The sequence below is a fragment of the Thermoanaerobaculia bacterium genome, assembly GCA_035593605.1.
Classification (GTDB): domain Bacteria; phylum Acidobacteriota; class Thermoanaerobaculia; order UBA2201; family DAOSWS01; genus DAOSWS01.
Genome location: DAOSWS010000024.1, coordinates 1 through 55,835 on the forward strand (window position 1 = coordinate 1; position 55,835 = coordinate 55,835).

Genomic DNA, 55,835 nt, shown 5'->3' on the forward strand with positions numbered 1-55,835 from the left:
AACCTCAGGATACACGCCGCTTTTCTCTTTTTCCACACTTTTTGAGGGTACCTCTATCCGGATTACTTGACAGTTAAATTTAATGTCATGGCATTAAGTTATGAAGATGGAAAGGTAAATGTCCAGGTCAATACAGTAATAGACGCTTCAGTAGCGGGTGTGAAAGTCACTTGCTACTCAAATGGGAAATTGGAAAACATGATTTTTTCCGCTATTGATAAGATGGTAGAGTAGCTATTAAGTCATTATGCTTTGTGTTTTAGGGTTCTGTTAGGTGATAGATTAAATTAATAGAGTGAATCGATGCCTCGAGGAAAAGGAAAGACAATCAAGTATCCCGAAAAAGCCAGGGATGAGTTTATTGAAATAAATAAGTCCATGACATCTGTTACGGCATATGTTAATGGTGTAAAGGTAAGGATGATTGTGCAAAGACCTGAAGAGTGGTTGACGTTGTCCCACGGTGACCTTCATCAGAGCATATTTTTTCCTGCAATAGCAAGAGTATTTGGGGACTACATATGGCCTCAACTATATGACAAGGGTATAAGGGAGTCATTGAATCAGGTACGTATCAAAGCTGGAATATTAAGTGATTATTTTTCTGCTTACAAGATAATTGATAAATCAGAATGGCCAGAGCACATGAAAATACTTATAAGAGATGATTATCTTAGTTACTACGATGTTAACGTATGGGTATCTAAATCTATGGATGCCCTTGATGGGGAGAGGGTAAGATTCTGGGGATTATCGGGATTCAGAAGTGAAGTATCCGATTATGAGTATGGAACTCTTCTCAAGACTTATATATATGAAGGAAAGAAGATCCTGAAACAAATGCACCGTCAGGGAGAAATAGCAAATATTGGTGAAATACTAAACTATAGTCGGCTTAATAAGAACGAAGAAGTCACAAAGCAGGATCAATATGGATCTTGCGTAAAATCAATCATTGAGTTGATTTTGCACTCATATCAAATGTGCAAAGATGAATCAAAATGGGGAAACGAGAGGACGGAAATTGAAATAATCGTTCATGTTTTCAAGCGTATTTATCCAGATCTATTCAAAGACTAAATAAACAACAGAAAATAAACAACTTGAACCGTATTAAGAAATATTCTTAGATACGGTTCCCGCAATCATGCCACTAATCACCATACTAATGGTATGAAATCGCAATGCCATCCCCACAATCACCAGATCGCGTCAATGAAGGTAGATTGCTGATGCGACGGAAAGTCTGGTTCCAGGACCAAGTATTTGACGATATTAGCCGTCTTGTTGGTAAGTGCATTAAGATTACAATTCCTCAACCCATCCTGAAGTTCTGTGAAGGAAACCTGATTACTGCAACCTTTCTATCACAAATGATTTATTGGTCAGACAGAGGAGGTTCGAGGGATGGGTATATCTTCAAAAGATACAAAGAATGGGAAGAGGAAATCGGCCTTAGTGTTCACCAGATAAAGAAATCAGCGAGATGGTGCCAGGAAAGAGGATTTCTTGAGATTAAACTCAAGAAAGCCAACGGAGTACCCACGAAGCATTACAGGTTCCACTATGAAAATTTCACTACACAGTTTCGAAACTATTTGGAATCCGAAAATGAAAATCTTGAGAATCAGGATTCAAAAAATCAAGATTCATTAACAAAGATTACCCATACATTACAGACAGAGACTACTCATAAATTGAATCAGGACACTGAACAGAACACCCCCCACGCATCCTTTGAGAGATGCGTTGGGGGTGTTCGAAAGGAGGTGGACTCAACACTTGGAAATGGTAGTGGGTTCCAATCGTTGGGTGAAATCTTCCGTATGATTCAGTTGACGACAGACCTTGAAGAGGAGCATTTAAAAAATACCTCTGAAGTCACAAAGAGTAAGAAAGAAAAAAATGATAGCCATCCCGACGAAGAATTGATGGAAAGGAGAGATTATGCGCGAACATCTAACGCCAATTAAAGCCATCCGTGCAAAGTGCCTCGATTGCTGTTGTGGACAGCACAAAGAGGTCCGGCTATGCGATTGCACAGATTGTGACTTGCATCCATACCGGATGGGGAAACGGCCAAAGAGGATCGGGAGCCAGGAAAATGATCAGCAAAATTAACCTTGAACCGGAAGATATCGAGGCGATTGCAATAAAGCTTGTGAGTATATTTGAAGATCTTATAAAAAAAGAGATTCAGTGGAATCAACCATCAGAGTTGATGGATGTCCGGTCTCTGGCTTCCTTCCTGGGTGTGGAGCCGTCCTGGGTGTATAAGCAAGTAAGGCAGTCTGGTATCCCATTCTTCAAGGTTGGAAAGTACACCAGGTTTCGACGGTCGGACATTGAGCGATGGATAGAGCGGAACAAGAATTGATAGATCATTACTTATCTCGACCGTCTGATTCCAAGTCAGATGCGGGAATTGTAAGTCCTTATTTATGAGAGTGAACTATGGCACTGTATAGTGAATTGTATTGTATTTTCGGACTTGACGTACCTAACAGAGTTAGATATACTTGGTTTATGCAAGAGTGGACATCCGGGGAAATACGGGAGTTTCGCAACCATCTCCAGATGACCCGTGCAAGATTCGGGGAAATGATCGGAGTCTCAACCAATTATGTCTACATGCTGGAAAAGGGGTTGAGAATCCCAAGTAAGACTCTCCGCATCCTGCTCGACCATCTGAAGAAATCCAAGGAAAAGGAGGTCCCTACCCGTGACTAAAGGACTATACCAGCGTGGAAATATCTGGTGGATTAGATACGCTGGCCCGGATGGTCGCATGATTTATGAATCGTCCAGAAGCAGGAATCGGAAGGATGCAGAGGAGTTGCTGTACCGTCGAAAGCTTGACGTCAGATCAGGGGATTTGCACGATATTGTGAGGATAAAGAGACATAAGTTTTCCGAATTGGCAGAGTCCTACCTCTCCTGGTGTACTCCACAGAGAAGTTACAGAGACAAGCAGTGGATGGTGGGCTTTCTCGTCAAAAAATATGGGGGCTTACCCCTACAAAAATTCGGAACAAGGCAGGTTGAACACCTACAGACGGAATTATTGAATGATGGGAAAAAACCTGCAAGTGTCAATCGTATCCTGCGGACCTTGAGCCACATGTTTACCAAGGCAGTAGACTGGGAAATGGTAGACAAGACGGTACATGATCGGATCCGAAGAGTAAAGATGTTGCCGGAGGACAACAAGAGATTGCGTTATCTCACCCTGGAGGAGTGCCATGAGTTACTCCGTGTTTGCGATGATCACCTTAAGCCCATCGTTATCATGGCCTTGAATACCGGGATGAGACGAGGTGAAATCCTCAACCTGCGATGGGATAACATCGACATGAAGAATGGTTTTATTCTTCTAGATCAATCCCAGACCAAGAACAAGCAACGACGGGAAATCCCGATCAACGACACGGTAAGGCAGACTCTGCAATCTATCACAAGAAGATTGGACGTACCTTATATTTTTATTAATCCAGGGACGGGAAAGCCATTCAGGGAGATTAAGAACGGTTTTTGGTCTGCATTGCGAAGAGCAAAGATCCAGGACTTCAGGTTCCACGATCTCCGGCATACGTTTGCCTCTCATCTCGTCATGTCAGGTGTGGATATTGCGACCGTCAAGGATCTGCTTGGACATAAGACTCTGGAAATGACATTGAGGTACGCCCATCTTGCTCCCAGTCACAAGATAAATGCCGTAACAATTCTGGATAATCGCTTGAATGAATCCCAACTATACAAAAACTATACAGTCGGGAGTTAATTGGTTATGGTCGAAATGGGAAAAGTGCCTGATATTATTAGTGCCCCCGGCAGGACTTGAACCTGCGACCAACTGATTATGAGTCAGCTGCTCTGACCGACTGAGCTACAGGGGCGTGGAGCCATAGTGTACCACGTCTTTCCTGTCTTCGTCCTGCTCCTTATTTTTCCCGGGAGGTGTGTCGGATTGACCTTCAATCACGTATAATCCAGGTCAGGTATGGTCATCCTTGGAATCCTGTCGTTAGCCGTCGCACCGGGTCTCTTCTGGCTATGGTTCTTTTACGCGCGCAGTCGGAGAAGGCGTCGTCCACCCCGTCTGGTTGGCCGCGTGTTTGTCCTGGGTATGATCTTTTCCCTTCCGGTTATTATCCTGGAATCGCCTTTTTTATGCTGCGGGGTCATCCTAGCCATCTATGCCGCACCGCTCATTGAGGAACTGGTCAAATTTTATGTCGTCCACCAGGGGGTTGCGTACAGAAAAGAATTCCGGGAACCCATGGACGGAATCATTTACGGCACGGCCGCCGCGCTTGGATTTGCTACTGTCGAAAATATCTTTTACATTATCCAGGCCTACCTTCTGGATACCCTTGTGGCGACTGCAGTCCTCCGTACCGTTCTTTCCGTCCCCGGCCACGCGCTATGGGCTGTGATGTGGGGCTACCCCCTGGGGATGGCTGCGTTTTTACCTCGATCTGAGGCCGTGAATGCCACGATTGTCGGGCTTATTCTTGCCATTCTCTGCCATGGAGCCTTCAATCTTTTTGCCGTTTTCACCCCTTTCATGGGGCTGGGTCCCTTTCTGGTGATCGGGATTTCCTGGCTCATCGCCCATCGATTCATCCGGAAGGCTCAGGCGTTCGTGGTGCCACCACCTTACCAGCGTGTATGGGAGCCGAAAAAGGCGGATTGATTTTTCCTGCTTCAGGTCGTCTCTTTCGAAACAACAGGTTCCGTCGTCTCTTCCTCCGGCTCGTCATCCGGATGCTGGGGGTGGAGGATTTCTTCAAAGACGAGGAGGATCCTTCCCGTAATCGCCAGAACGATCGGGCCGACGAAGATCCCCATAAAGCCAAAGGCCATGATGCCTCCGAGAGCCCCGATGAAAACGAGGATCAGGGGGAATTTGCTTCGACCGGAGATCAGGATGGGGCGGAGAAAGTTATCCAGGCTGGAGACGAGAATCCCTCCCCAGATTGCCAGAATCACTCCTTTGGTGACAGACCCTGTTGCCAGGAGGATGACGGCACCCGGGAGCCAGACCAGGGCGGCTCCTCCTACGGGAAAGAGGGCGAAAAAGGCCATCAGGGTTCCGAAAAAGAGAGGTGAGGGAAGGCCCAGGATTGCAAACCCGATTCCCCCCATAATCCCCTGGACGATTGCGGTGAAGAAAACACCGAAAAAGATCGCCTGAAGCATTCGGTAAATGTCCTGTTCCATCTGGCGGCATCTCCAGTTCGGCAGAGGGATGAAGGTGCGCAGGCCATCCAGAATCTTGGGACCATCCCGGTAGAGCATAAAGATGAAGATGGCGGTCATGAAGATTCGGAAGAGAACGATAAAGGAGTTTTTAAATATGGCACCGGCAATAGCCGCCGTTTTCCGGGACACGGTCGATACGATCTGGCTGATTTCAATGTTGAGCTTTTCCAAAATCGGTTTCCCTTGGTCGATCACAAAGGCCAGGGTTTTGTGACGCTTGAAATTCTCCTGCCAGTTGGGGTCTTTCAGTGTTTTCTCCACGACGGGATAGAGATCCGTCGCTTCGTTCACCAGGTGGGTGACGAAATAGGCAAAGGGGAGGAGGATGAAGATCAGCATGAGAGCTGTGAAGAGGAGCGCGGTGAAGCTGCGGGATTTGACCTTGCAGCACACCTTCTCGTAGAGGGGCCAGGATAGGATGACAATGATCGAAGCCCACAGGAAGGACTGGATGAAAGGTATAAGGATCTTTGCCAGCAGATAGAAAAGAAGCACAAGGAGCGATGCCGTCAGGCTGGTAACGACAATCTTACGCGATTTCATGAAAAACCTCCTCCGCAACCTGTCGGCCATGGTCTATGGCCTGGTTGATTCTGGTCTTGCTGAACTCCAGTGTACCGCACAGGGGGATCCCGGGAGAATAGACATAGAGGGTCACGTTGCGGTACCGCTCGGCCTGCTGGTTCTTTCGCCGACAGATTTCGATGTCGGAACGGACCATTTCATCCATCAGGATGTCGAGGCTCCGTAAAACGATGTTCATGGGGTGCCTGTAATTTTTCTTTTCGGGAACGAAGTTTCGATCCTGACAAAGGATGACGTGGATTTCTTCGGCTCCCCATTCGATGGCCTCCGCCAGGGGGGCGATATTGCGAATGCCCCCGTCCACCATGGGATCACCGCCATCTGCAAGAGAAACGGGCGGGAAGGCGAGGGGGATGGCCGTCGACGCAAGGATGCAGTCGGGAAGCTTTGGATGGTCCTGGTCGGCGACGGAATATGTCCCGCTGACCAGGTTGACCATGCCGATCCGGAGCTGGATACCTGAGTGTTTGAGACGATCGGAGTCCACATTCTCCCGGATTATGTGAGAAAGGGGGCCTGGATCATAGAGAGAGGAGGCTCCAAAAAGGGGAGAGAGGAAACCCAACAGGCGTTTCGTATAGACATCCTTCGACGATTTGATCTGCTGCCACATCTTTACCATCTCCGGAATCTGATTCTGGGCCACCATGACCGCGTTTAACGCCCCTACGGATACACCGGAAACAAAACCGAAGGCAATATTTTTTATTTGGAGGGATTCAATGACACCGGCCTGAAACGCCCCTTTTGCCCCGCCTCCTGAGAGGACGAGGGCCCGCTTCACTCCGTTTCCTCTTGGTTCAGGGCATGGACTGTTGAAAAGAGATAATGAAACCCGGAAATCAGTGTGATCGCGAGAGTAAGACCGAAGAGGGGGTCCAGTAGAATTGCAGCCTGTTTCACCACATGGGCAAGCAGAACGGTGAAAACGGTAATAGCCTGAAGGGTTGTGGAGATTTTACCCCAGATTGTCGGGTCGAAGTTTTTCCTCCCGGTCACGACGTGAATAATCAGTGCAACCATGACGATGGAGACATCCCTCGATATGACCAGGATCGTCAACCAGATAGGAATCGTGTATTCCGCGTTGGGAAGGTGGATCGTGAGCGTCAGGAAGGATGCTGTGAGAAGGATTTTGTCAGCCATGGGGTCCAGGAATTTCCCCAGCCGGGTCTTCATCCCCCAGATCCTGGCGGCCATACCGTCCAGCGTGTCCGTGAGCCCGGCGATCGCAAAGACGATCAGGCCGACAAGATAGTTTCCTTCGGTCAGAGCCACCACGAAGAATGGAGTCAGAGAGAGACGGAAAAAGCTCAAAATATTGGGAACATTGAAGCTGAGGCGCAGTTTGTATTTAGTCACGCTCCACATCCTCATTACGGAGGAGGATCTTTTTTCCTTCCGCCCGAATCAATCCCTGCCTTTGGAGTTCCTTCAGCATCCGGTTCACGGTTTCCCGGGTCGTTCCAATTGCATGGGCGATTTCCAACTGGGTGGGGCGGGTAACCTGAATCATCCCTTCCGGGGTCGCTGTTCCTCCCGCCCGGGCAAGCTTTCTTAAATAACCCGCAAGCCTTCCGCAGACATCGATATAAACCAGGCTTTCAATTAGAGCGTTAGCATTGGCGAGGCGGGAGCAGACTTCTTTCAGAATGCTGGAAGCCACTTCGGCATCATTTCTGACAATGGAAATAAAATCTCTTCGATAGACCTTCAGGACTGTCGTGGGGCTCAGGGTTGTCACGGTTGCCGTTCTGGGCTCATCGATTAAGAGAGCCATTTCTCCAAAGAAATCGCCCTTCTTTAATTGCGACAGCATGATCTCGCGGCCATCCGCAGTCATTTTACTCACAGAGACTCGTCCTTGAACGATCACAAAGAAGACGTCGGCAGAGTCTTTCTCCCAGACGACGACCTCTCCTGTGTTGTAGGACGACTTTACGGCCGTCCGGGCGATCCTCTGTGTTGCCTCATCGCTCAGGTTTGAGAAGAGGGTTACGTTTTTAAAGAGTTCACGATGTTCCATGGCTGCTCCATGCAAGGCTCTCTAATAGATCGGCCGCTTCCTCTCCGGAAACGGGGCTGCTGAGTTCCCACGAACCGGGAATGAAACCACAGGTCTTCATGGTTTCCCAGCTTTCCCCGCAGGGAGTAATTTCTCTCTGGGCCGCAAGAGCCAGGATTGAGGTCATGATCTCCTCTGCCGTCATGACCCGGTCGGCTTCAAAGCGATGATTCTCCATGTCAATAAAAGGAAAAAGACCGATGGCAAGAGAGGGAAGAACAAAGGAACTCTCCTTTCGGTCCAGAAGGTCCACCATTACGGGAGGGGTCGAGTGAGAATCGAGCCGGATATCGGGAAACTGCCATGCGATCAGGAGGGCAAATTGGACCCGGGTGAGGGCTTCACTGCGCAGGGCGTCGGAAAACATCGGCAAGAGATTGGAGAGCTCCCAACGCTTTTTCAGCTGATATAGCCTGCGGTTGAGCTTTGGGTTGTCCGGATCTTTTGCCAGTTCCGTGAGAACTTCCGAAAGGCGATCTTCCAGCGATCGGTTTCGGTTTCCGAGCCATGAGCGAATGGCTTCCGCCTTTTCGGGGTCTAAATCTTTCAGGGTGTCAGGATCAATCTCAGAGGGCGACTCCAGGGCGAGCCGGGCCATGGAGAGTGTTTTGAAAGCTTCGCTATCCCTCCAGGCTTCGGGAAAACGATCCAGGATTGATGAAAGTCGATTCCGGTCTTCGAGAATAAAAGCGTCCCATCCGATGTCCTGAAGCGATGCTTCACCACGCTCCCTTGACCAGGCTGCCAGATCCGTAATCCGTTGACGGCTCAGCCAGCTTTCCGGCAGGGTCTGTATGGATTCCCAGGCCGATTCATAGCGGCCGGTTGCGGCAAGGATTCGTGCGGAAAAGGCTTTCCATTCCGGTTCATCTCCTTTATGCGCGAGAAGCTTCACAAGGAGTGACTCGGAAGCTCCGGGAATTCCCTTCAACATGTTGTTGAAATCGATGAGGATGTAGACTTCCTCCGTGGGTGTATCGATGACCACGTCCCGCAGGACGGCGTCGGCGCGGGCGTAATGGCCTGCACAGATCGCTTTCCATGCCGTGGCCAGACGGCCTGAAGGTGTTCCGAACGGATAGGAGAATGAAAATGTTCTGCCGGATAGTTCTCGAGAACATTTATATTGTCCCCCGGTCGCACATCCCAGCATCACCAGGAGTGCGCTACAGAGGAAGATCTCAATCCATCGATGAATAGTTTTGCGGCTCACCGCTGTCAGGTTCTCCGAGAGTTACGGATGCGATGGCATGCTTGTAAATGAGAATTTCCTTCTGACGCACGCCCAGAACAACAGCATACCGGTCGAAGCGTCGCACCTTTCCGGTAAGTCGTTTCCCATTAATGAGATAAATATGGATCAGGGTGTTCTCTTTGCGCAGCTGGTTGTAAAACCCATCCTGCACATTCATGGGTGATTTGACCTGGGACATAGCAGACTCCTTCATATCATTGTTTTTCTTTCATTTCAAAGCCCGAGTACTCCTCGTCCTGCCTTTATAATACTCGAGAATTTGGACTTTGGCAACCTCGATATCTCTGCCGTCAAACCAGGTTACATGGCTCTCCTTCCGGAACCAGGTCATCTGACGCTTGGCGTATTTGATCGTGATGGATGCGATCGTTTCGATGGCTCCCTCCAGGTCTTGCCTGCCCTGAAGAACTTCAAAAATTTCCCGATATCCAATGGCCTTGAATGCGGGTTCTTCTCCCGTGCATCCCTTTATCAGGAGTGTGCGAACTTCATCCAGCCATCCCGATCTCACCATGGAGCGCACTCTCTGTCGTATTCTCTCGGCCAGGAGGGAACGTTCCATGGTGATGCCGATCTTGATGGAGGGAATCTGGTCCGCTGAGGTCGATTCTTCCCGGAAATAACTGGAAAGCGGGTGTCCCGTGTGCAGTGTGACTTCCAACGCGCGTTCGATGCGCTGGCGATCGGAAGGGGAAATGGAAGCGGCATAGGGCGAATCCAGGACTTCAAGCCATCGATAGAGCCGATTCCAGCCATTTTTTTCCCCGAGAGCTGTGATGGCACCACGAAGGTGCGCGGGGACAGGGGGAATGTCCGCGAGGCCTTTTAGAAAGCTTCGGATATAAAACCCGGTTCCTCCGACGAGAATGGGGGTTCGGCCGCGACGGCTAATCTCCCCGGCGATGGATCGGGCACGCTTCCCGAATTCTCCGGCGGTGAACTGAGCGTGAGGGGGCACGATATCCAGAAGGTGATGGGGGATTTCATTTCTCAGCGCTGCCGTCACCTTTCCCGTGCCGATATCCAGGCCCTGGTAAACCTGGAAAGCATCGGCATTGATAATCTCCCCACCCACATGACGGGCAAGGTGGATACCAACGTCACTCTTTCCGGAGGCCGTAGGTCCGAGTAAGATAATCAGCGGTTGTGGTCTTGGTATTCGTGGACCACCTGTCGCAGGTGGTCGGGACAGTAGAAGTCCCCTTTGGGAATTCGTTTGCCGCATCGAGCGCAACGATTGACCTTTGTCAGTTTCTGTACCGGTTTCAAGAGGCTTGTAAGAATGGATAAGATCAGGAGAACCCCCGCTCCGGCCAGGGCAAGATGAACGTATTGCTGAGTCAGGATCGTATCCCAGAAGGGGAACTCGGGCGTGAAAAATCGTCCGAGGTGAGCCGCCACGACCAATCCGAGAACGCCCAGACCCGCACTGCGCAAAAACCCAGTCATGGCTCTATTGTGGAGGATTTTGTCTCTACTGTCAATGTTCCTGCCTTCCAGGTTCGCCAGTCGCCTCACGTTCGATCGGAATGAGGATTTCATTGTGGCGCATAAAGAATGGCATGAAGGGAGGATCATATCTTGCGAAAACCGGCTGATCGAGGATCCGGTATCCATTTTTCCGGATCCAGATCTCCAGCTGTTCGAGGAATCTCGAATAGCGCTCGTGGGACCAGGTTCCAGAATATCGCAGGGCCGCAATCCTGCGGGCCGGAATTCTTCGAATGGTTATGGCCGGATCATCGGGAGAAGGAAGGGTTTCAAAGCTCAGATGGGAAGGCATGACAAAGCCGATTTTCCAGACAGCCGCCTCCGTAAGAGGAGTGCGGTTCTCTTTTTCCGCCGCCTCCTGTGTAACCGGTGCAGTCATTGCAATCTTGCGTTGTGATGAATTTTTTCCGGAGATATAACGGAAGAGCGGACGGAAGGCCATGGATCCGGCTTCCTCAAAGAGAGATGTGATTTCCATTTCTGCCACGGAATAGGGTTCATACTGGCGAATTTCGATCGGGCCGTCTTTTTGAACGATTGTATAGGGAATCGTTTCCGCAGCCATAAGTCTAGATTTCTCCTCTCCGGGAACCAGACTGAACAGAATCATCAGCGTAAAGTGAAAGATGAACGAATATTCTGACCATGTTCTCATACACATGCTTCGAACAGAATCGCTTTGCTGACTATTCCAGTAGATATAATTCCGTCATGAAAATGGATGCCGAGATGCAGAGATATGGAGGAAGGATTTCAAGGGTCAGCCGAATCAACGAATAGAGCTTCACCGTCGTTGATACCGCCGTAAATTACGCCATGGCTGACATAGGCTCCACTGATGGTGGTGTTTGAAGTTGTTATGGGCTCAATTCTTGAGTCCAGCAGGCCCGGGTCCTTCCACATGTAAGCAAAAATCGAAGGGAAAAGGTCCTGCAGTACGACGATGTTGTCATAGTCATCAAAGTCGCTGGCTGGCCACCGTATCGCAAGGAAGGTGCCGTACCGATCCTGAATGTCCAGGCGGTTGATTTCCGAAATGTCATAATGATTCCCGGTTTTTTCACAATTCTTTGTTAAATAGGGGCCATGATCCCCGGCGATGATCACGATGGCTTCGGGGTCGTGTTTGACTAATATGTCAATATCCCCACGCATTTCACGATTTGCGCCTTTCAGCCTTTCCGCATATAGCTTGACTTCGTCCGGCTGGCACTTTCCTGAATTCTGGCTATGGCTGGGAATGTTTGAATGGGTGTACAGAAGCCTGGGAATGGTGGAATGAAAGGAGAAAATTTCTCTCTTCTTTTCGACATAGCCGGTCCGGGAAACGTAATCGAAATCGATATCGAATCGAAATTCTCCGACAAAGATGGCGCGAACGAGTGTCCGGGTCGAAAAGCTGTCGCCCGGGACTGAATGATCATAACTTGAATGGATTCCCTGAAAGAAATAGGATGAGGGAAATATGCCGTACGTTTCATAGCCAAACTTTTTTAATAGGTTTTGTACAACCCCATCACCCGATATGCCTTTCCGGGGTTTGCCGTAATAGTCAAAGGACACGTTGAACACCCGGCTCATGGTCCCAACCGAAAATGCAGCGACGGAATAGGTCAGCGGATAGATCGTAAAACCATGATCTTCTAAATATTTCTCCTGATCTCGATTGTCAATTCCATGAGCCGACAGAGTCTCGCATCCGACGTACGCATCATAAATAAGGAGGTAGATATTGGGAGTCATTTCCGGTTTTCTGTTATTCACCAGCTTAACCAGAGCATTGTTGGTGGAGTTCAAGCGGTTCGAAGGTGTGAGCGTATCCCGGCTGTAGAACTGAAAGGCTCCATTGGAGATAAAGTAAATCGTGATCAGGGTGTAGAGAAAGGTCCGAAGCTTGAAATGAAACAGGATTGAAAAGAATATCCAGAGGCCGGCAAAGAGTGCCAGCTGAGCGGGGAAATATCCTGCAAAATGCCATGCCCGCTCGGCAGCCAGTGAGGCCATATCGGTGATTGTGTACGTGTAGGCTAATCCGAGGCTTATTAAGGATCCGGTTGAGCCGGAGAAACGGAAAAGATACGGGATAAATAAGAGAGGGACAGAAACGAAGAGGATAAAGAAGGCGGCAATATAAAAATAGTCATACCAGAAAAGGATATTTGCGTTGTGGATCATGTATTGTGCGACGGGGGTTAATGGGAACAGCAGAAGTGATAGGTCGAGAGGGGAAAATCTGATGTCCGCAGAAGTTTTGATCCGGAATGGAATCTTCCGCATGATGAGAAGAGTGACAAATGTGGCAGAAAGAAGAACGAGCACGAGAGTCACTATGGGAATAAGGTTACGAATAAACACTCGATTGATTCCACCCGGAAGAAAGGCGGAGGATAAAAGCAGATAGAAAAAAAGAATTCCCAGAGGGATCAGGACCCTGGTCAGAATATATTGAGACGTATTTTGTCGGTCCAATGGACGCTTCAGGAGATTAAGCATATCCAATGGATCCCTTGCTCCGTATCAACGGAAAGTTCAGAACCCTTCCAGCATACTGGTGATCAGAGATTGGGCGAAGGATTGCGATAATTCATCCACGGCCTGAAAGAGGCGGTCATAATAATCTTCGGCTACGGTGCCCACGCTGTACTGTTCCCGAAAGGTAAAGGAAGGGTTTTCCCAGACCGGTTCATCCTTCCCAACCTGGTGAAGGCTGACCTTGAGCTGAATCGTGAGCTGGTAATCGGTCGCACGGCCGTCAGGATCCAGCGCCATGGGGGAAAGGCCGAAGGAGGTGATTACACCCTGAAGAATCGCGTCGGCATCTTCAGGTGCGGCTGCCACCCGGTACCGGCCCCGGGCGACAAACTCGTCCGCTACGGCTGCCGTCAGACGAAGTTCCAGCTCGGGTTGTCCCGTCTTGTTTTCAAAGGTCGGAATATAGATCGAGTGGATTTCCTTCGGAAGGGTGCTGGATTGGCCCACCAGGTGATAGCCGCAGGCTGCCAGGAGAAGCGTCAGGATGGAGAAGCTGATCGTTCGCATCAGATGACGAAATTTACCAGTTTTTCCTTCACGTAAATGACTTTTCGAATCGGGCTGTTTCCGATATGGCGCGCGATGTTTTCGCATTCACGGGCCATGGTCTTGATCTCTTCCTCCGGCGTGCCGCGATCGACTTCGAACTGATCACGGAGCTTGCCATTCACCTGGATGACGATGGTGACACGCTCCTCCTTGGCCAGATCGGGATTGTAGGCCGGCCAAGGCGTCTCCATCAGGGAGTGTTCGCCTCCATAGATCTGAAATACTTCTTCGGTGATGTGAGGGGCAATCGGATGGAGGAGTTTACACATTGCCTTGACCGTATCAATTTCCAGCTTCTTGTCCCGGACCTTTCCCTGGTGGTAGGCGGAAAGTTCGTTCAACAATTCCATGATGGCGGATACGGCGGTATTGAAATGAAACTTTTCAAAATCGCGGGTTGTTTTCTTAATGGTCGTGTGGAACTTTCGGAGAAGTCGGTTTTCCGCCTCTCCAAAAGTACAGTCTTCTTCGGTTCCTTCCCGAATGTCCATCGCAAGGTTCCAGAAACGGTTCAGGAAACGGTATGCACCGATCACACCTCGGTCATTCCATTCGGCATCCTTCTCGGGTGGACCGATGAAAAGCGTGTACAGCCTCTCTGTGTCGGCCCCGTACTCCCGGATCAGTTCGTCGGGCGGAACGACATTTCCCTTGGATTTCGACATCTTCTCCAGCTTCTGCGTGGTTTCGGAGAACTTGTAGATCATACCCTGAGTAAAGAGACGGGTGAAGGGTTCTTCGATACTGATCATTCCGATGTCATGCAGGACTCTGCAGATAAATCGTGAATAGAGCAGATGGAGAATGGCGTGTTCGATTCCTCCGATGTAAAGATCGATGGGGAGCCATTTGTCAGCCAGGGATCGATTGAACATTCCCGACCCTTCCTTGGGGGTGATATATCGCGCGTAATACCAGGAAGAATCGACAAAGGTGTCCATGGTATCCGTTTCCCGGCGGGCGGGTTTTCCGCAGGCAGGGCAGAAACACGTTAAAAACTCTTCTGAAGAAGCCAGCGGATTTCCGGAACGTCCCGTCAGTTCTACCTCGGGAAGGAGAATGGGGAGGTTTTCCTCCTTCTCCGGGACAATGCCGCATGCATCGCAGTACACCATGGGAATGGGAGTTCCCCAGTAACGCTGGCGGGAGATAAGCCAGTCACGAAGCTTGTAACGAACCATGGAGTTTCCGCGGCCCTGTTCGGCCAGCCGGGCGGTGATGGCTTCCCTGGCATCTTCGGAATCCATGCCGTCGAACTCTCCGCTGTTGATCAGTTTGCCGGGACCGTCATAGGCGCAGTTCCCGTCAAACCCATTCTCTTTATGGATAACTTCAACGATGGGGATATCGTAGGCCCGGGCAAACTCGAAATCTCTCTGGTCATGGCCCGGAACCGACATGATAGCTCCCGTTCCATACTCCATAAGGACAAAGTTGGCGATCCAAACCGGCATCTTCTTTCCCGTCAGGGGATGAATGGCATGGACGCGTGCCTTGATACCCTTTTTCGCCGTGTCTTCAGGGTCACGGGTGCAAAGTTGCTTCAACTTTTCCTGCTCTTCCGGGGCCACCATCTTCTCCGCAAGGGGATGTTCCGGTGCAATGGCCAGGAAGGTGGCGCCAAAAAGAGTGTCCGGCCGGGTGGTGAAAACAGTTACCGATGTGTTCAGTTCCGGAATATCAAATTGGATATCCGATCCCGCACTGCGTCCGATCCAGTTTCGCTGAAGGGTGAGAACCCGTTCCGGCCATTGAACGAGGGTGTCGAGGCCTTCGAGCAGTCGGTCCGCGTACCGGGTAATCCGAAAGAACCACTGCTCAAGCATCTTTCCTTCCACCAGGGTGCCGCATCGTTCACAGCCGCCGGCAACCACCTGCTCGTTGGCAAGAACGGTCGTGCAGGAAGGGCACCAGTTAACGGGGGCGTAGGAACGATAGGCCAGATCGCGTTTGACCATCTGCAGAAAGAGCCACTGGTTCCAGCGGTAATAGTCCGGGAGGCAGGTCGTGACTTCCTTGGACCAGTCATAGAGAATACCCCATCGGTAGAACTGATCCTTCATACGTTTGATGTTTTCGAGGGTCCAGGTTCGGGGATGGGTTTTATTCTTTATGGCAGCATTTTCCGCGGGAAGCCCGAAAGCATCCCATCCCATGGGATTCAGCGCTCTCCTGCCCCGCATCTGGAAGTACCGATATACGGCATCACCCAGGATGTAGTTCCTCCCGTGGCCGACGTGAAGGTTTCCGGATGGATAGGGGAACATCATGAGCATGTAGAATTTGTCCGTGACCTTGGAAGTATCCACATAGGCCACGTTTCTGCCATGCCAGAACTGTTGCCAGCGCTGTTCGATCGTTTGAAAATCGTATTGTCGGTCGGTCATTGAATGGGAAGCAGCTCCGTAATAGTCTTGATCAGATGGGACGACTGGATCGGCTTTGCGATATAAGCGTTGGCACCCAGGGCCAGGCCCCTCTGTTTGTCTTCCTCGGCACCTTCGGTCGTGATGATGATAATCGGAATCGTTTTGAGATCCGGATTTTGACGGACCAGGGAAACGAGCTTGAGACCATCCATGACGGGCATGTTGATGTCTGTCAATATCATGTCGACTTTATCGACCGAAAGCTTTTTCAAAGCATCCACTCCATCCACAGCCTCCACGATGCGGCAGTTTTTAAACCGCTTCAGGGAGAAGGAGATCAACTGACGCATGGTGGGCGAGTCTTCTACGACGAGAAACGTTATGCCATCCATGGCGTCTCCTACGATGAAGTGGTCAACAGTTCGAGGAAGCTCTGGATGGTGGTGAGCTTCCGTTCGGACTGGGAGTAGAGCTTGGCGGCGAAAATGGCTGTCGCGGCCTGGCCGGCAAGTAAAGAGAAAAGTTCATAGTCAACGGCGGAAAAGGAATCTTTCTGTTGAAGAAGCCGGTAAATCACGATGGTGCCGATGACGTGTTCCTTGATTTTAAGGGGTATGGCGACGAGGGGATTGAGAAGATCGACCGGCGCATCGGAAGGAGCCTGGTTAATGAAATAGCTTTCTCCCGTTTTGGCTACCTTACCGATGGCTCCTTCCCCTACCTTGATACTCAGGGTGTCCATACCGTCAATCATCTCCGCGCCTTCACAGGCCAGAGTCTTCAATTCGTTCGTCTTTTCATCGACCAGCATGATGGAAAATGCTTCTGATCCAATGAGGTTGATTACGATTTCCACGACGATCTGCAGGACTTCCTGGAAATCAAGGGTGGAATGGAGCTGGTAACTGGCCACGTACAGATTCGCCAGGTTGTTATTCTGCTCTTCGATTTCTATATACCGGGAAGCGAAATCTTTATTTTCTTCTTCGACCTTGTGGTGGGTCTCGAGAAGCATTTTATGCTCCTCTTCCAGGTCGGAAATTCGTTCTCGAAGCCGGGCCACTTCCTTCGCCAGATTGTCCTCGTGCTGACCGGAACGGGTATCTTCAATGGAAGCAATTTTGTGGCGCAGCCGTTCATTTTCTTTCATCAGCTCTTCGGTGAAGGCCTTCCCCTCGTTAAAGAGACGAAGAAATTCCTCCCCGCGCTGAAGCGCGTTCCGCTGATGATTTTTCTCGTCAGACATGGGAGATACTCCTAGTCATGGTAGACGGTATTGTACCATACCTGTCCGAAGCGGACAACGAACCTTTCCGGGATGATCGATCGTCCGCATGGAATGTTTTTAAACGACGTTATCTCAGGGTGTTGCTGTAGCTGAAAGCCTTCGGCAGGGGATACCCTGAAGACTGCGGGCAAGTAAACGGATGTGATCGGGTGTCGTGCCGCAGCAGCCCCCCGCATAGTTCAGTAACCCTTCCCGGGAAATCAGGGTCATCGATCGGACAAAAGTATCGGGATCCGCAGGGTAGCTCCCGCCCGAATCCGGAAGCCCGGCTGAAGGGCGCAGGGCCAGAGGCAGGGTGGTGGATCGAGCGAGGATGTCCATCACGGGTTTCACATCATCAAGGATGGAAATGCAGTTGACGCCCAGAAAGAGGGGAGAGATTGTCTCTGCGAGATGGATCAGGGTCTTCACATCTTCTCCAGAACTCAGGCTTCCTGCCGGATTCACGGCAAGACTGACGGCCACTTCTACGGGCCTTCCTGATGAGCGGATCTCCTGAATTGCTGAGAATGCCTCGATGGCCAGGGCGGTGTGGTGGAGAGTCTCCAGGAAGATCAGGTCGGCTCCTCCCTCGAGAAGAGCTTCAATCTGGATTCGGAATCCAACGCGCACATCGTTCCCTGACGGATGAGAGGCTTGGACAGGGGGGAGGCCTACCGAACCGGCGACCAGGGCGGGATGATCCATTTGCCCGACGGCTCGACGTGCGAGTCGTGCCGCACATCGATTGATTTCCTGCGCTTTTTCTGACAATCCTGCATCCTGCAGAGTGATGGGATGAGCAGAAAAGGAATTAGTCGTGATCCACTCCGCCCCGGCCTGGATGTAGGATCTGTGAAGAGAGAGGACTTTCTCCGGTTCAGTGATGGAGAGGAGTTCCACCGGAGAATCCGGACGCAGGCGGGTAACGGGTGCGAGCATTGTCCCGACCGCTCCGTCCATTATCATGATGTGATCAGTGGGCAGGGAGCCTCCTGTCATGGCACTTCATCGTATCATGGGAGAATCGTAAGGAGTACGAAACGCATTCTGTGCGCCCGTGCTACACTCACCACATGGGCCGTCGACCCCGCTGCCACGTTCCGGGCGGAATATATCTCGTTCACCTGGAATCCGTTCCGGAAAGAATGCTCTTTCAGGCTCCCGAGGAAGCCTATACCTTTTATCAGATCCTCGAAGATGGCTTAAACCGTTTCGACCATCGGATCCATGCCTTCTGTCTCATGACGGGGGAGGTCTACCTCCTGTGTGAAATCGGCAGAATGCCTCTATCCGGAATTATTCAAAATGTATCGCTGCGCTATGCCCGGTACGTCAACCAGAACCGTAAACGCAGGGGAAGGCTCTTTCATGGTCGATACAGGGAAGTTCCAGTCGACCCTGAGTCCACTCTGCTGGACTATGTCATTTATGTTCACTTGAGGCCGGTCGAAGCCGGGCTTGTCGGGAATCCCATTCACTTCCGCTGGTCCAGTCATCGTGCCTATCTCGGTCAGGATGAGGTTTCATGGCTCTCGACCACGAAAACCCTTTCCGCTATTCATCCGGACCCTGCCGCTGCCCGGGCCCTCTATCTGACCGAATTGAATCGAAGGTCGGTTGCCGGTTTCAAGAGAGAGATGGAAGCATGGTTACCACCGGCACAGCCTGCATCGCCGGCGCAGCCTCCATCGCGCCGTGTCTACGAAAAGCTGCTCCAAACCCTTGGAAACCGACTCTATCCCTCAGAAACGATTGATCCAGGAGGACGGAGCCGCCAGGCAGACACTGTGCGTGCCTGTGCGGCTTATGTGGTTCGAAGAGTGCCGGCTCTCTCGCTTGTTGGACTGGGATCCTGTCTTTCCCGGAGTTGTGGAGCCCTGAGCCAGTCCGCATCGCGCCTGGAAAGGAAACTGGAATCGAAGGGAGGGGTGCAATCCATACTGGAAGACATCCTGGAGGAGTACAGTTGATGTCCGGAGAGGAACGGTTACGAAGAGTAGTCGGCCCCCTTTTTCTCATACTCTGTCTTGGATCTGCGTACTGGATTGCTCCCGATTTTGGGCCCTATGATTTTCACACCTACCACACGGCAGGTGTACTTCTGGAGGAAGGATCCTCCAGTGATGCCATCTATAACGTCTCTTTCCTGCGGAATGCACACAAACGAATCCACGATCGTGCTGGACTGGGTCCATACTTTTACTCCCCTGTGACCCTGCCCGCTGCGAGAATCCTTGCCTTTGCAGATTCCGCTGAGTCGGCCGTACGGATGTACCGTGTCGCGATTTTTGTCATTCTCGGGCTCGTTCTCGCGGGGTTGGGTGTGCAGTCGGGATCCTGGCTGTGGCCGGCCCTGCTCGCCCTTTCCTATCCCGTTCAGTGCCAGTTCACCTACAATAACGCCACACCGGTTCTGACCGGCCTGATTGCGCTCTTTATCGTGGGAATCCGGGCTGAGCGATGGTTCCTGGCGGGGCTTTCCCTTGCTCTCGCCATGACCATCAAGCCCTATGTCGTTCTCTTCCTTCTCCCTCTTTTCCTGGCCCGCATGTTTCGCCCCATCCTCTGGACCCTGGGTGCTTCCTCAGGGGCGGTTCTGGTTTCTTTTGCGTGGAGTACGCCGTCGGCATGGATGGCCTGGGCGGATCAGCTGATCACCCGGGGCGCAATGGGAATCTACGCCATCTACAACAACCTGTCGGTTCCGGCCCTGATCGTGCGACCCTTTTCTCCGCGCGTTCTATGGGTCAAGCCCATTGCCTTCGGAGATTTTCCGGGATTGCCCTTTATGTTGCTCGCAGCCCTTCCGGCCCTGGTTCTCGTTCTCCTCCTCCGCAGAAAGTCCCTCCGGGAGCCGGGCTTTGGCGAGGTCATGATCTACCTCCTGCTCCTGAGTCCCTTCACCTGGGATCATGTTTATCTTTTCCTTTTGCTTGTCCCGCTCCTCTATCCGCGGCTTCTGAAAACAACCGCCCTGCTTATTGTCCCCACGCTTTTTTATTATCCAGTCCTTCAGATCCTCCTTTCCCGGGAAAGCTGGACTGTGGGCCTCTTTCTCCTGCTTCTCTATTTTCCCCTGGTCTCTATCATTCTGGGATGGAAGATGAAAGCCGAATCTCAGGATATTCAATGATCCTGCCATGGCGAAATGCATGATTTTGGGTATTCAACCACAGACGTAAGAGTGGTATGATTCTGTCATGGCAAGGATTATTTTGGGATTTTTTCTCGCAACCTTTCTATCTTTTACCCTGATGGCGTCCCTCGAACCGGCGGAATCAGGATTCTCCGTCGAGGGTGTCGATCTTTCGGTCGGGTCCGCCGTCATCCATCTGGAAAAGGGAACGGCGACACCGGTGACGGAGAAGGACGGAGCTGCCGGCTTTCTCTTTTCCGGGACGGGTACCTTCACGATGAAGGTCTCAGATCCCTTCGCTCTGCAGGTATTACCTTACAACCTCGAGCATGGCTCCCATCTTCCCGCCAGGGAATCCCCGGTGACGGAGCCCTTTACGGAAATTCTCTGTCTGGGGAACCCGGCAATGGACCTGATTCCTGACACGCTGGATACTCCATCCCCGGCCGGGGAGATGATAAAGGGAATGGCGGAATCGTACTTCGATCAACCCGTCTTTCAGATCGTTCCCTTCGCCCGGGCCGGGATTACGAACGGGACCGCCGAGCTTGGCTGTTATCTCAAGGGCAGGCACGATACGCTGATCTACATGCACGATCCGGTATGGCGTCAGCTGGAGATACTATCCGCTCTGGACACCAGCACGTTCCGAAGGAAGGGAAAGTCCAATCTTCTGATTCAGTACGATCTCGTCTCTCAGCCGCTGGGATGGAAACGTCCGGAGGCCCGACCCTCCACCCTCCTCATGACCGGCATGCTGTACGACATGGATTTTCGGAACATGTCGAACCTTCAGGGTACCTATACCGTCGGATACACCGCATCCCGGCCCGGATTGAAGGCCGTCCAGCTTGATCTCCTGAACCGGGTTTTCACGATCCAGGGGCAGGGATTGGACGGAAGGTCCCTCTTTCATGAAGAGGATGTGGATTATGAAACCACTTCTTACACGGTACTCGAGAAAACTCTTTCCGTAGTTGGTGTTTCCCTTCTGAATGGAAAATCTCTTGCCTATTCCCACAGCGGAGACATTCTGACAGTTCATCTCCCGGCAATTACTCGAGCCGGTGATACGGTTCAGCTGAAGATTGAAGTTAAGGGAAATGTCTTTGAACCGACACCGGAAGAGGGGAGCTATGTGGCGTTAAGCGGGGTTTCCTGGTTTCCCGCTCCATGTGACGGATACCAGTCGGTGGATGCCGTTTTTTCGGGAACGATTCGAACGAAGAAACCCATTCTGGCCTTTGCGTCCGCCGATGTCTTCGAGCAAAAAGAGGTGGGAGATGAAGCCATTTTTACGGGCAAAACCTCATTCCGGGATGATTACCACGCCCTTGCCATCGGAACGTACTTTCCCAAAACCTCTACGATCCGTGATGTGGATATCACCATTTCGTCCGCCGTTTTTGAAAACCAGAAAGCACAGGAGCTTCTCTCCGGCCTGACGGACGCCATTCTGGACATCTACACCCACTACCTGGACGCGTTTCCTTTCAAACATCTCTTTCTCATCGAGGGCAAGGGCCTCGGCTACGGTCACGCCCCCCCCGCGATGGTTTTCGCATCCGGAGAAATCTTCAACTCCCTGAAAGATGAAGAAACCCAGCTTTACTCCAAGGGAGCCAATGAGAGGTTTGCCCATGAAGTGGCCCATCAGTATTTCGGTCATATGGTGCGGGACCGTCAACCCGGGGATGAGTGGCTTACCGAAGCGGCATCCGAATACATGGCGGCCCTTTTCCTGAAGTTTCGATGGCATAAGAAGGATTTCAAGTATCTTTATACTTTCTGGTACAACCGTGTGAAGACCCGCACGGGTGTGGCTTCGCCCTATGCGGCTCACCTGCTGGACGGTCTCGATGCCGATACCTATCGTTGGGATCTCATTTACTGCAAGGGCCCGGTGATTCTCCATGCGCTACGTGATGAAGTCGGCGATAAGATGTTCTACACGATTCTGAGAAGCTTTCTGAAATCCTTTCCGCACCAGAAGGCTTCCACGGAAGACTTCATTGGGCTGGTCAATTACATCACGAAAAAAGAATGGCATCCCTTCTTTGAGAAATATGTGTACGGAATGGAGCTTCCTCCCAAAAGTTCATCGAACATGTAAGGTGTACACTCTCTCCTGATCGGTTTGACCTGCAGAGGTTTTCGTTCTTTTTACGACATCCAGGTTGGCCGGAATGTGGGAATTATCGCAGGCGGTGGGTGAGGGATGTCAGGGTCCGAAGTTCATCGTCGATCGTGCTGTTGAGTTGTTCTTCGGTGATTCTCCACTGCCAGTTTCCCTTCCGCGTTCCGGGGGTGTTCATCCGCGCCTTTTCATCCAGGCCCAGGAGATCCTGGGGAGTCAGAATGACCGTCCGGGCGACGGAGTGCATGGCCGCGGCGGTGAGGACTTTGTGAACGTTGCCGGCATGGACTTCGTTACCAAAGTAGTCGGACAGGCGCTGGCGGTCCGCCGGAGATGTTTCCTGGCGGTACCAGCCCGGGGCGGTGTTGTTATCATGCGTCCCGACGTATACCAGGGAACCCGGGATATGGTTGTGGGGAGCATAGGGATTGGTGGGGAGGCTCTCATCGAAGGCGAAGAGAAGAATCTTCATACCGGGAAAGCCGAATTGATCCCTGAGACGTTCCACGTCGGGCGTGATTACCCCCAGATCTTCCGCAATGATGGGAAGAGATCCGAGCTGGTTCCGTACCATCTCGAAGAAGTCAGATCCAGGTCCCGGTACCCAGCTCCCATGGATGGCCGTAGGCTCGGATGCCGGGATCTCCCAGTAGGCGGCAAATCCCCGAAAATGATCCAGCCGGACCACATCAAAGAGCTCCAGGGTGTGCCGCATCCGGTCCATCCACCAGCCGTATCCCTGTTCTTTCAGGTGTTCCCAGCTGTACACCGGGTTTCCCCATCGCTGGCCGGTCTTTGAAAAGTAGTCCGGGGGGACACCGGCCACCACCTCCGGTTTTCCTTTTTCATCGAGTTTGAACGCTTCCGGATGGGCCCAGACGTCGGCGCTGTCCAGGTCGACGTAAATGGGCAGATCCCCAATGATCCGGATGCCCCGTTCACCACAGGCCCGCTTCAGGTCTTCCCACTGTGAAAAGAAGAGGTATTGGATGAAAGCTTCATAGTCGATTATCTCCTGATGTTCTGCCGCAAACTGTCGAAGGGCTCTCTCCTCTCGATTCCGCAGGGAGTCGGGCCAGGTGGACCAGGGTTGTCCCGAATGGCAGTCCCGGATGACTTTGAAAAGCAGGTAGGTTTCCAGCCAGGAAGCATGGCGCTGACGGAAGTCCTCATAATCCGGCCGGGGAGCCTGATGCTGAAACGTTTGATAGGCTTTCTGAAAAAGAGGTTCTTTAACCTGGCGGGCTGCATCATAGTCGGTGATATGACTTGCTGTGTCAGAGGATCCGGGTATGTCGGCTTCGCTCAGCAACCCCTGGGAAACCAGGGCTTCGATACTGATCAGGAGAGGATTCCCGGCAAAGGCGGAGATGCTTGTATAGGGACAGTCTCCATGGACGGACTGGGTCGGTGTAATCGGGAGAACCTGCCACCAGGTCTGTCCGGACCAATCGAGAAAATCCAGGAATCGATAGGCTCCGGGACCAAGATCTCCCATGCCTGCCAGGGAGGGAAGTGATGTGATATGCATGAGGATACCGCTCGAACGCCTGTCCATGGTCTCTCCTTTCGGCCTTTCCAGTCCGATGAACGGATTGCAACTATTATCCCAGATTCTTGCTTACTCTGCCGAAACCTGCAAAGATGTCTCCACGCTATTTGTTGTGGAGAAGGACCATGTATAATCTGCGGTGGCGTTATGTGGAACCGACGCCATCGTGTTATGGAACAGATGAATTTGAATTCGATCAGGATTGTCCTATCACCTTCTCTTTCTGGAAAGGGCCTCTGATGATCTCCGTTCAAAACCTGACCAAGATCTATGGTCGCCAGACCCTCTTTCGTGAGATCTCCTTTTCGGTGAACGCAAAGGAGCGGATTGGTGTCGTCGGCAGGAATGGCCACGGCAAGACAACCCTCTTCCGGCTGATTCTGGGGCTGGACGAACCGGATGAAGGTGCGATATCGATCCCCAGAAATTATCGTGTCGGCCATCTGGAGCAGGAAATACGCCACACCCATCTATCCGTCCTCCAGGAGGGGTGCAGTGCCCTGGGCGCCGGCAGGGAGGACGAGCAGTGGAAGGTGGAGAAAATTTTGGCCGGGCTGGGGTTTTCTTCTGCCGATCTCGCCGGTTCCCCTTCCCAACTATCCGGAGGATATGCGGTTCGCTTAAACCTCGCGAAAGTTCTGGTGTCGGAACCGGAAATGCTACTCCTGGATGAACCGACGAATTACTTGGACGTTCTTTCGATTCGCTGGCTGATCCGCTTCCTGAATGACTGGAAACATGAACTCATGCTGATCACGCATGATCGAGGATTCATGGACCAGGTTGTCACCCATACACTGGCGATCCATCGCCAGAGGGTTCGGAAAATCCAGGGCGGAACTCAGAAAGCCTACGACCAGATTTTGAAAGAGGAAGAGACCTACGAAAAGACGCGCATCAACGATGAAAAGCGCCGCAGGGATGTGGAAATCTATATTCAAAGGTTTCGTGCCAAAGCCCGGCTGGCGGGACTCGTCCAGTCGCGGATCAAGGAGCTTGCCAGGCATGAAAAGCTGGAAAAGCTTGAGCACCTTGAAACCCTGGAATTCTCTTTCCGGGAAGCACCCTTTCCCGCAAAATTAATGGGTGAAGCCGAAAATCTACACTTCAGCTATGCGGCAGGGGGTCAGGACCTTCTCCACGGGATCGGGTTTTCCATCCGGCCAGGAGATCGAATCGGCGTTATGGGGCAGAATGGAAAGGGTAAATCGACTCTCCTGAAAGTTCTTGCAGGACGACTGATTCCAGGGAAGGGGCAATTATCCTTCCATCCTTCTGTTCTCACAGGATACTACGCACAAACCAACGAGAAGGACCTGAACCCGGCCCTTTCCATTGTGGAAGAGCTCATGGCAGGAGGAGCCGGATGCACGGAGGAGGAAGCCCGCACTCTGGCCGGACTCTTTCTCTTTTCCGGAGATGCTGCGGAAAAGAAAATCGACATTCTGTCCGGGGGAGAAAAGAGCCGGGTCCTTCTGGCAAAATTAATGCTGGCACCCGCAAACCTTCTTCTCCTTGATGAGCCTACCAACCATCTGGACATGGAATCCTGTGACGCACTCCTTGCGGCGGTTGATGCCTTCCATGGAGCCGTGATCCTGGTCACCCACAATGAGACCTTTCTTCGCGCACTCGCATCCCGCTTGATCGTCTTTGATCGCGGAACCGTAAAACATTTTGACGGGACCTACGATGACTTTCTTGAACAGACCGGATGGGAAACCGATGATGAAATTCTGCAGAGACAAAAAGCCTCCAGAGGAGCCGGATCCTCCGCGGCAGGCAGGGGGCGGATCGATTCGAAAAGGGCAAGGGCCATTCTCATTCAGGAACGAAGCCGGACTCTGAATCCGCTTCAGGAAGAAATTACGGAGCTGGAATCTGGAATCGAAGCCCTGGAAGAGGAGCAGACAGCAGTGAATGAAGCTCTCATTGAAGCTTCCACCCGGGGAGATGGTCAGGCGATTGCCGATCTGTCCAGAAGGATGGGTCAGTTTCCGGATCAGATCTCCGCACTGTATGACACGCTTGCCGATCGGCTGGATCAGAGGGAACATCTGACCCGGGAATTTGAAAAACGGATGAAGGAAATCATGGGAGATCAGGCGGATTGAACCCGAGGTCGGAACCTGCGATAATGATCCTGTAGAGTATGTATGACTGATATCGAATCCTTACAGCCTCAGGCCCTCTGGTCACATTTTTCCAATCTCTGTGCGATTCCCCGAAGCTCGAGACATGAGAAGGCTGTCGCCGCCTATATCACAAGCACCGCCGAACGTCACAATTTACCCTGGGTCAAGGATAAGGCCGGGAATGTTGTGGTTTACAAACCGGCACATCCCGAAAAGAGAGGAGCAAGGAAGACGATCCTTCAGGGCCACATGGATATGATCTGGGATAAGAAGCGAAACCTGGACCACGATTTTTCCCGGGACCCAATCCATCTGAGGGTGGAAAGCGGGTACGTCAGGGCTGCAGGTACAACGCTGGGAGCGGATAATGGAATCGGTCTGGCGGCTGCGCTGTCGGTCCTGGAATCGACAGATCTTCTCCATGGTCCCCTGGAATTCCTGTTCACTGTCGATGAGGAAACGGGTTTGCACGGGGCCATGAAACTGGATACAAGCCTGATCCAGGGAAGACGTCTGTTGAACCTGGATACGGAGGAAGAGGATGCGTTTTATGTCGGATGTGCGGGCTATGTCGACACGCTCCTGACTCTCCCGATTCGAAGAGAACGGGATCTTCCGTCGGGATGGTGTACCGCCCTCGTCACAATTCGCGGCCTGACGGGCGGGCACTCGGGGGTGGATATTCACCTTCACCGGGGTTCCTCCAATGTTCTGGCCGCACGGGTGATCCGGGAACTGAACAGAGAATATGGAGCGAGGATCGTGACCGTAACGGGGGGGACGCGTCGAAATGCAATCGCCCGGGAAACCGAGGCCATCGTCGCTCTTCCGGGAAAGGATCTGTCTCTGGCAACCCAGCGGGTGCGTTCTCTACAGAAAACCTTCAGGGAAGAGATGAGGGGAGTAGACGATGATGTCTATGCAGCTCTCCATGGAGTGGGCATCACTCCCTATCCTCCCCTGACTGAACCCTCCAACCGGCGGGCCTCCGCTCTTCTTCGATCGATTCCCCACGGCGTTCTCAGTGTGGGACAGACTCAGTCGGAGGTGGTGGAAACTTCAACGAACTTTGCTCGCGTCCATACATCACGATCCCGTATCCTGATCGAAACATCCCAGCGATCGGCAAGGGATACCCTGAAGGATGCCGCTGCCGATATGGTGGCGTCCATGGGAAATCTTTCGGGCGCCAGGGTGCGCCACGAAGGGGGGTACACGGGCTGGAAGCAGGATCCCAGTTCTCCCACCCTGCGAGCCTGCGTTGAGATCTACGAGAGGATTTTTGGGTCGCACCCTCGACTGATCTCCGTTCACGGCGGGTTGGAATGTGGAATCTTTCACCAGAGAATCCCGAATCTTGATATGGTCTCCTTTGGTCCCACCATCGAGTTCGCCCATTCGCCGGAAGAACGAGTTTCCATCGCATCCGTGCGGAACTTCTGGAAACTCCTCACAGAGGTTTTAAAGGAACTTGACTGATCTACTTGTAACTCCCGTTATTGTCGGTCCATTCATGGAGAACTGCTTTATCGTCAGCCATCCTGATTCGAAACATTGCGTCATCATCGACCCCGGGGATCAGCCAGAAGCCATCCTTGGTGAGGTCGAACGGTCGGGAAGACGTCCTCAGGCGATCCTCATCACCCATGGCCATCTCGACCATATCGGTGCGGCGGGCAGGCTGAAAGACCAGCTGGGTATCCCGGTTTACCTGAAGAGGGAAGACCTTGTTCTCTACAGTTCTGCTCCCGAGCATGCTCTCCGCTACGGAATTCAAATGGACTCCCCCCCGGAGCCAGACGCATGGATGGAGGATCACCAGAACCTCTGTTTTGAAGGTTTTGCATTCCAGGTTCTCCATACGCCGGGGCACACCCCGGGACATGTGACCCTTCTGTGCGGTCCCCACGCTTTTGTGGGGGATTGCCTTTTTGCCGGTTCCATCGGGCGAACGGACCTTCCCGGAGGTTCTTTCGAAATCCTGATGCAATCGCTACGGGAGGTGATCCTTGCGCTTCCCGGTGCAACGATCGTCCACCCGGGACACGGCCCGGATACCACGATCTCCCGGGAACTGGCCACCAACCCCTTCCTTCGATAGGAAAGACAGCCTGAATCGAGTTTCCACAATTCATTGTCACTCATGAGGTCAAGAGTTGGAGGGGGCGCTCATCTACCGAGTCCACTTAAGCTTAAGTTACCCTTGAGGTCGATGAGGGGGAGGGGGTCCGGGTGCTCATCTACCGAGTCCACTTAAGTTAAAGATACCCTGGAGGTCGACGGGGCGGATGGGAGGGGGAAAGTCAAACCATTAAACCTTTTATTACTCCTGTCGTACTGTACTGAGGCCCTGTACCCGACCCGCGCAGTGTCAAAAAATAGGGATTCATCCTTTTCATGAAAGGGATATGTAGGGTAGGATAGAGGAGAAGGTTATCATGTGGATGGAGGGAGTTGTTGGACTCTGATCGGAAGCGTTCAGAAAAGTACGCAAGACTCAACAGGCAAAGCACAGAGTCGAAATCTTCGATCCATGCATCGGCTGGATCATTGAGCCCGGAATCCAAATCCAGGCATATTCTGGAAACCATGGTGGACGGTTACTTCGAGGTCGATCTCGAGGGTCGTATTCTCCACGTAAACCAGTCGCTTCTCTCTCAGATGGGGCACACGCTTGAGGAAGGCGTGGGCAAGTATTTTAGTGATTTCATGGAACCCCACCAGGCACGTCGGGTGTACCGTGCGTTTCGAAGGGTTCTCCGCAGACGAGTGGCTGAAAAGCTCTTGTCCCTTGAACTCAGGGCCAGGAATGGCCAGATCCGACACTATGAATCGTCGATCGTTCCGATTTTTGACGACTCGGATCATATTTCAGGATTCTGCGGAATCGCCCGCGATGTTACCGAGCGACATGTCATGCTTGCCATTCTGCAGGCCTCTGAACGCCGGTATAGGGATCTTTTCACGAATGTTTTTGACGGAGTATTTCGGACCTCTCCCGAAGGTCTGCTTCTTTCCGCCAATCCTGCCCTGGTCAAAATGCTCGGATACAGCTCGGAGGAAGAGCTCCGGGAAGCCGACATTGAAAGGGATATTTATTATGCAGGAGAGGAGCGTTCCGGCTGGATGGAGCGACTGTCTCGCGATGGCGAACTGAGGAATGCGAAGTTACGGCTGAGAAAGAAAGATGGAACGGTAATTCATGTCCTGGAAAATTCATACGCTGTAAAAAACCCCGGGGGAGAAATCCTGTTTTATGAGGGCACCCTGACCGACATTACGGAGATGAAGGCTGCTGAGGAACGTCTCCTGGCCTTTGAAAAGGCGATGGAGACGATGCAGCTGGGGGTAACCATTACAGATACGAATCGCAAGATCGCCTATGTGAACCCGGCGGAAGCCAGGATGCACGGATATGACGTAGAGGAATTGATTGGAAAGCCCTCAAACATTTTCGCACCCCGGGAAAAGCGCCGAAGGTGGACCGATCGTGAACTACAGAGGCTCACGAGCTGGGTGCGTGAGGGTGTCAACATACGGAAGGATGGAAGCACCATGCCTGTGCTTCTTTTTTCCGATGCCATACGGGATGCATCCGGTGAAGTGACCGGCATTGTCACAATATGTGAAGATATTACCGAACGAAAGCGCTCGGAACAGACACTCAGGGAAAGCGAACGGCGCTATGCCGATCTGGTCGAAGGGGCACCGGATCCGATCCTTACCGTAAATCTTGATGGTGTGATATTGACCGCCAATCCTGCTGCGGAAGCTGCATCCGGATTCAGCCATGATGATATTGTGGGTCACCACTTCGCTGAGCTCGGCATGGCATCCTCCAGAACACTGAAGAGGATCCAGCGGGAATTTTTTCGAGCCCAGAGGGGTGAGAAACGGCGCCCCATTGAGATTGAAATCGTCGACAAGGTGGGAAACCGAAAGTTCTTTGAGAGCAAGCCGCGCCCGATTTATAAGGACGATCAACTTACTGAGATTCAGGTCATTCTCCGGGATGTCACGCACCGTCGTTTAAAAGAAGAGCAATTAAAAGAGAGCCACGATATTCTCGAACATGCCGTGAATGAAAGAACGGAAGAGCTCCGTCAGGCGAATATTCTCCTTCAGGATGAACTGGAGGAACGACACCGTATAGAGGATGAGCTTAGAAAAAGTGAGGAAAAGTTCCGGTCACTCTTCCAGAATTCCAGGGATGCCATCTTTATCACGTCCCGATCGGGAACCATTCTGGACGTCAATGGTGCAGCCCTGGATATGTTCGGATATACGAGAGCGGAGTTGAAAAAGCTGAACGCATTCGATATCTATGAAAACCCCGAGGACCGTGAATCGTTTATTGACCATATCGAGGATGATGGATTTGTGAAAGACATGGAGGTCCGTCTGCGGAGAAAGAATGGAGCGATCCTGGAGACGATCATTTCAGCCACGCAGTGGCGCTCCAAAGATGGGAAAATCCTGGGATTTCAAGGGATTATCCATGATGTGACCGAAAGGGTCCGTGCCGAAGAAGCTCGAAGAGAGCTCGCCCGCAGATTTCGGGAGATGCTTGAGAATGTCAACCTGATGGCCATTATCCTGGATGACCAGGGACAGCTTGCCTTTTGTAATGAGCACTTCTGTTCTCTGACGGGGCATGGAAAGGAAGAAGTCGCCGGAATCAACTGGTTTGAGACATTTATTCCCCCTGAACTCCGGGAGGAACGACAAAAGAGTTTCTTTGCCAATCTTCCCCGGGGGAGGATCCCCATTCACGAAGAGCGTAATATCCTGACGCGGAATGGTGATCGGAAGCTTATTTTCTGGAATAATACGCTCCTCAGGGATTCGGAAGGCAATGTGAACGGGCTGGCCAGAATCGGGATTGATGTTACGGAGCAGAAGTCGATGGAACAGGCGCTTCGAGAATCCGAGCGCAGGTTTCGTCATATTTTTGAAAACGCGGTTATCGGAATCTATTCGACGACATCGGATGGTAAGGTGACGATGGCCAATCCGGCCCTGATCCGGATGCTTGGATTTGATAGTATTGAGGAACTTGCCAGGAAAAATCTGGAGGAGAGAACGGAATACGAGCCCGATTATGATCGAGATAAGTTCAAGGCCATGTTGGAAGGCGAGGGGGAAATTGTTGGCCTTGAAGCTATCTGGCATCGCAGGGACGGTGTGGCCATTAATGTCAGAGAAAGTGCCAGAATCGTTACGGATGAAGAGGGTGAGATTGTGGGATTTGAAGGCACGATTGAAGATGTTACCGAACAGAAATTAGCGGAAAGAAACCTCAAACAACGACAGCTTGCGCTCCAGCGAGTCTATGAAATTGCAACGATGTCAGGAGGATCCTTCCGCGATGTCTGCGACCTGACCGTACAGGCGCTTGTCGAACAGCTGGATGTACGCCATGCTGAAGTTGCAGTGTTTGATGGAGAAGAACAGCGTTGTATATCCACCATGGCGGACGGCATCCTGTTCCACGATCGAAAGATTGAAATCAGTGAAGGAGAAGATCTGACACATAACTGTGGACTTTGTGATCCAGGACTTCAGGAGGAAGGATTCTGTGCGGACTTTCCCGTGCGCCTTGGGTCCGGGAATCTTGGCGGATTGATTCGAATCCATCACGACGAGACCCGGGATCTATCCGATGAGGTCTGTCATATCATTGAGATTTTTGCTCGATATCTTGCCTATACCCTGGAAAATGAGCAGTTAGAAGCCCGTCTGGAGAGTTTCCAGAGGATGGAGTTACTCGGCCAGGTTGCCGCCGGAGTTGCCCATGAAGTTCGAAACCCACTGAATGCCATTCTTGCCCTGACCGAAGCTCTGAGCATGGATTTCGATTCCGAATCTGAGCACTGGCCCTTCCTAGAGCAGATCCGGGGCCAGGTGGAACGGTTGACGAACCTGATGAACGACCTGCTTCAGCTGGGGAAGCCGATTCAGAAGGCCAATCTTTTCTGGCTGAATCCCGTGGATCTATGCCTGGCCACAATTGAAACGTGGACGGAAACCCATAAGAGAGGAAGCTTGGATGTGCGAATGAATGTGCCGGAATCTCTTTCGGGTATCAGCATCCTGGCGGATGGCCCCAAGCTGCAGCAGGTTCTTATAAACCTGATGGACAATGCGCAGCAGCATAGCCCCCGGGACGCATCACTCCTTATTGATCTTGCTGTTCTGACACCGGATCAACTGCGGATCCGGGTAAAAGACCAGGGAACCGGGATTCCTGAAGAGAAGCTGAATCATGTTTTTGATCCCTTCTTTACGACAAGAAAGAGTGGAACGGGCCTGGGCCTGAGTATCGTGAAAAATATTGTGGAAGCCCATGGAGGAAGAGTCCGGGTTCGGAATAATACACCCAATCCGGGCGCGACGTTCGAGATTTTTATGCCCATTGGCGAAAAGGGAAGATCGTGAATCCGGGCATTCTGCTGGTCGATGACGATTCAGGAATACAGGCTTCCTTTTCGACATACCTTGCACGATCAGGATTTACCGTGACCCAGGCCGTGACCCTCGCAGAAGCCAGGGAACAACTGCTCCATCACAGGTTCGACGCAATCCTTCTTGACCTTCACCTGCCGGACGGAAACGGATCGGACTGGATTCCCGAAATTCGCGAGACGATTCCCGACATTGCGGTTATCGTGATCACTGGATCCGGGGACATATCAACGGCTGTTGAAGCGATGCGGTTGGGGGCGGATCACTTCCTGACCAAGCCCGTCAGTATGCCGGATCTGGTTCTCTTTTTGAATAAGAGTCTTGAGGTTGGAACGCTCAGGAAGTGGAATCGATCCCAGCGGCGGCAGGATACGCGTGATCCCTTTTTCTGGGGTACCAGCACGGCCATGCGAAAAATCCGGGAGCTGGCCAATGTCGCATCCCGGCATGCTTCTCCAGTATTTCTCAGGGGAGAAACAGGAACCGGAAAGGGTCTGCTGGCCCGATGGATTCATGACCAGAGTGACTGGAGCCGATCCCCGTTTGTTGAAGTTAACTGCTCCTCTCTGAAAGGGGATTTGCTGGCCAGTGAACTGTTCGGTCACACAAGAGGCGCCTTCACCTCTGCAGTTCGGGATCGACAGGGCCTGATCGAGCTGGCGGACGGGGGAACGCTCTTTCTGGATGAAATTGGGGACATGGATCTCGAAGTTCAGGCTCAATTCTTGAAAGTCATCGAGGAAAAGCAATATCGCAGGTTGGGAGATGTCACCCTGCGACGCAGTGAGTTCCGGCTTATTTGTGCAACGAACCGTGATTTGCCCCATCAACTCAAGGAAGGGATCTTTCGGGAAGACCTCTATTTCCGGATCCATGTCTTTCCCATCGAAATTCCTCCTCTACGGGAGAGAAGGGAAGATATCCCGGGTCTTGTGCAGTATATGCTGGAACGATACGGTGCGGGAGGTCTGGATGTAGACCCCGTAGTTCGTGACCAGCTATCCAGCTATCCGTGGCCAGGAAATGTCAGAGAAATGAGAAACCTGATTGAGCGGGCGGTTCTCCTTTCCACGGGCAATGAACTTACACTGGAACACTTCCCAGGTTTGGGGGGATCGAGAGAAAGTCTCCCGGCCGGTGCGGAGGTTCACTCCCTTCGTGAGCAGGAAAGACAATACGTCCGGCGTATTTTTACCTATTTCGGAAGTGATGCGGACAGGGCGTCAAAAGCACTTGGAATCTCGAGAGCTACGCTCTATCGAAAATTGAAATAGCCATCCAGGCGTTTTGTCTCACTTGTGAGACGGTAATCCCATATATGAGACAATCACGGTAGCTGAACCCCGAAAAACCAGGCTTTGAAAACCTGGCATCCTTTTTGCTTATGGGTAAATCATGAAACGAATTATTGAACTGATGGAACCTGAAGAAAGGAGGGAGTTATGAGCCATCGGATCCTGGTTGTGGATGATGAAGTCGCGTTTCTTCTGGGCATCCGCAAAGTCCTTTCGCGTCTCGAATGTGATGTGGATACTGCGGAAAGTATCGAGCAGGCGGAAAAGATCCTGAAGGAGGATAAGTTTGACGTCGTCATTACCGATCTTCGACTCACCGGTGTCCTTGGTGAGGAGGGTCTTGAGATTATCCGCTATGTTCGTGAGCTGAATCCCGAGACTCGCTGCATCCTTGTGACGGGGTACGGGAGCCCTGCCATTCGGGAGAAAGCCTATACCGAGGGTGTGGACTATTACTTTGAAAAACCGGTCCCGCCGAAGACGATTGTAGAATCGCTCGTCGCGCTTGGCGTACAGGAACGCCAGGCTAAGGCGTAAAAATCGTGGCGGATCGTCTTCCCGATGCACCGGCACTCAACGAATGGAGAGATTTCAGGAGGCAGGCAATGGATTTACATAAGATATTAATTGTGGAAGATTCGGAACTTCTGCACAGAATGTATGATCTGATTTTTATCACGTTTCGACAGAATGGGGGCGATATTGTCCACAGCTACAACGGTAAAGAGGCGATCAGTGCCCTGACAGGCAACCCGGACACGGATCTCATTCTTCTGGACACTAACATGCCCGTGATGGGGGGAATTGAATTCCTCGATTATCGAAAAGAACACGATTTCTTCCAGGATATCCCTACGATTATTGTCAGCACGGAAGGGAAGGAATCGGACACCCTGAGGGGACTGGAAGCCGGTGCAATTGCGTATGTGACGAAACCGTTCCGGCCCAGTGATCTCCATGCCCTGATCCGAAAGACCTTCCAGTCCCCTGCCTGAGGACCTGCGTTTTGTTCTGACAGTATTCTCCTTCGAATGGTTTGTGCGCTGGCAGGAGATCAGTATCATTGCCATCCAGATCATTTGAATGTCGGCCTAATCCACTGACGTAGTCAGTGGTGGGGCGCGGGGGCGAAGGCCCCGCACCATAAGTGAGACAACCTTTATGTAGAGTAATTAGCAGCAATTTTATTGTGTCTTTATGGATCTGCTACAATCTACGCACATGGACACGAAGACCTTTCCAGGTCCAGATAAAGGTGTCGGGTTTTCTTTTTACCCTGGTGAAATCCTCAAGGAACGATTCGAGATACTTGCCCTCCTCGGTATCGGGGGTATGGGAGAGGTTTACAGGGCTCATGACCTGGCTCTCAGGGAAACGATTGCCCTGAAGGTGGTCCCCCGCCAACGACTGACTCCCACGGCCCTGGAGCGAACCAGGAGAGAGGTTCGGGTCATCCGCCACCTGAGCCACCCCGGTCTTCTCCGGACCTTCGACCTCCACGAATCAAATGACCACGTCCTTCTCTCGATGGAGTACATCGAGGAGGAGACCCTCCAGCAGCACCTTGATACTGCCGGTCCCCTTAAAGAAGGGGCGATCCGACAGATGTTGGCAGGCCTGGTGGAGGTCCTCTCGTACCTTCACAGTCACGGGATCATCCACCGGGACATTAAACCCTCCAACCTCTTTCTCTCCAATGAAGGGCACGTTCGTCTCGGCGATTTCGGTATCGTCTATGTTGAAACGGAGGGTAATCTTACGGCGACGGGTGAGCTGATCGGGACCCCTTTCTACATGTCTCCCGAGCAGATTCTGGGCCGAAACCTGACTCCCGCAAGCGACTGGTACGCCGTGGGGGTCACCCTCTACCAGGCCCTCGTCGGCGCCCCGCCATTCACCGGAACCTCGGGCGAAGTCATGGAGGCCCACCTCCGGGACATCCTTCCACCCATTACCCGGAGGAGGGCTTCTCGGGCCCTTCGGCAGCTTCTCCACGGTCTGACGCTGAAAGACCAGTCCCGCCGATGGGGACAGGCCCAGGTACGACGATATCTTCAAGGTGTCCGACTCGCCTGGCTGCCCGGCCAGAGACGAAAGGCCCTTATTACCGCGGTATCAATCTTGCTTCTCACCACCCTGGCTATATTTGTTCAAGGCATCATTGCCAATCCTGAACCGACCTCCGCCGTCATCGAAGGCAGGCACGTTGCCGTCCACCGGGGGAACCGCCTCCTGTGGGAGAAGGACCTCAAAGTCCCAATTGAGAACGCAGTTCTTCTGGATGCCGACGGGGACGGAAGGAAAGAAGTTCTCTTATGTGGTCCCTGTGACCTCCGCAGGGAGGGTGAATCATTCGAAGTTCCCGTCTACGAGGGGAACGGTAAGATCTCCCTGCGCATCGTCCTCCCTACCCACCAACTCCAGGAAGTCTTTTCTTCCTTCACTCCCACATGGGGTCTCACGGTCGAATCGAGACCGATCACCTCACCTGACCATGAGGATCTTGTTCTGAGGCTGGGTCAGATTCCCTTCTTTCCCACGTTGACGACTCTCTGGTCTCCCTTGACGAGGAATGCCTATTTCGAATTCGCCCATGCCGGTCGCATTGCGAGAGTCCTTCCCTGGCAGGGTGGTGTTGCCATCCACGCCATGGCTCCCCGGTACCTTCACATGCACGCACTGGCCGTTACCGGGAGGCTGCGGCCCGACCTCAGGGTGCACAACCTTCTGAACGACGACCGTGTGATGGTCCCCTCCCTTACGGCCTACCACCTTCTTCCGATCATGGATGCCCACCGGGTTGACCTCGACTCCGACGGCGGGATCACGATCATTCTTCCCGAAGGACCCAGGATACTCCTCCCCGACGGGCGGCTTGAGGGTCAGAGGGAAGGCGCCGCCGTCAAGACGATTGACCTACTCCAGGGCTATGCCGGAATCTGCCGCCGCCTCCAGGGCGGCCAAGCCAGTGAAGCCCTGGCTGACATCGACCGGTATGCAGCCGAAGCCGAGTCCTTCGGACTCGAAGGTTACCGCGTCCTTTTCGAATGGTTGCGTGGCGAGGCTCTCTTCCGGAGGGGTGACATCGACGGGGCCCTGGATCACGGCAGGGCCCTTGCGGAGACCATCCCCACCTACGCCCTGGAGGCACGATTTCATGCCGGTTTCTACGCCTATCTCGCGGGCCGGTACGACGAGGCGGCCGAATCCTGGCTGAAGGGGGCCCAGCTCGACGGCATGGGCGCCGGGAAGATTTACGAGGCCTACGTCAACGCTGGTTTCGCTATGCTTCTTGGAAGCGCTGACCCGGCCACGGTGGAACAGACTCTCGACCTCCATGCCACCCTCGTCCCCGGGGGAATCTACCGGGATGCCATTGGGCTCCAAAAGGGGTGGATCCCCCTCCTCAAGGGGGACGCCTCAGGGGCTGCGGAGATCCTGAAGCCCGCCCTTCACCGGACCGACCAGGACCTTCACGCCGCGGGTTATTTCCTGGCCGCCATGGCTGCCGGGACCTACGATCCCGCCGTCATGGAGACCTATCTTGCCAGAGGCGCCCGCCCCCTCTTCCTTCTCTACCTCCAGGCCCTGGGTAGGGGCGACCGCGAGACCGCACGTCAGACCTGGACCCTTATCGAAACCCGCGCTCCCCACGACCCCGACCTCGCCCTGGCGGTTCCGCTGATTATCAGTATCCTTGGGACGAATCTTTAGATAGCTACGTGACTTACGTTTGGACGTTGCTGCCTTTATTCAAAGTTCCTCTCACCGTTGGCATCGACCGCGGTCACGATGAAGAAGCAGTTTGGTCCCGGTTCGGCTCCAATGAATTCCTCGTAATAGGCGTCCCCCCCCCCCTCGTAAATGCGGTTCGTAAATCCCATGTTATCTGAAATAAAATCTTTAGTAAGGTACCTGTATATCTCAAATAACATAGCAGTTAGACCACTGTCAGGTTTTCTTCCACCATTGTGAACGTTCACTCCGCGTACAGGTCTGTGTCCCATACTTTCGGAACCACAAAGAGATTGATTTGCAAGGTGGATCAATAATTTCCTGAAAGATCAGCTTTTCCGGTAATGGGCTCCGCGGGATCGGGTATTGCGGAGGGCGGCCTCCGTGATGATCTGGGCCGCCATCGTTCCCTGAAAAAGCTCAATAATCGGTTTGCTGATCAATGACTCATGGTAAAACAGAGTGAGCCGCTTGCTTAAATCTCCCAGGTCTGCCACGGCTCGTTCCAGTCGTTCCTTGGTCCGCGTTATCCCCGCATAATTCCACATCGTCGATCGAATCCGGGTCCAATCCTGGAGGATCAGGGCTGGATCTTCATCATCCCGTTGACCCGAAGGGATCCAGTCCGGGATCGTCTCCAGAATCCTGCGTGACAACCGACGTCCCTGTGCCAGAGTCTTTCCGATGGAGAGTGCGGTATAGTAGCCCCAGGTCAGTCCTTCGAGAAGGGAGCTGGAAGCCAGGCGGTTCGCCCCGTGAATCCCGGTGCAGGATACTTCGCCCACGGCATACAGCCGGCGGATTGTTGTCTGTCCCTCCGTGTTGGAAAGGACTCCCCCGCAAAAATAATGAGCGGCAGGAACGACCGGTATCGGTTCCCGGCTGATGTCGATGCCGTACTTCTGACATTCCCGGTAAATCGTTGGGAAACGTTCCTGTATGGAAATCGATCCTTTGTAATGACTGGCAAGATCGAGGAGAACACATTCCTCCCCCCGCAGGGTCATTTCCTCAAGGATCGCCCTGGCAACGACATCCCGTGGAGCAAGATCCTGGAGCTCAGGATCATACCGTTCCATAAAAGGTTCACCCGACAGGTTAATCAGTCGGGCGCCCTCCCCCCGAAGGGATTCGGAGATAAGGAATCGATCGGCTCCGGTGCGATAGAGTGCTGTGGGGTGAAACTGAACATATTCGGTATTGAGAAGATAGGCACCGGCTCGTGATGCCATGACCATCCCCTGGCCGATACTTCCGGGCCAGTTGGTTGTGTGGCTGTAGAGGTGGCCGCATCCTCCGGTAGCCAGGACCACCGCGTTAGAAAAGGCGGCAATAACCTCCCGGGTACCATTATGAAAAAGATAGACTCCCACACATTCATTTTCCAGGTTGTACTTGAATTCATAGCTCGTGGAATGGTGGCGGATCGTTAGAAGATCGATGGCTGTCAGGTCTGTCACCAGGTCGATATTGGGATGATTTTTGACGGCGTTCAGCATGACCTGTTCAATAGCCTTCCCCGTATAATCCGCGACATGGATGATCCTGGGGCAGCTGTGGGCGCCCTCCGAGGTCAGGTGAAGGTGCCCGCCGTTTTCCGTGTCAAAGGGAACTTTGAGGTCCCGGATCAGAAGTGATTCCACGACATCAGGACCATGTTTGGCCAGAAAGTCCACGGCAGGCCGGTGACAGATGTCTGCTCCGGCATGCATGATGTCCTGAGCGAGAAGGGCAGAGGAGTCTCCTGAACCCCGGAAAATAATCCCACCCTGGGCCATAACCGAATTTGTCGCCAGAGGATCGGAGTTTTTCGTTACGCAGAGCACGTTGAGGCCATGACGACCCAGTGTGAGAGCTGTGGTAAGTCCGGAGATTCCTGTCCCAAGGACAATTACGTCATAGATGCAGCGATTTTTGAGGTTCACCATGGTCAGGAGGTCACTTCCCTGAATTCTTTTGCATAAATTCCAGGGTCGAAACCTGCAGGGAGAGGTCAAGGATGGGAGCGGAGTGGGTCAGGGCGCCAACGGAGATGAACTGGATTCCTGTGGAGGCAATGGCCCGCACGGTTTGAAGGTTTACTCCCCCGGAGACTTCCAGGGGAACCTTTCCTCTCGTTAAGGATACAGCCTGTTTCATTGTCTCCAGGTCAAAGTTGTCCAGCATGATGCGATCGACTCCCATGGTCAGGGCAAGTTTCAGCTCTTCCATATTGGTAACTTCAACAACCAGGGGTTTTTTGTTGGAACCCCTGTGATCTTTCACTGCCTGGATGGCCTTGTCAATACCTCCGGACACCCGCACGTGATTTTCCTTTATGAGGTACTCATCGTAAGCACCCATCCGGTGGTTTTTACCTCCCCCCACACGAACCGCGTATTTTTCAAGAAGCCTCCAGCCCGGCGTAGTCTTCCGCGTGTCGAGGAGGGTCACATTCTGAGCCTGCATCGTCGTGACAAATTTTCGTGTCAGAGTTGCGATTCCCGAAAGGTGCTGAAGAAAATTCAGTGCAACTCTCTCAGCCGACAGGATTCCTGTGCCGGAACCTTCGACTACCGCGATGGCCTGGTCAGTCTGGACAACTTCTCCGTCTTTGGCCTGGGGCGCTACGGAGATACTGGCCATACGATAGGTGAAAATATAGGGAAGGAGGGGGAGGCCGCAGATGACGCCGGGCTGCTTTGCGACGATTCGTGCAACGATGTTGTCACCGGGATGGCAGGTGGCCTCCGCGGTGATATCGGGCATATCTTCCCCGAAAGCCAGTGGGAGGAGGGATTCAAGGGATTCAAGGAGGGCAAACTTCTGACTCATTGAAATATTGTACCACTCGAAGGGAAGAAAATACGATCTTGAAACCGTACGGCCCGAATGCCGTATAATGGTCATATTGCACCCTGATCAAGGAGGTTTGAATGCGTCGTATACTCTTCGTATTCGCGCTCCTTCTCATGGGGAGCCTGCTCATTGCTGGCGCCTTTCAGGAGATGGAGCAATCGGTAACCGAATTCACCTTGGATAACGGGCTGAAGGTAATTCTCTTCGAGAATCATCAAGCGCCTGTCATCTCCATGGTGACCTACGTCAATGTTGGAAGTGCCAACGAAAAACCGGGTATTACCGGGATCGCCCACATTTTCGAACACATGGCATTTAAGGGAACCCACAACATCGGAACGTCGGACCCTGCCAAGGAAATGGAAGCGATGAAGAAAGTCGACGAGGCCTTCTATGCCTGGAAAGCCGAGTATGACAAAGGCGACCTCAAGGACAGCGCCAAGCTCGACGAATTAAAAAGCACCCTCGAGGAAGCAAAAAAGAATGCCAAGGAATATGTTGTATCCAATGAGTTTAATGAATTAGTGGAGCGTGAAGGCTGTTCCGGTCTCAACGCCTACACATCCTGGGATAATACTGCTTATTTTTACAACTTCCCCTCCAATAAGCTGGAGCTCTGGGCATACATGGAGTCCGAGCGTTTCTTGAATCCCCGCCTGCGCGAATTCTATTCGGAGAAAGACGTCGTGATGGAAGAGCGCAGGATGCGGACCGAATCAAGCCCGACAGGCCGGATGATTGAAGAATTCATCGCGATGGCCTACATCGCCCACCCCTACCATAATCCCGTCGTGGGCTGGATGTCCGATCTTATGACGATTACCCGCGCCGAGGCTCAGAACTGGTACGAGAATTACTACCAGCCCAACAACATGGTTGTTGCCATTGCGGGAGACGTTTTTCCCAGGGAAGCCAGGCCCATTATCGAAAAGTGGTTCGGTAGACTTCCGACCCGCCCCACTCCCGAACCGGTGGAGACCGTGGAGCCTCCGCAGAGGGGAGAGCGGCGGGAGATCATGGAAGATCCCTCGCAGCCCTTTGCCATTATTGGGTACCACAAGGGCGACTTCAACCATCCCGATGAATCGGTCTTTAACGCGATCACCGATATCATGGGGAATGGAAGAACCAGTCGTCTTTATAAGCGGCTTGTCCGAGATGACAAGATCGCCCTGGCTGCCGGAGCCTTCACCGGGATTCCCGGACAGAAGTTCCCCGGCCTCTTTATTTTTTACGGACTCCCCATGCAGGGCCACACCAATGATGAGGTGGAAAGTGTCATGTATGAGGAAATTGAGAAGATGAAGAATGAACCTGTTTCCGATGAAGAACTGAATCGTGTGAAAACCCGTGCCAAAGGTGATTTTCTGCGGGAGCTCCAATCCAATTCCGGTGTTGCTCACCAGCTGGCCTTCTATCAGACGATCACCGGGGACTGGCGGGATATGTTCTCCGAGCTGGAACAAATCGATAAAGTCACCAAGGACGACATCATGCGGGTGGCCAAGGAGTATTTCACCAGGACGAATCGGACCGTTGTCTTTCTCCAACCCGCGAAGGACGGAGGTGAATCATGAGACGGGTCCTTCTTTTCGCCTTCATCACGTTGATGGCATTTTCTCTTCTGGCTGTCGTACCTCAGGAATTTACAAAGCTTTCGGATAATGCTCCGGAACTTCGTCCCCTGAAAACGCCGGATGTTCAGCAGATCACGCTGAAAAACGGCCTCAGGATCATGCTGGTGGAAGACCACCGTCTTCCCCTCGTGTCTGGACGTCTCATGTACCGTGGCGGCAGTGTTTTTGATCCTGCCGACAAGGCCGGCCTTGCTGGTATTGCAACGGAAGTTATGAGAACCGGCGGAACCGAAGCTGTAACCGGAGATGATCTGAGCGAAATGCTGGAAAGCATGTCGGCCAGCGTCGAAGCCTTTGCCTCGAGCGAATCGGCCTATGTCTCCTTCAACTGCCTCAGTGAAAACTTCACCCAGGTCCTGGATATTTTCCGGGATATCGTTTTAAATCCTGCCTTTCGTGAGGATAAGATACAGCTGGCCAAAGATCAGATCAAAAGCGCCATATCCCGAAGAAATGACGAGGCTCAGGAAATCCTTTCCAGAGAATTTCCCCGCCTTCTCTACGGGAAGGATAATCCTTATGTCGCTATCGAGGAATACGCCACGGTGGATGCCATAACAAGGGACGACCTTGTGGCCTATCACCAGCGCTTTTTCTTCCCCTCCAACGGAATTCTTGCAATCTGGGGGGATATCGATGCCAAGGCGGTTGCCAAGACTCTGAAAGAAAGCTTTAAGGGATGGGAAGATAACGGCCGAAAGGTTGCCAGCTACCCGAAGATGAAGTACGACCTTACACCCGGTGTCTATTTTTCCCACAAGGACGGCGTGAATCAGAGCTACATCGAGCTGGGCCACTTTGGGATCCAGCGAGACAATCCTGATTACTACGCACTTGAAGTCATGAACCGGATCTTTGGAATGGGCGGGTTCGCCTCAAGGCTGTTCAAGAATATCCGTTCCAACAAGGGACTCACCTACGGTGTGTATGGAGGAGTTGACTGGGAATACACCCATCGCGGCTCCTTCTTTGTATCCACCTTTACGATGTCTCCCAAAACCGTGGACGCGATCAATGCCGTAATCGCGGAAATCCGTGACATCAAAACCAACGGTGTAACCCAGGAAGAGCTGGATAAGGCGAAAAAGGCTTTTTTTGAAAAGTTCGTCTTCAACTTTGATACGGCCGGTAAGCTTATCGGACGTCTGCAGTCCTATGCCTTTTACGGCATGCCGATGAACAGCCTTGATGTTCTTCGCGAAAAGATCAAAGCCGTCACCGTGGAGGATGTCAACAAGGTGGCCGCGAAGTATCTCGATCCCGACAACCTTCTGATCTACGTCGTTGGAAACAAGGACGAGATCGATCCCTCCCTCTCCGAGCTGGGTGAGGTCAAGGAAGTGGATATCACGATCCCCGCTCCGAAGGGAGAGGAAGCTCCCGAAGCGACGGAAGCCGATCTGGACAAGGGACGTGCACTGATGACCCGTGCCCTGAAGGCTCACGGGGGAGATGCCGTCCTGAAGGTAACGGGAAAAGAGGTAGAGGAAGAGCTCACCATGGATATGGGAGGACAGCAGTTTACCCTCACTACGGTTGCCAAGATGGTCCTTCCCGATAAGATCCACGTTACCGTGACCATGCCCTTCGGAACCATTGAGCAGGCTTACGATGGAACGACGGCATGGGTAAAGACACCCCAGGGTGTCCAACCCTATCCGGCCGAAGAGTTCAAAGATGAAATCATGAAGGAATTCTTCAACCTTCTCAATGCTGTGAAGAATCCTGATGTGACCTTCCAGTATGCAGGAACGGAATCCCTCGGAGACAAAACCGTGGATGCCGTCTTCGTGAAAAAGGGAGAAGCGCAGTTTAAAATTTTCCTGGACACGAAAGACCACTCCATTGCTGGAATGAAGTATCAGGGAAAGACCCAGATGGGGCCTGCTGAAATGGTTCAGGCTTACACAGATTATCAGACTGTGGACGGCGTAGTATACCCGGCTTCCTATACCGTGACGGCGAATGGTGAGCCCTATATCACGTCAAAGGTGCTGAAAGTTGTTCTCAGTCCGACCCTTGACGCTTCCATCTTTGCCATGCCGGGGGCGGCCGAGTGAGTCTGATTGAACGGATCCAGGAAGCCCTGAGGGCGGAGGGAGTTGACGGATGGCTTCTCTTTGATTTTCATCACAGGGATCCCCTGTCGTACCGGGTTCTCCAGCTTCCCATGGAAACGATGACAACCCGGAGATGGTTTTACTTTATCCCCGCATCTGGAGAGCCCCTCCGTCTGGTTCATGCCGTGGAGAAAACCAAGCTGGATGCTCTTCCCGGGAAAAAGATTGTCTATCGGGCGTGGAAAGAACTTCACCGTCTGCTTGCCGAGACATTGGGATCATGCCGAATCCTCGCAATGAATATGTCTCCCATGAACCACATTCCCTATGTCTCCCTGGCTGATGCAGGAACCGTGGAACTGGTTCGATCCTTTGGCCCGGAAGTAAAGTCATCTGCGAACCTGATCCAGGCATTTGAAGCCGTGATTCCCGAATCGGGGTATCAACTGCACCTTGAGGCCGGGCGCAAGGTTCATGCCATCAAGGATGAAGCCTTTTCCCTGATTGAATCAATGATCCGGAAAGGAGAATCGATCACGGAGTATGAAGTTCAGCAATTCATTGTGAAACGATTCTCTGACGAAGGCCTCACCTGTGATGGAGATGAACCCATTGTGGGTGTGAATGAACATCCTGCGGATCCGCACTTTATGCCAACCCCGGAAAATTCCTACGCGATCAAGAAAGGGGATACCCTTCTTATCGACCTATGGGCCCGGCTTGATCGTCCGGATGGCATTTACCACGATATTACCTGGTGTGGATATCTGGGCTCAACTCCACCGGACGAGTATGAACGTATTTTTGACACGGTTGTGAAGGCCCGGGATCGAGCGGTCATGTTCGCGCGGGAACGATTCTCCGGAGGAGTGGGGGTTCATGGATGGGAAGTCGATGATGCCTGCCGGGAGGTTGTATCCGGGGCAGGGTACGGAGACTTCTTTGTCCATCGAACCGGCCACTCCATTGGACGGGAAGTGCACGGAAACGGTGTCAATATTGACAACCTCGAAACCAAGGACGAACGTCCTCTTGTTCCCGGGATCTGCTTTTCCGTGGAACCGGGAATTTACCTGGAAGGGAAGATGGCGGTTCGAACCGAAGTTGACGTCTTTGTCACGCATGACAACCGGGTTGAGGTTACCGGGCCTTCCCAGGAAAAACTTCTACTGTTAAACGTAGACTAAGTGCTTCGGGGGGCGGATTTTCCGCCCCCCTTTTTTTGAACTCCCCCCTGTATGGTTGTACAATAAGATGATGGATGGCTTTTTTGAGCTCTTGAAAAGTCGATCCGAAAGGCAGGAAATTCCATGGATGTTGTAAATGTCTTTATTGTTGATGACGATCCCGATATCCTGCGCTATCTGCGCGCAGTTCTGGAAGGGCAGGGGTACACCGTCCGAACCGCACAATCGGGGGAAGAAGCCCTGAATGCGCTGGAGCAGTTTCTGCCGGAAATCATCATTTCCGATGTGCAGATGGGGGGTATGTCCGGATACGAGCTCTGCAGGCGAATCCGATCCCTGGGCCATGATGCGATTCCCTTCTTCTTCTGTACCGTTCTTGGAAGTCAGCCCGAGAGAATTCAGGGGTTGAAGGTGGGAGCAGATGAGTATCTTGTCAAACCGGTGGACCCGGAAGAGCTCGTTCTTCGCGTGGGCCGTCATATCGAAAAAGTCCGCAGAATCAGGGCCATGGCGGACATTGTAAAAGATCGCGAAAGCCTGGGGATCATAACGGGAACAATCGGGGATGTGACGATACCCGACCTGCTTCAGCTCGTAAACTATTTAAACCTTGATGAAATCTGCCTTCACATCGAGACTCCGCAAGGAGAATGGGGGAAAATATTCCTCGCCAGGAAACATCTCCTTCACGCGGAAACCGAAAACCTAACAGGGAAAAAAGCCTTTTTTACCATGATGGGATGGACGGCCGGATCCTTTAAGGTTGAACCGAAAATCTTTCTCGATGAACCGACCATGGATGACTCCCTGGGCTCCGCCCTGATGTCCAGCATCACCCAGCTGGATGAGTGTGAAGTTCTCCTGAATCACATTACAGAGGGCGGGAATGTCCTGGAAGTTACCCCGGATCACGGGATTGATTTGCCTCCATCCGGATCGACTATGCAAAAGATGCTGGATCTTGTTGAGAAACATGGTCAGATCGGGACAGTCATTGCCATGAGTTCTCTGACCGAACTCGAATCCCTCCGTGCCCTGTGCCAGCTTCTGGATGCAGGGATTATCCACCATTTACAAACGTCCGAATCCTGATTATCTCTTTTTTTCATAAACAAAAGGGGGAGCGGCAAGGCTCCCCCCTGTACCGTCGTTAAGTCGTTCCTACAGGTCTAATGTGTCCGTGGAGGAAGCCTGACATCCTGTCTGGGTGTCCGTCACGGTGAAGGTGACATTGTATGAGCCCGATGCACCGTAGGTGTGAACCGGATCTTCCAGGGTCGATGTTGAACTGTCCCCGAAGGACCAGTTGTAGCTGTACGCACCTGAACCGCCCCCTGCCGTACCATCGAATGTGACCTGGAGGCCGGAGGGTGTCGAGGTGAAGGAAGCGGTTACCCCCGTGCCAAACTTCACGATTTTCACAACAGCCTCCTGCTGGTTCGACGGCTGAGTCGAATCCGTCACGGTAAGGGTCACATCCCGGCTGTAGGGCGGAAATGTATAGGTATGGGATGGGTCGGTGTCGGAGGGTGCGCAATCCATTGTGGCCGTACTGCAAGTCGCGCCATCCCCAAATTCCCACACGTAATCGTACGGACCGATTCCACCCTGGACCATGGCTGAGAAGTCAATCTGCCCCGACCCATTGCAGGAGGGGGAGTTGGATGTGAAATTGATGTTCAGGACATCGGGACACATCGTTTCGCAGTCATTGGCGCTTCGGATGTCATAGAAATAGAGGTTGGCGACCGTAGCCGTTGCATCGTCATACTGCTGATCGTTGATGGGATCATCCAGGGCAAGTGGATCAGGAATATCCGGGCAGATCATATTCCAGTCGTCGGGAACGATACCGGTACAGTCAGTCGTGCGGTAGACATGGTAATGGGTCGTCTCAGGAGCAGGTACCACATTGTCCCAGTCCAGGTGCACGGAACCATCCGGGTTCTTCCATGCCCGGAGGTCATTCCCGATGTCGTACGGTTTGTCCACCACGCTTGAGGGGAGGTTGTCGGTGATGGGACCGACATTGACGTCGGTATACATCCCGCCGTGAGGTCCTGCCGTGCAGCCTCCCGGAGCCGGATCGTCATCCTCCGCTCTCACCACGTACCAGTAGTTGATAAACTGGGTCACCGAGTTGTCGATGAACTCAAGTGTGGTGACCTGTTCAGCAATTGCCGGTTTTGAAACGGCATCGGCAAAGGAGATGGACGAGCGGTAAATATCGTAATGTCCCGATCCGCTGTTAAACGTCGCAGCATTCCAGAAGATCCTCAGGCCCACGGGACAGCTGAGATCCTCCACATTAGCTGTCGAAAAAGTCGGGATGGCACACCCGCAGTTGATCGCAGACTGCTGATAGGAGCTCCCGCCTGATACAGAACAGGCGGTTGCCGTATCTCCTGCTTCCTGGCACTCCTTCACATAGTCATAAAAGTCGGCGTATGCGTAAATCGTGCCGATCCCTGAATTCTGGATATTCACCACAAGCGACCCTGATTCTGTTGCTCCCGGAGTTACGGTAACGTCCTCTTCTGTCGATCCTCCCAGGTCGGACCAGGCCACAACAGTGGTTGTCGCCTCTGAGCAACCTGCATTGGAGATCGTGTAATCCACCGTGTAAGTCGGGCAGCTTCCGGAGATGGTCATTGATTCGACATTCAGGGCCGGGTAGGGATCGTATGCGGCAAGCGCTTCACAGTAGTTATCGTAAATCTTAAAACCGGGTGTATCGGTTCCTGTGCAGTTGGAATAGAGATCCCAGATAAATCCGCCCCAGTCCACGAACTCTGCACGGTAGATCCCGCAGAGCGTCGGAGAACCATAAAACCAGATGTCCGTGGTCTGGTCATTCCAGTTTGGATCCAGCCCCCCGCAATCCTCCCACTGGATATTGGTTCCTTCTGCCAGCCAGCCTCCCGTCGATTGAGCATATAGGTAGACATACTGGCCGTTCGTCATGTCATAAATCGAGAGATCTCCTGATTCATTGTCATAGAGGGGCATATGCATTTCGGTGCCACACTCCGCAACGATGTACATGTCAAACGTGCAGGGAGTGGAAAAACAGGTATTACCGGAATCACGGCAGTAATCGCAGTCGTCGAAATTCCACTCAAAGGCCGATGTCGTGGAAGTTGTGATGGGAGAACGGGGATTTTCGCATGAGGTCCACCGGTTATGCATGGTCGGATCCACACAGGAGGTGCAATTAACCGTTAAATTAAACGGACCATTATCGGCGGCGGAGAATCCATCGACAACGATGTAATAGGTCCCGGCAGAAATATTATATTTGAAGTAGTCACTTCCCCCGGCAACACAGGAGCACTTGGAACAGCTGTCCAGCAGAAAGGCATCCAGCTCACTCGTTCCGAAATTAGAGAGGATGACCTCCAGGATCGTATCTTCAGCAATGGAAATTTCGAAAACCTGTTCGTTGCCGTCGTACGTATCATTTGCACAACTGTAGGCATTCGCATTATTTGCCAGCCCTCCCGCGGAGGTGTCGCCGGCGTTCGTGGAGTTGCAGGCGATGACAGTGGCCGCTCCGCAGTTCACATCGGACGAACCTCCGGCTTCAACGCCGCACACCTGTACATTATCGACCATCCAGTACATTTCGTAACTTGCATTGTAGTAACGGAATCCAACTTCAAGATCCGTTTGATTCAGTGCCTCTGCAGAGATGTCGATGTCGACGGTTTCCGGATTGGGACTGCTCGCCCCGGAGTAATTTGCAACAACCTGCCAACCCGAAGTTGCAGAGGAGCGTACGGCGATTTCACCCTGTTCATCCAGGCTGAGGCTGTACCAGAAGAAGTAATGATCAAAGACCAGGTGGACTTCTGTGAATGGTCCTCCAGCGGTTGCGTCGATTACCGGTGAGAAGAATCGTTCATCCATCGTGCACCCTGATCCGGCCTCGTCACTGTCGCAAATCATAAATGGAGTTGTCACGGGCAAGGTGGCGGTTCGTAACCCCGGATTCGCATCTGTCCAGGTCTCTGCGGGTCCGGAACAATCCCCATTATGATCCACCGTCCATGAAACGGGTAGACCTCCGCTGAAATCTTCAGAAAAGATCGTCGCAGTGCAGTTTGACGAACAGGAAGGGGTAAGGGGAGTGTTGCACACGATTCTTAAATCGTAGGTTCCGTTGTCGAAGGGAGTCCTTCCGTCCACGATCAGGTAATAGGTCCCTGCGGGAGCATTGTCCAGATGGATTTCCTGGACACCGCCTTCAATGACGTTATTCACGTTGCAGGTATCCACCTCAAGAAGGAAGAGAAACTGGCTGCGTCCCGGGTGGTTTTCCAGGTAGAAATCCAGGTTGGTCGGCGAAGCAATCGTCAGAGCATAGACAATGTCGCTTCCATTGAAGGTCCCATTGACGCCTGCATACTCCACGCCGTCGTTGGGCAGTCCAATCGTATCCCCGTTGATCGTATCTCCGCAGCTCACAGGGGTGGCTGCACCGCAGTCTATATTGTTCGGAATGGGGCAGGTAACCAGCAGGTTGGAATAGGTACCGGAGGCACTGGAGGAGTATCCATCCACGACGATATAGTAAGTCTGGGGTGATGTTGTGGTTACCAGAGTTATATTCCCTGAATCGACCCAATCCGTACAGGATGTACCGTCCGCACAGTTGTCAAGAACGTAGAGGACGTGATCGAAACCTGGAGTAGGCATAGAGATCACCAGCGTCGATCCCACCGGGCCGTCAAATACCAGCTTCCAAATCTCTTCCGGGCCGGCTCCGCTTCCGCAGGATGGATTGATGACATTCGTGTCGTTGGAAGTATCTCCGGAAACGGGAGTGTTGCAGGAGATTACCGGTATGCTGATACATGGATCGTTGCAGCTCATCGAAATGTCAAACACGGCATCGTTTTCCGATGCATCAAATCCTTCCACGACAATATAGTAGGTCCCCGGGCTTAGTGCGTAAGCACTGATGGAGGTCCCTCCTCCCTCGATGCACGCGCAGGGATCGCAGGCGCTCAGGAGGAAAACGGCCAGGTCTTCGTCCCCGAAATTGGAGAGAGTGATGTTGACGGTCTGGACCTGGGAGATCGTGAACCTGTAGACCATTTCATTAGCGCTGAAGGTGTAGTCGGAGCAGCCGTACTCCTGTTGATTATTTGCACTTCCCATCTTTTCCCCGGTCAGGGTATCACCACAGGCGATTGTGTCGGTACCCGGACAGGAAAGGTGTGCCGAACTGGAGGGTGAACCGCACACAGCCACATCGTCAACTTTCCAGTACCAGTCATTATTCGCGTTGTAATAACGCCAGCGAAGCACGATATTGTTGTCTCCGGCAGCGTCGGAGGAAATGTCGTAGCTCTCTGTGGTTCCCAGAACATCGGCATCGAAGGTGGCCACATTTGTGTTGAAATTTCCCCCGCCGTTTTTAGAGAGATCGACATCGGCCGTGTCTCCTCCGGCACCGATATCATCATAGTAATGCCAGAACTTCAGGATAACAGAAGTGTAAGATGAACAGTCCAAAACCGGAGTGATCAGCTCCTCATCCTGATTTTCGATGGGTGTATAGTAAACCCTGGCGACGTAGTTCTGGGGGGCGCCATTACTCCACCTGTGCCAGTCGTTGTAATCCCAGCTTGATCCTCCCGCGTTATCCTCAATTGACCAGCCCGCTGGCGGATTGTCGCCGTAAGTACCCCAGGTACCTTCGAAATTTTCCTCGAGGATCGGTTCGTACCCGGGATCGCAGAGACCCCCTCCGCAGCTTAAGGTGGATGGTGCGGAACAGAGCACCTCCAGGTGGAACGTACCATTGTCCTGGGCAGCTAAGCCGTCGACGATAAGGTAATAATCACCAGGGTCAGCGAGGTAGGTGATCTGCGAGTCCTCATGAAGGACACAGAAATTGGGATTGCATCCGTCCAGGAGAACAAGGTCCAGGTCCCGGGTCCCGGTGTTGGACAGCGAGGCTAGAAGGTACACGGGATCGGTATTCCCGGTCAGGTCAAGGTGATAGATGAGTTCCCGGCCCTGAAGATCGCGTACACCGCAGCCATACCGTGCCTGTCCGGCCAGACCTGTTGTCGTATCTCCATCCAGTTCCGTGTTGCAGGTGATATCCACGGCTCCCGCGCAATTTAAATTGTTGGCCAGGGGACAGGTGATCGTTAGATCTGCCGTTCCGGAGCTTCCCGCCTTGTCGCTGTCAATTACTAGAAGGTACGTTCCCGCTGTAGCCGCCGGATAACTGGCCGTTGTGTTACCGTATGCCACGCAGGAATCGGGATCACAGGCATCGAGGATGAAGATATCCAGATCATCGCCTGCCAGGTTGGATAACGTCGCAGTAATATCACCAGCGGCTGGTGTGGTGAATTCATAGACAACCTCGGGGCCATAATAGTAATTCCCGGGATCGCAGTTATAGCTTGCTACATTCTCATTCCCTGTCGAAGTGTCAACACTGACTGTTGAGCCGCAGGCAAGCGGAATTGGTGAACCGCAGTCCAAAGTGTTTGCGGAGCAGCTGACCGTCAGATCATAGGTGCCGGAACCGGTTCCGTATCCATCGATAACGATAAAAAAGGTTTGAGGGCTGGAGGTTGTTGTAACGTCAATCGTCCCGGGATCGGAGTAGTGGGTGCAGGAATTTTCATCCGTGCAGTCCGAAAGAATATAGACGACATGGTCCCACCCGGGGGAGGGGACGGAAATGTTGATATTCGATCCAATGGGTCCGTTGTAAACCAGCTTCCACATCTCATCCTTCCCCCCGGAGGTCCCGCATGGCGGGTGAAAATCATCCGTATCGTCGGAGGTGTCTCCAGACACGGTATCCCCGCAGTTTACAACGGGAAGGGTGTCGCACGGATCCGTACAGGTGATATCGATGTCAAAAGAACCATCGTCTCCCGAAGTGTACCCGTCCACGACAATTGTATAGGTTCCTGCAGGCACAGTTTCACTGATGGCAGGACCGACAGCGATGCAATCGCAGGCGTCACAGCTTGAAAGAAGCAGGACATTTAGATCTCTCGTTCCATAATTGGAGAGAGCGATATCCAAAACTGTGGATCCGGCCAGCGTGATCTCATACATCTTCTCAGAACCCGCGTACGCAAAAATATCACACGCATAGCAGTCAAATTCCGATGTTCCGCCTGCTGTCGTATCTGTCGCACTGTAAGGACATGTAATGGTTTGTGCACTGGAACAGTCCGCTCCACCGCCTGCGGAGACTCCGCATACCCCAACGTTATCAACGTACCAGTACCAGGCCCAGGTGTTATTGTCATCATAGACAAATCTGATCTGCAGGTCAGCAGCACCCAGGGCTATCGTCGAAATATATCGATATCCACGGCCGCCGGATTAGTGGTCGAGGCATTCCATGTCTGGACGGTTTGCCATACGTCGCCGGTATTAGACGACCTGGCCTGTACTAATGCTGTGTCGCTCGAGGAATGACGGTAGTAGTGGTCGAAGGTTAGATGGATCTCGCTAAAGGGTCCGCCGGTGGTGCAGTTGATACGGGGCGAACGTAATCCTTCCTGCATACGGATACCATCACCGTAACAATCCGAATCCACAGCCATCCAGATGCCGGAGAGAGGGGAGGCAGGATTAATGCTTCCGCAGCCGGAAGGATCGCTGACATCATCCTCAAACCAGGTGTCCGTACTGTCACCGCTGTCCTGAATGGTCCATGTGCCCGGGAGACCTGCATCAAAATCTTCAGTAAAGATGGGGATGTCACAGGAACTGCTGCAGTTAATGGAGCATGTTGCGTCACAGTCCACGGAAATATCGAAGGGACCGGTGTCCCCGTTCCTTTCACCATCTACGACGATATAGTACGTTCCAGCGGACAGCTGGGTTGCCGTGATCGAGTTGTCCCCCCAGGCGATGCAGTTTGTCACTTCATTGCAGTCGGAAAGGAGAAAGACGTCGAGCCTCTCCCCGCCACCGTGAGAGATCGTAATCGTGACATTGGCCTCGGTAGCGAGCACAAATTCGAATACTTCTTCGTCCCCGTCGTACGTCGTGCCGTTACAGCCGTAATCCGTGATGACATCGCTGAAGCTTGAAGTGATATTGGTTAACGTATCGCCGCACGAAATGGAGGTGGCGCCGGTGCAGTCAATGACTGAAATCCCTGTGTAAAACTCGATTGCATAACTGTCGCTTAAGGTCACTCCGGTTCCGTTGTAGAGACATTCGAGCCCATCATCCTCCGCCGTATTTTCGATTCCGACTGTGCAGCTGTTTTGGAGGGAATCAACTGTCTGGTACTGAAGCTTGATCGTACCTGAATCGTAGAGAATAATTTCAAAAGTGTTGTAGGTGTTGGTTAAATATTTCTCTACATCATCCCATTGAATAACGGCGTAAGTGCCGAAATCCTCGAAGTACACCTCGCCTGGAAGCGTCGGGGGATCCAGGTCATCCCAGAAGGCCGCCACCATGAGCGGAGGGCCGTCCACTCCTGGTATCCCGTAATTTCCCGCCCAGGAACTTGTCTCATTGGTATCAAATGTAATCCAGCCGTTGGAACTGATCTTGATCTGGTTATAGTTGGTACCATAGAAATTAAACTGGAAACTTAGTGTCTGGGGCGTGCTGAGCTCGTCGTCGATCAGATCCAGGTCAAATCCTGATGAAGCAATTTCAATCCAGGAGTACGTTGCCCCATCTGCCGTATCACGCCACATGTACCCGTAAGAGTCCGGGCCCCCCGTCGCTGCCGGTAATAAAGTCGAAAGGAGCAAAACTGTGAAAAGTAATCCTATCAGAACGTAATTACGCGAAGTCATGAGCGCCTCCTCAATGGGTCGCGAATTCGACCGCGTCAATAACAAAGCCATCGGGTTTTGAAAATACCATCAGGCCGTTTTTCGTTTTTACAAGGGTGCGGATTTTCTCGAAGGAACGCTTGAAAAAAGTCGTTTTCTCTTCTCCCTGGAGCGTCGTGAAGTTTCCGTTGATCGTAAACTCAATCTTCAGATCGTAGGTCACTCCTTTGTACACCGCATCACGGCCGGATGTGACGTGAATCTTTTCAATCACTCCGCTTCCTTTAAAGGCATTGTGCAGAGCAAGATCCATGTTATTTGTGCCCGCGGCAAGAGGGGTAAGAAAACCAGTAAGAAGGCAAAGTATAGAAATCCATTTCGTCATGGTACCTCCTGCCGCCATTTATGCAAATCATGTGCCGTGAGCATTATCTTAGAGAAAAAATTATTTAAGTATAGTAATAAGAGTAGTATAAGTTCGTGTATATTTTCACAATATAACAAAAAGTCAGCATCGCTATGTGTAATAATGTAACACATTGCCATCTGCTTTGTGCAGGCTTTTATGCAATTCGAGGAACCTTTTCCTGTCCCTGGAGTCTCCATGATCAGGAGGTGAGCCATGGTCCGAAACGATCTTGTGAACTGGGAGAGTCCAAAAGAGAGCCTCCGGTTGGCGATCACTGTTGCCGTTGCCATCCATCTGCTCCTCTTTCTGATTGTCTTTCCAACCTCTCACTCCACCCATCCAATCCGGGTTCCGATTCCTGTTCCTCCATCGGTTCTGAGTCAATACCAGCCGCCACCCCCGCCGGAGGAATCAAATCCCGTCCAACAAATCGATCACAGGGCCGCCTGGTCAATCATTCCCACTGTGGAGAATCCAGGCCTTCGGGATCCTGATCTTCCTGTGCCCCAACCCATCATCGAAGAGGATGTCCGTGCCACGAGCGAAATTCCCATAATTTTCCCTCCCACACCGCCATCCATCCCGGATACGGTGATCCGGATTCCGGGGGTCGATGCTCCAAAAGCGATCTATCAGCCGTACCCTGCCTTTCCATCCACGGCTCTGAACCTAGGGAAGGGAGGCATGGTGATTGCCAGGCTTACATTGAATACTGAGGGATTTGTGGAGGAAGTTAAGGTCCTCCGCACGGAAAAAGGCCTCCTTGGACACATCCTTGAAGCAGCAGTCAGGGATACCCTTGCGACCTGGATTTATGAGCCGACTACGGTGGAAGGAAACCCCGTGAAGGTCCAGATGGTTGTGACTGTGATGTTCAACCTGAATCGGTAAAAGAGGGTAATAGCAGGAAACTGAATAAATGGAGGAACCATCTTGACACCCGGAGCGACTTTGCCTATACTAAGGCGCCGCTAACCAGGCGGCGCTTCTTTCTCAAACTGCTCGGGCGTAGCTCAATCGGTAGAGCGGGTGGCTGTTAACCACTAGGTCGGGGGTTCAAATCCCTCCGCCCGAGCCAA

43 protein-coding genes and 2 tRNA genes are annotated in these 55,835 nt (G+C 52.4%); 23 read left to right on the plus strand and 22 right to left on the minus strand.

All coding sequences use genetic code 11. The annotated features are described in order from the left end of the window. The first annotated feature begins 303 nt into the window (after positions 1–303). The 5 genes from PLD04_11715 (at position 304) to PLD04_11735 (ending at position 3,781) form a co-directional block, all read left to right on the plus strand. Positions 304–1,080 carry a hypothetical protein gene (locus tag PLD04_11715; protein HXK69002.1) on the plus strand — a complete coding sequence of 259 codons (777 nt, stop codon included), beginning with the start codon at positions 304–306 and terminating at the stop codon, positions 1,078–1,080. Between the two features lie 152 nt (positions 1,081–1,232). After that, on the plus strand, positions 1,233–1,973 hold the full coding sequence (locus PLD04_11720; GenBank protein HXK69003.1) for a hypothetical protein: 741 nt from the start codon (positions 1,233–1,235) through the stop codon (positions 1,971–1,973). Positions 1,974–2,104: 131 nt separating this feature from the next. After that, the gene (locus PLD04_11725; protein HXK69004.1) at positions 2,105–2,377 is read left to right on the plus strand and encodes a helix-turn-helix domain-containing protein; all 273 of its coding nucleotides are present in this window, start codon (positions 2,105–2,107) and stop codon (positions 2,375–2,377) included. Positions 2,378–2,526: 149 nt separating this feature from the next. After that, positions 2,527–2,730, plus strand: a complete 204-nt coding sequence (locus PLD04_11730) for a helix-turn-helix transcriptional regulator (protein ID HXK69005.1) — start codon at positions 2,527–2,529, stop codon at positions 2,728–2,730. Further along, the gene (locus PLD04_11735; protein HXK69006.1) at positions 2,723–3,781 is read left to right on the plus strand and encodes a site-specific integrase; all 1,059 of its coding nucleotides are present in this window, start codon (positions 2,723–2,725) and stop codon (positions 3,779–3,781) included. The genes PLD04_11730 and PLD04_11735 overlap by 8 nt, the downstream gene beginning before the upstream one ends. Before the next feature lie 41 nt (positions 3,782–3,822). On the opposite strand, the gene PLD04_11740 is transcribed toward PLD04_11735, so the two are convergent. Next, positions 3,823–3,896, minus strand: a tRNA-Ile gene (locus PLD04_11740). Between the two features lie 104 nt (positions 3,897–4,000). Here PLD04_11740 and PLD04_11745 point away from each other — a divergent pair. Next, complete coding sequence (locus PLD04_11745) at positions 4,001–4,696, plus strand: PrsW family glutamic-type intramembrane protease (GenBank protein ID HXK69007.1); 696 nt, start codon at positions 4,001–4,003, stop codon at positions 4,694–4,696. 11 nt (positions 4,697–4,707) lie between these two features. Here the strand turns inward: PLD04_11745 and PLD04_11750 are convergent, their stop codons facing one another. The 15 genes from PLD04_11750 to PLD04_11820 all read right to left on the minus strand — a co-directional run bounded on the left by PLD04_11750 (position 4,708) and on the right by PLD04_11820 (position 18,380). Then, positions 4,708–5,808, minus strand: coding sequence for an AI-2E family transporter (locus PLD04_11750; GenBank protein ID HXK69008.1), 1,101 nt, complete (start codon positions 5,806–5,808; stop codon positions 4,708–4,710). Beyond that, positions 5,795–6,634 carry a patatin-like phospholipase family protein gene (locus tag PLD04_11755; protein ID HXK69009.1) on the minus strand — a complete coding sequence of 280 codons (840 nt, stop codon included), beginning with the start codon at positions 6,632–6,634 and terminating at the stop codon, positions 5,795–5,797. Before PLD04_11755 ends, PLD04_11750 begins: the two co-directional genes overlap by 14 nt. After that, the gene (locus PLD04_11760) at positions 6,631–7,212 is read right to left on the minus strand and encodes a CDP-alcohol phosphatidyltransferase family protein (protein ID HXK69010.1); all 582 of its coding nucleotides are present in this window, start codon (positions 7,210–7,212) and stop codon (positions 6,631–6,633) included. The genes PLD04_11755 and PLD04_11760 overlap by 4 nt, the downstream gene beginning before the upstream one ends. Then, the gene (locus PLD04_11765; protein HXK69011.1) at positions 7,205–7,876 is read right to left on the minus strand and encodes a Crp/Fnr family transcriptional regulator; all 672 of its coding nucleotides are present in this window, start codon (positions 7,874–7,876) and stop codon (positions 7,205–7,207) included. Before PLD04_11765 ends, PLD04_11760 begins: the two co-directional genes overlap by 8 nt. Further along, complete coding sequence (locus tag PLD04_11770; GenBank protein HXK69012.1) at positions 7,863–9,128, minus strand: hypothetical protein; 1,266 nt, start codon at positions 9,126–9,128, stop codon at positions 7,863–7,865. The genes PLD04_11765 and PLD04_11770 overlap by 14 nt, the downstream gene beginning before the upstream one ends. Then, on the minus strand, positions 9,097–9,348 hold the full coding sequence (gene hfq / locus PLD04_11775) for an RNA chaperone Hfq (GenBank protein HXK69013.1): 252 nt from the start codon (positions 9,346–9,348) through the stop codon (positions 9,097–9,099). Before hfq ends, PLD04_11770 begins: the two co-directional genes overlap by 32 nt. 30 nt (positions 9,349–9,378) lie before the next feature. After that, the gene (gene miaA, locus PLD04_11780) at positions 9,379–10,395 is read right to left on the minus strand and encodes a tRNA (adenosine(37)-N6)-dimethylallyltransferase MiaA (protein ID HXK69014.1); all 1,017 of its coding nucleotides are present in this window, start codon (positions 10,393–10,395) and stop codon (positions 9,379–9,381) included. Then, positions 10,308–10,619, minus strand: a complete 312-nt coding sequence (locus PLD04_11785; GenBank protein ID HXK69015.1) for a hypothetical protein — start codon at positions 10,617–10,619, stop codon at positions 10,308–10,310. Before PLD04_11785 ends, miaA begins: the two co-directional genes overlap by 88 nt. 31 nt (positions 10,620–10,650) lie before the next feature. Then, on the minus strand, positions 10,651–11,271 hold the full coding sequence (locus PLD04_11790; GenBank protein ID HXK69016.1) for a heme-binding protein: 621 nt from the start codon (positions 11,269–11,271) through the stop codon (positions 10,651–10,653). A 143-nt stretch (positions 11,272–11,414) separates the two neighbouring features. Then, entirely contained in the window at positions 11,415–13,154 is a 1,740-nt protein-coding gene (locus tag PLD04_11795; GenBank protein HXK69017.1) for a hypothetical protein, read from the minus strand. Between the two features lie 36 nt (positions 13,155–13,190). Then, positions 13,191–13,700, minus strand: coding sequence for an LptE family protein (locus tag PLD04_11800; protein HXK69018.1), 510 nt, complete (start codon positions 13,698–13,700; stop codon positions 13,191–13,193). Continuing rightward, positions 13,700–16,129 carry a leucine--tRNA ligase gene (leuS, locus tag PLD04_11805; GenBank protein ID HXK69019.1) on the minus strand — a complete coding sequence of 810 codons (2,430 nt, stop codon included), beginning with the start codon at positions 16,127–16,129 and terminating at the stop codon, positions 13,700–13,702. Before leuS ends, PLD04_11800 begins: the two co-directional genes overlap by 1 nt. Beyond that, positions 16,126–16,503 (minus strand): response regulator, encoded by a 378-nt coding sequence (locus tag PLD04_11810; protein HXK69020.1) that lies wholly within the window; start codon positions 16,501–16,503, stop codon positions 16,126–16,128. Before PLD04_11810 ends, leuS begins: the two co-directional genes overlap by 4 nt. 8 nt (positions 16,504–16,511) lie before the next feature. Further along, on the minus strand, positions 16,512–17,357 hold the full coding sequence (locus PLD04_11815) for a GAF domain-containing protein (GenBank protein ID HXK69021.1): 846 nt from the start codon (positions 17,355–17,357) through the stop codon (positions 16,512–16,514). Positions 17,358–17,471: 114 nt separating this feature from the next. After that, the gene (locus PLD04_11820) at positions 17,472–18,380 is read right to left on the minus strand and encodes a homocysteine S-methyltransferase family protein (GenBank protein HXK69022.1); all 909 of its coding nucleotides are present in this window, start codon (positions 18,378–18,380) and stop codon (positions 17,472–17,474) included. A gap of 74 nt (positions 18,381–18,454) precedes the next feature. On the opposite strand from PLD04_11820, the gene PLD04_11825 reads away from it, so the two are divergent. From PLD04_11825 to PLD04_11835, 3 genes are all read left to right on the plus strand, one after another. Beyond that, entirely contained in the window at positions 18,455–19,351 is an 897-nt protein-coding gene (locus PLD04_11825; protein ID HXK69023.1) for a hypothetical protein, read from the plus strand. Next, positions 19,351–20,514 carry a glycosyltransferase family 87 protein gene (locus tag PLD04_11830; protein HXK69024.1) on the plus strand — a complete coding sequence of 388 codons (1,164 nt, stop codon included), beginning with the start codon at positions 19,351–19,353 and terminating at the stop codon, positions 20,512–20,514. The genes PLD04_11825 and PLD04_11830 overlap by 1 nt, the downstream gene beginning before the upstream one ends. Before the next feature lie 67 nt (positions 20,515–20,581). After that, positions 20,582–22,630 carry a M1 family aminopeptidase gene (locus PLD04_11835; protein HXK69025.1) on the plus strand — a complete coding sequence of 683 codons (2,049 nt, stop codon included), beginning with the start codon at positions 20,582–20,584 and terminating at the stop codon, positions 22,628–22,630. Between the two features lie 82 nt (positions 22,631–22,712). On the opposite strand, the gene malQ is transcribed toward PLD04_11835, so the two are convergent. Beyond that, the gene (gene malQ, locus PLD04_11840; protein ID HXK69026.1) at positions 22,713–24,212 is read right to left on the minus strand and encodes a 4-alpha-glucanotransferase; all 1,500 of its coding nucleotides are present in this window, start codon (positions 24,210–24,212) and stop codon (positions 22,713–22,715) included. Between the two features lie 119 nt (positions 24,213–24,331). Here malQ and PLD04_11845 point away from each other — a divergent pair, with 119 nt between their 5' ends. The 8 genes from PLD04_11845 to PLD04_11880 all read left to right on the plus strand — a co-directional run bounded on the left by PLD04_11845 (position 24,332) and on the right by PLD04_11880 (position 37,815). Then, on the plus strand, positions 24,332–26,320 hold the full coding sequence (locus PLD04_11845; protein ID HXK69027.1) for an ATP-binding cassette domain-containing protein: 1,989 nt from the start codon (positions 24,332–24,334) through the stop codon (positions 26,318–26,320). Between the two features lie 42 nt (positions 26,321–26,362). Further along, the gene (locus tag PLD04_11850) at positions 26,363–27,820 is read left to right on the plus strand and encodes an aminoacyl-histidine dipeptidase (GenBank protein ID HXK69028.1); all 1,458 of its coding nucleotides are present in this window, start codon (positions 26,363–26,365) and stop codon (positions 27,818–27,820) included. After that, complete coding sequence (locus tag PLD04_11855; GenBank protein HXK69029.1) at positions 27,813–28,442, plus strand: MBL fold metallo-hydrolase; 630 nt, start codon at positions 27,813–27,815, stop codon at positions 28,440–28,442. The genes PLD04_11850 and PLD04_11855 overlap by 8 nt, the downstream gene beginning before the upstream one ends. A 356-nt stretch (positions 28,443–28,798) precedes the next feature. Next, a complete protein-coding gene (locus PLD04_11860; GenBank protein HXK69030.1) occupies positions 28,799–32,779 on the plus strand; it encodes a PAS domain S-box protein in 3,981 nt (1,326 codons plus the stop codon). After that, positions 32,776–34,080 carry a sigma-54 dependent transcriptional regulator gene (locus tag PLD04_11865; protein HXK69031.1) on the plus strand — a complete coding sequence of 435 codons (1,305 nt, stop codon included), beginning with the start codon at positions 32,776–32,778 and terminating at the stop codon, positions 34,078–34,080. Before PLD04_11860 ends, PLD04_11865 begins: the two co-directional genes overlap by 4 nt. Positions 34,081–34,248: 168 nt before the next feature. After that, positions 34,249–34,638 (plus strand): response regulator, encoded by a 390-nt coding sequence (locus PLD04_11870; protein HXK69032.1) that lies wholly within the window; start codon positions 34,249–34,251, stop codon positions 34,636–34,638. Positions 34,639–34,706: 68 nt separating this feature from the next. Continuing rightward, a complete protein-coding gene (locus PLD04_11875) occupies positions 34,707–35,096 on the plus strand; it encodes a response regulator (GenBank protein HXK69033.1) in 390 nt (129 codons plus the stop codon). Between the two features lie 226 nt (positions 35,097–35,322). Further along, complete coding sequence (locus PLD04_11880) at positions 35,323–37,815, plus strand: serine/threonine-protein kinase (GenBank protein HXK69034.1); 2,493 nt, start codon at positions 35,323–35,325, stop codon at positions 37,813–37,815. 350 nt (positions 37,816–38,165) lie between these two features. On the opposite strand, the gene nadB is transcribed toward PLD04_11880, so the two are convergent. After that, positions 38,166–39,764, minus strand: a complete 1,599-nt coding sequence (nadB, locus tag PLD04_11885) for an L-aspartate oxidase (protein HXK69035.1) — start codon at positions 39,762–39,764, stop codon at positions 38,166–38,168. 10 nt (positions 39,765–39,774) lie between these two features. Then, entirely contained in the window at positions 39,775–40,650 is an 876-nt protein-coding gene (gene nadC, locus PLD04_11890; GenBank protein ID HXK69036.1) for a carboxylating nicotinate-nucleotide diphosphorylase, read from the minus strand. Positions 40,651–40,751: 101 nt separating this feature from the next. On the opposite strand from nadC, the gene PLD04_11895 reads away from it, so the two are divergent. From PLD04_11895 to PLD04_11910, 4 genes are all read left to right on the plus strand, one after another. Next, entirely contained in the window at positions 40,752–42,251 is a 1,500-nt protein-coding gene (locus PLD04_11895; GenBank protein ID HXK69037.1) for a pitrilysin family protein, read from the plus strand. Beyond that, positions 42,248–44,371, plus strand: coding sequence for a pitrilysin family protein (locus PLD04_11900; GenBank protein HXK69038.1), 2,124 nt, complete (start codon positions 42,248–42,250; stop codon positions 44,369–44,371). Before PLD04_11895 ends, PLD04_11900 begins: the two co-directional genes overlap by 4 nt. Beyond that, positions 44,368–45,558, plus strand: coding sequence for a M24 family metallopeptidase (locus PLD04_11905; protein HXK69039.1), 1,191 nt, complete (start codon positions 44,368–44,370; stop codon positions 45,556–45,558). Before PLD04_11900 ends, PLD04_11905 begins: the two co-directional genes overlap by 4 nt. Before the next feature lie 123 nt (positions 45,559–45,681). Continuing rightward, entirely contained in the window at positions 45,682–46,650 is a 969-nt protein-coding gene (locus tag PLD04_11910) for a response regulator (protein ID HXK69040.1), read from the plus strand. Between the two features lie 69 nt (positions 46,651–46,719). Here the strand turns inward: PLD04_11910 and PLD04_11915 are convergent, their stop codons facing one another. From PLD04_11915 to PLD04_11925, 3 genes are all read right to left on the minus strand, one after another. Next, positions 46,720–52,653, minus strand: coding sequence for a PKD domain-containing protein (locus PLD04_11915; protein HXK69041.1), 5,934 nt, complete (start codon positions 52,651–52,653; stop codon positions 46,720–46,722). Positions 52,654–52,889: 236 nt separating this feature from the next. Further along, positions 52,890–54,368: a pre-peptidase C-terminal domain-containing protein gene (locus tag PLD04_11920; protein ID HXK69042.1), complete on the minus strand. Its 1,479-nt coding sequence runs from the start codon at positions 54,366–54,368 to the stop codon at positions 52,890–52,892. Between the two features lie 10 nt (positions 54,369–54,378). Further along, a complete protein-coding gene (locus tag PLD04_11925; protein ID HXK69043.1) occupies positions 54,379–54,732 on the minus strand; it encodes a hypothetical protein in 354 nt (117 codons plus the stop codon). Positions 54,733–54,969: 237 nt separating this feature from the next. On the opposite strand from PLD04_11925, the gene PLD04_11930 reads away from it, so the two are divergent. Next, positions 54,970–55,647, plus strand: a complete 678-nt coding sequence (locus tag PLD04_11930) for an energy transducer TonB (protein HXK69044.1) — start codon at positions 54,970–54,972, stop codon at positions 55,645–55,647. Between the two features lie 111 nt (positions 55,648–55,758). Continuing rightward, positions 55,759–55,834: transfer RNA gene (locus PLD04_11935), tRNA-Asn, on the plus strand. Position 55,835 lies beyond the last annotated feature (1 nt).

Coding starts and splice junctions, on each gene's coding strand:
- PLD04_11715 (HXK69002.1), top strand. CDS start 304: ATGCCTCGAGGAAAAGGAAAGACAATCAAGTATCCCGAAAAAGCCAGG.
- PLD04_11720 (HXK69003.1), top strand. CDS start 1,233: ATGCGACGGAAAGTCTGGTTCCAGGACCAAGTATTTGACGATATTAGC.
- PLD04_11725 (HXK69004.1), top strand. CDS start 2,105: ATGATCAGCAAAATTAACCTTGAACCGGAAGATATCGAGGCGATTGCA.
- PLD04_11730 (HXK69005.1), top strand. CDS start 2,527: ATGCAAGAGTGGACATCCGGGGAAATACGGGAGTTTCGCAACCATCTC.
- PLD04_11745 (HXK69007.1), top strand. CDS start 4,001: ATGGTCATCCTTGGAATCCTGTCGTTAGCCGTCGCACCGGGTCTCTTC.
- PLD04_11750 (HXK69008.1), bottom strand. CDS start 5,808: ATGAAATCGCGTAAGATTGTCGTTACCAGCCTGACGGCATCGCTCCTT.
- PLD04_11765 (HXK69011.1), bottom strand. CDS start 7,876: ATGGAACATCGTGAACTCTTTAAAAACGTAACCCTCTTCTCAAACCTG.
- hfq (HXK69013.1), bottom strand. CDS start 9,348: ATGTCCCAGGTCAAATCACCCATGAATGTGCAGGATGGGTTTTACAAC.
- miaA (HXK69014.1), bottom strand. CDS start 10,395: ATGCGGCAAACGAATTCCCAAAGGGGACTTCTACTGTCCCGACCACCT.
- PLD04_11785 (HXK69015.1), bottom strand. CDS start 10,619: ATGACTGGGTTTTTGCGCAGTGCGGGTCTGGGCGTTCTCGGATTGGTC.
- PLD04_11790 (HXK69016.1), bottom strand. CDS start 11,271: ATGATTCTGTTCAGTCTGGTTCCCGGAGAGGAGAAATCTAGACTTATG.
- PLD04_11795 (HXK69017.1), bottom strand. CDS start 13,154: ATGCTTAATCTCCTGAAGCGTCCATTGGACCGACAAAATACGTCTCAA.
- PLD04_11800 (HXK69018.1), bottom strand. CDS start 13,700: ATGCGAACGATCAGCTTCTCCATCCTGACGCTTCTCCTGGCAGCCTGC.
- leuS (HXK69019.1), bottom strand. CDS start 16,129: ATGACCGACCGACAATACGATTTTCAAACGATCGAACAGCGCTGGCAA.
- PLD04_11810 (HXK69020.1), bottom strand. CDS start 16,503: ATGGATGGCATAACGTTTCTCGTCGTAGAAGACTCGCCCACCATGCGT.
- PLD04_11815 (HXK69021.1), bottom strand. CDS start 17,357: ATGTCTGACGAGAAAAATCATCAGCGGAACGCGCTTCAGCGCGGGGAG.
- PLD04_11820 (HXK69022.1), bottom strand. CDS start 18,380: ATGACAGGAGGCTCCCTGCCCACTGATCACATCATGATAATGGACGGA.
- PLD04_11825 (HXK69023.1), top strand. CDS start 18,455: ATGGGCCGTCGACCCCGCTGCCACGTTCCGGGCGGAATATATCTCGTT.
- PLD04_11830 (HXK69024.1), top strand. CDS start 19,351: ATGTCCGGAGAGGAACGGTTACGAAGAGTAGTCGGCCCCCTTTTTCTC.
- PLD04_11835 (HXK69025.1), top strand. CDS start 20,582: ATGGCAAGGATTATTTTGGGATTTTTTCTCGCAACCTTTCTATCTTTT.
- malQ (HXK69026.1), bottom strand. CDS start 24,212: ATGGACAGGCGTTCGAGCGGTATCCTCATGCATATCACATCACTTCCC.
- PLD04_11845 (HXK69027.1), top strand. CDS start 24,332: ATGTATAATCTGCGGTGGCGTTATGTGGAACCGACGCCATCGTGTTAT.
- PLD04_11850 (HXK69028.1), top strand. CDS start 26,363: ATGACTGATATCGAATCCTTACAGCCTCAGGCCCTCTGGTCACATTTT.
- PLD04_11870 (HXK69032.1), top strand. CDS start 34,249: ATGAGCCATCGGATCCTGGTTGTGGATGATGAAGTCGCGTTTCTTCTG.
- PLD04_11875 (HXK69033.1), top strand. CDS start 34,707: ATGGATTTACATAAGATATTAATTGTGGAAGATTCGGAACTTCTGCAC.
- PLD04_11880 (HXK69034.1), top strand. CDS start 35,323: ATGGACACGAAGACCTTTCCAGGTCCAGATAAAGGTGTCGGGTTTTCT.
- nadB (HXK69035.1), bottom strand. CDS start 39,764: ATGGTGAACCTCAAAAATCGCTGCATCTATGACGTAATTGTCCTTGGG.
- nadC (HXK69036.1), bottom strand. CDS start 40,650: ATGAGTCAGAAGTTTGCCCTCCTTGAATCCCTTGAATCCCTCCTCCCA.
- PLD04_11895 (HXK69037.1), top strand. CDS start 40,752: ATGCGTCGTATACTCTTCGTATTCGCGCTCCTTCTCATGGGGAGCCTG.
- PLD04_11900 (HXK69038.1), top strand. CDS start 42,248: ATGAGACGGGTCCTTCTTTTCGCCTTCATCACGTTGATGGCATTTTCT.
- PLD04_11910 (HXK69040.1), top strand. CDS start 45,682: ATGGATGTTGTAAATGTCTTTATTGTTGATGACGATCCCGATATCCTG.
- PLD04_11915 (HXK69041.1), bottom strand. CDS start 52,653: ATGTATGAGATCACGCTGGCCGGATCCACAGTTTTGGATATCGCTCTC.
- PLD04_11920 (HXK69042.1), bottom strand. CDS start 54,368: ATGACTTCGCGTAATTACGTTCTGATAGGATTACTTTTCACAGTTTTG.
- PLD04_11925 (HXK69043.1), bottom strand. CDS start 54,732: ATGACGAAATGGATTTCTATACTTTGCCTTCTTACTGGTTTTCTTACC.
- PLD04_11930 (HXK69044.1), top strand. CDS start 54,970: ATGGTCCGAAACGATCTTGTGAACTGGGAGAGTCCAAAAGAGAGCCTC.